The 54,914-nt window shown below is 72.4% G+C and carries 52 protein-coding genes (1 of these 52 running past the window's edge); 21 read left to right on the plus strand and 31 right to left on the minus strand.

Annotation, left to right across the window (positions count from 1 at the left end):
• Window positions 1–144 precede the first annotated feature (144 nt).
• The 3 genes from CR165_RS18440 to rpsD form a co-directional block, all read right to left on the minus strand.
• The gene (locus CR165_RS18440) at window positions 145–1,485 is read right to left on the minus strand and encodes an MATE family efflux transporter (protein ID WP_245906577.1); all 1,341 of its coding nucleotides are present in this window, start codon (window positions 1,483–1,485) and stop codon (window positions 145–147) included.
• An 88-nt stretch (window positions 1,486–1,573) separates the two neighbouring features.
• A complete protein-coding gene (locus CR165_RS18445) occupies window positions 1,574–3,349 on the minus strand; it encodes an SLC13 family permease (RefSeq protein WP_181378231.1) in 1,776 nt (591 codons plus the stop codon).
• Window positions 3,350–3,530: 181 nt separating this feature from the next.
• A complete protein-coding gene (gene rpsD, locus CR165_RS18450; protein WP_109518417.1) occupies window positions 3,531–4,148 on the minus strand; it encodes a 30S ribosomal protein S4 in 618 nt (205 codons plus the stop codon).
• A gap of 201 nt (window positions 4,149–4,349) precedes the next feature.
• Here rpsD and CR165_RS18455 point away from each other — a divergent pair, with 201 nt between their 5' ends.
• Together CR165_RS18455 and CR165_RS18460 are read left to right on the plus strand one after the other, a co-directional pair.
• A complete protein-coding gene (locus CR165_RS18455) occupies window positions 4,350–4,556 on the plus strand; it encodes a hypothetical protein (protein WP_109518418.1) in 207 nt (68 codons plus the stop codon).
• Between the two features lie 256 nt (window positions 4,557–4,812).
• Window positions 4,813–5,751: a hypothetical protein gene (locus tag CR165_RS18460; protein ID WP_146201939.1), complete on the plus strand. Its 939-nt coding sequence runs from the start codon at window positions 4,813–4,815 to the stop codon at window positions 5,749–5,751.
• A gap of 48 nt (window positions 5,752–5,799) precedes the next feature.
• On the opposite strand, the gene CR165_RS25130 is transcribed toward CR165_RS18460, so the two are convergent.
• The 6 genes from CR165_RS25130 to CR165_RS18490 all read right to left on the minus strand — a co-directional run bounded on the left by CR165_RS25130 (window position 5,800) and on the right by CR165_RS18490 (window position 11,327).
• Window positions 5,800–6,768: a TAXI family TRAP transporter solute-binding subunit gene (locus tag CR165_RS25130; protein WP_181378232.1), complete on the minus strand. Its 969-nt coding sequence runs from the start codon at window positions 6,766–6,768 to the stop codon at window positions 5,800–5,802.
• Window positions 6,765–7,751, minus strand: a complete 987-nt coding sequence (locus CR165_RS25135) for a hypothetical protein (protein ID WP_181378233.1) — start codon at window positions 7,749–7,751, stop codon at window positions 6,765–6,767. Before CR165_RS25135 ends, CR165_RS25130 begins: the two co-directional genes overlap by 4 nt.
• A 30-nt stretch (window positions 7,752–7,781) precedes the next feature.
• A complete protein-coding gene (locus CR165_RS18470) occupies window positions 7,782–8,105 on the minus strand; it encodes a hypothetical protein (protein WP_109518421.1) in 324 nt (107 codons plus the stop codon).
• Between the two features lie 200 nt (window positions 8,106–8,305).
• Window positions 8,306–8,518: a hypothetical protein gene (locus tag CR165_RS18475; protein ID WP_109518422.1), complete on the minus strand. Its 213-nt coding sequence runs from the start codon at window positions 8,516–8,518 to the stop codon at window positions 8,306–8,308.
• A 172-nt stretch (window positions 8,519–8,690) separates the two neighbouring features.
• Window positions 8,691–8,957, minus strand: a complete 267-nt coding sequence (locus CR165_RS18480; RefSeq protein ID WP_109518423.1) for a hypothetical protein — start codon at window positions 8,955–8,957, stop codon at window positions 8,691–8,693.
• A 573-nt stretch (window positions 8,958–9,530) separates the two neighbouring features.
• Window positions 9,531–11,327, minus strand: coding sequence for an ABC transporter ATP-binding protein (locus tag CR165_RS18490; protein WP_109518425.1), 1,797 nt, complete (start codon window positions 11,325–11,327; stop codon window positions 9,531–9,533).
• Window positions 11,328–11,493: 166 nt separating this feature from the next.
• Between CR165_RS18490 and CR165_RS18495 the strand changes: the two genes are divergently transcribed.
• From CR165_RS18495 to CR165_RS18515, 5 genes are all read left to right on the plus strand, one after another.
• The gene (locus CR165_RS18495) at window positions 11,494–12,552 is read left to right on the plus strand and encodes a glycosyltransferase family 4 protein (RefSeq protein ID WP_109518426.1); all 1,059 of its coding nucleotides are present in this window, start codon (window positions 11,494–11,496) and stop codon (window positions 12,550–12,552) included.
• 251 nt (window positions 12,553–12,803) lie between these two features.
• Entirely contained in the window at window positions 12,804–14,609 is a 1,806-nt protein-coding gene (gene lepA / locus CR165_RS18500) for a translation elongation factor 4 (protein WP_109518427.1), read from the plus strand.
• Between the two features lie 149 nt (window positions 14,610–14,758).
• Complete coding sequence (locus CR165_RS18505) at window positions 14,759–15,769, plus strand: tripartite tricarboxylate transporter substrate-binding protein (protein ID WP_109518428.1); 1,011 nt, start codon at window positions 14,759–14,761, stop codon at window positions 15,767–15,769.
• Window positions 15,770–15,989: 220 nt separating this feature from the next.
• Entirely contained in the window at window positions 15,990–19,301 is a 3,312-nt protein-coding gene (locus CR165_RS18510) for a PAS domain S-box protein (protein WP_146201941.1), read from the plus strand.
• Window positions 19,298–19,657 carry a response regulator gene (locus tag CR165_RS18515; RefSeq protein WP_109518430.1) on the plus strand — a complete coding sequence of 120 codons (360 nt, stop codon included), beginning with the start codon at window positions 19,298–19,300 and terminating at the stop codon, window positions 19,655–19,657. Before CR165_RS18510 ends, CR165_RS18515 begins: the two co-directional genes overlap by 4 nt.
• A 63-nt stretch (window positions 19,658–19,720) precedes the next feature.
• Here CR165_RS18515 and CR165_RS18520 read toward each other — a convergent pair whose 3' ends face one another.
• From CR165_RS18520 to petA, 4 genes are all read right to left on the minus strand, one after another.
• The gene (locus CR165_RS18520; RefSeq protein ID WP_109518431.1) at window positions 19,721–20,620 is read right to left on the minus strand and encodes an S-methyl-5'-thioadenosine phosphorylase; all 900 of its coding nucleotides are present in this window, start codon (window positions 20,618–20,620) and stop codon (window positions 19,721–19,723) included.
• A gap of 138 nt (window positions 20,621–20,758) precedes the next feature.
• Window positions 20,759–21,571: a cytochrome c1 gene (locus CR165_RS18525; protein ID WP_456316323.1), complete on the minus strand. Its 813-nt coding sequence runs from the start codon at window positions 21,569–21,571 to the stop codon at window positions 20,759–20,761.
• On the minus strand, window positions 21,571–22,842 hold the full coding sequence (locus CR165_RS18530) for a cytochrome b (RefSeq protein WP_109518433.1): 1,272 nt from the start codon (window positions 22,840–22,842) through the stop codon (window positions 21,571–21,573). The genes CR165_RS18525 and CR165_RS18530 overlap by 1 nt, the downstream gene beginning before the upstream one ends.
• Window positions 22,843–22,854: 12 nt before the next feature.
• Window positions 22,855–23,442, minus strand: coding sequence for a ubiquinol-cytochrome c reductase iron-sulfur subunit (gene petA / locus CR165_RS18535; RefSeq protein WP_109518434.1), 588 nt, complete (start codon window positions 23,440–23,442; stop codon window positions 22,855–22,857).
• A 303-nt stretch (window positions 23,443–23,745) separates the two neighbouring features.
• Here petA and hemF point away from each other — a divergent pair, with 303 nt between their 5' ends.
• From hemF to CR165_RS18550, 3 genes are all read left to right on the plus strand, one after another.
• Window positions 23,746–24,660 (plus strand): oxygen-dependent coproporphyrinogen oxidase, encoded by a 915-nt coding sequence (gene hemF / locus CR165_RS18540; protein WP_109518435.1) that lies wholly within the window; start codon window positions 23,746–23,748, stop codon window positions 24,658–24,660.
• Window positions 24,661–24,768: 108 nt separating this feature from the next.
• Window positions 24,769–25,767, plus strand: coding sequence for a Bug family tripartite tricarboxylate transporter substrate binding protein (locus tag CR165_RS18545; RefSeq protein WP_109518436.1), 999 nt, complete (start codon window positions 24,769–24,771; stop codon window positions 25,765–25,767).
• Window positions 25,768–25,867: 100 nt separating this feature from the next.
• Window positions 25,868–26,536, plus strand: a complete 669-nt coding sequence (locus CR165_RS18550) for a tyrosine-protein phosphatase (RefSeq protein ID WP_109518490.1) — start codon at window positions 25,868–25,870, stop codon at window positions 26,534–26,536.
• 16 nt (window positions 26,537–26,552) lie between these two features.
• Here the strand turns inward: CR165_RS18550 and CR165_RS18555 are convergent, their stop codons facing one another.
• Both CR165_RS18555 and CR165_RS18560 read right to left on the minus strand, forming a co-directional pair.
• Window positions 26,553–26,987: a lysozyme inhibitor LprI family protein gene (locus tag CR165_RS18555; RefSeq protein WP_109518437.1), complete on the minus strand. Its 435-nt coding sequence runs from the start codon at window positions 26,985–26,987 to the stop codon at window positions 26,553–26,555.
• Complete coding sequence (locus tag CR165_RS18560) at window positions 26,984–28,756, minus strand: ABC transporter ATP-binding protein (RefSeq protein ID WP_109518438.1); 1,773 nt, start codon at window positions 28,754–28,756, stop codon at window positions 26,984–26,986. The genes CR165_RS18555 and CR165_RS18560 overlap by 4 nt, the downstream gene beginning before the upstream one ends.
• A gap of 231 nt (window positions 28,757–28,987) precedes the next feature.
• Here CR165_RS18560 and CR165_RS18565 point away from each other — a divergent pair, with 231 nt between their 5' ends.
• Complete coding sequence (locus tag CR165_RS18565; RefSeq protein ID WP_109518439.1) at window positions 28,988–29,203, plus strand: hypothetical protein; 216 nt, start codon at window positions 28,988–28,990, stop codon at window positions 29,201–29,203.
• Between the two features lie 156 nt (window positions 29,204–29,359).
• Here the strand turns inward: CR165_RS18565 and CR165_RS18570 are convergent, their stop codons facing one another.
• The gene (locus CR165_RS18570; protein WP_109518440.1) at window positions 29,360–30,685 is read right to left on the minus strand and encodes an MFS transporter; all 1,326 of its coding nucleotides are present in this window, start codon (window positions 30,683–30,685) and stop codon (window positions 29,360–29,362) included.
• 192 nt (window positions 30,686–30,877) lie between these two features.
• Complete coding sequence (gene metX, locus CR165_RS18575; protein ID WP_109518441.1) at window positions 30,878–32,044, minus strand: homoserine O-acetyltransferase MetX; 1,167 nt, start codon at window positions 32,042–32,044, stop codon at window positions 30,878–30,880.
• A gap of 128 nt (window positions 32,045–32,172) precedes the next feature.
• Here metX and CR165_RS18580 point away from each other — a divergent pair, with 128 nt between their 5' ends.
• From CR165_RS18580 to CR165_RS18590, 3 genes are read left to right on the plus strand one after another with little or no spacing between them, the layout of a single operon-like run.
• On the plus strand, window positions 32,173–33,024 hold the full coding sequence (locus tag CR165_RS18580; protein WP_109518442.1) for a chorismate mutase: 852 nt from the start codon (window positions 32,173–32,175) through the stop codon (window positions 33,022–33,024).
• Between the two features lie 5 nt (window positions 33,025–33,029).
• On the plus strand, window positions 33,030–34,118 hold the full coding sequence (gene hisC, locus CR165_RS18585; protein ID WP_109518443.1) for a histidinol-phosphate transaminase: 1,089 nt from the start codon (window positions 33,030–33,032) through the stop codon (window positions 34,116–34,118).
• Complete coding sequence (locus CR165_RS18590) at window positions 34,111–35,016, plus strand: prephenate dehydrogenase/arogenate dehydrogenase family protein (protein WP_109518444.1); 906 nt, start codon at window positions 34,111–34,113, stop codon at window positions 35,014–35,016. The genes hisC and CR165_RS18590 overlap by 8 nt, the downstream gene beginning before the upstream one ends.
• 109 nt (window positions 35,017–35,125) lie before the next feature.
• Here the strand turns inward: CR165_RS18590 and CR165_RS18595 are convergent, their stop codons facing one another.
• On the minus strand, window positions 35,126–35,908 hold the full coding sequence (locus CR165_RS18595; protein ID WP_109518445.1) for an enoyl-CoA hydratase/isomerase family protein: 783 nt from the start codon (window positions 35,906–35,908) through the stop codon (window positions 35,126–35,128).
• Window positions 35,909–36,143: 235 nt separating this feature from the next.
• On the opposite strand from CR165_RS18595, the gene CR165_RS18600 reads away from it, so the two are divergent.
• The gene (locus CR165_RS18600; RefSeq protein ID WP_109518446.1) at window positions 36,144–36,653 is read left to right on the plus strand and encodes a pyridoxamine 5'-phosphate oxidase family protein; all 510 of its coding nucleotides are present in this window, start codon (window positions 36,144–36,146) and stop codon (window positions 36,651–36,653) included.
• Window positions 36,654–36,764: 111 nt separating this feature from the next.
• Entirely contained in the window at window positions 36,765–37,628 is an 864-nt protein-coding gene (gene radC, locus CR165_RS18605) for a RadC family protein (RefSeq protein WP_245906579.1), read from the plus strand.
• On the opposite strand, the gene CR165_RS18610 is transcribed toward radC, so the two are convergent.
• The 7 genes from CR165_RS18610 to CR165_RS18640 form a co-directional block, all read right to left on the minus strand.
• Complete coding sequence (locus CR165_RS18610; RefSeq protein ID WP_146201942.1) at window positions 37,625–38,470, minus strand: spermidine synthase; 846 nt, start codon at window positions 38,468–38,470, stop codon at window positions 37,625–37,627. The two genes, radC and CR165_RS18610, sit on opposite strands and share 4 nt — an antisense overlap.
• On the minus strand, window positions 38,356–39,081 hold the full coding sequence (locus tag CR165_RS18615) for a fused MFS/spermidine synthase (protein WP_109518448.1): 726 nt from the start codon (window positions 39,079–39,081) through the stop codon (window positions 38,356–38,358). Before CR165_RS18615 ends, CR165_RS18610 begins: the two co-directional genes overlap by 115 nt.
• Complete coding sequence (locus CR165_RS18620) at window positions 39,078–39,962, minus strand: 3-hydroxybutyryl-CoA dehydrogenase (protein WP_109518449.1); 885 nt, start codon at window positions 39,960–39,962, stop codon at window positions 39,078–39,080. The genes CR165_RS18615 and CR165_RS18620 overlap by 4 nt, the downstream gene beginning before the upstream one ends.
• A gap of 4 nt (window positions 39,963–39,966) precedes the next feature.
• A complete protein-coding gene (locus CR165_RS18625) occupies window positions 39,967–40,893 on the minus strand; it encodes an electron transfer flavoprotein subunit alpha/FixB family protein (protein WP_109518450.1) in 927 nt (308 codons plus the stop codon).
• A gap of 2 nt (window positions 40,894–40,895) precedes the next feature.
• Window positions 40,896–41,642, minus strand: a complete 747-nt coding sequence (locus CR165_RS18630; protein ID WP_109518451.1) for an electron transfer flavoprotein subunit beta/FixA family protein — start codon at window positions 41,640–41,642, stop codon at window positions 40,896–40,898.
• Window positions 41,643–41,845: 203 nt separating this feature from the next.
• Window positions 41,846–42,040, minus strand: a complete 195-nt coding sequence (locus CR165_RS18635; protein WP_109518452.1) for a twin transmembrane helix small protein — start codon at window positions 42,038–42,040, stop codon at window positions 41,846–41,848.
• Window positions 42,041–42,149: 109 nt separating this feature from the next.
• Window positions 42,150–43,340 (minus strand): MFS transporter, encoded by a 1,191-nt coding sequence (locus CR165_RS18640; protein WP_181378235.1) that lies wholly within the window; start codon window positions 43,338–43,340, stop codon window positions 42,150–42,152.
• Window positions 43,341–43,442: 102 nt separating this feature from the next.
• Between CR165_RS18640 and CR165_RS18645 the strand changes: the two genes are divergently transcribed.
• Window positions 43,443–45,812 carry a mechanosensitive ion channel domain-containing protein gene (locus CR165_RS18645; RefSeq protein ID WP_109518492.1) on the plus strand — a complete coding sequence of 790 codons (2,370 nt, stop codon included), beginning with the start codon at window positions 43,443–43,445 and terminating at the stop codon, window positions 45,810–45,812.
• 194 nt (window positions 45,813–46,006) lie between these two features.
• Window positions 46,007–46,285 (plus strand): hypothetical protein, encoded by a 279-nt coding sequence (locus tag CR165_RS18650; protein ID WP_109518454.1) that lies wholly within the window; start codon window positions 46,007–46,009, stop codon window positions 46,283–46,285.
• 75 nt (window positions 46,286–46,360) lie between these two features.
• On the opposite strand, the gene CR165_RS18655 is transcribed toward CR165_RS18650, so the two are convergent.
• On the minus strand, window positions 46,361–47,059 hold the full coding sequence (locus CR165_RS18655) for a CBS domain-containing protein (RefSeq protein ID WP_245906580.1): 699 nt from the start codon (window positions 47,057–47,059) through the stop codon (window positions 46,361–46,363).
• 178 nt (window positions 47,060–47,237) lie between these two features.
• Here CR165_RS18655 and CR165_RS18660 point away from each other — a divergent pair, with 178 nt between their 5' ends.
• From CR165_RS18660 to CR165_RS18670, 3 genes are all read left to right on the plus strand, one after another.
• A complete protein-coding gene (locus tag CR165_RS18660; protein ID WP_109518455.1) occupies window positions 47,238–48,221 on the plus strand; it encodes a TAXI family TRAP transporter solute-binding subunit in 984 nt (327 codons plus the stop codon).
• A 41-nt stretch (window positions 48,222–48,262) separates the two neighbouring features.
• The gene (locus CR165_RS18665; protein ID WP_109518456.1) at window positions 48,263–50,272 is read left to right on the plus strand and encodes a TRAP transporter permease; all 2,010 of its coding nucleotides are present in this window, start codon (window positions 48,263–48,265) and stop codon (window positions 50,270–50,272) included.
• Window positions 50,273–50,379: 107 nt separating this feature from the next.
• The gene (locus CR165_RS18670) at window positions 50,380–51,003 is read left to right on the plus strand and encodes a YjbF family lipoprotein (protein WP_109518457.1); all 624 of its coding nucleotides are present in this window, start codon (window positions 50,380–50,382) and stop codon (window positions 51,001–51,003) included.
• Here the strand turns inward: CR165_RS18670 and CR165_RS18675 are convergent.
• From CR165_RS18675 to CR165_RS18695, 5 genes are all read right to left on the minus strand, one after another.
• Complete coding sequence (locus CR165_RS18675; RefSeq protein WP_109518458.1) at window positions 50,984–52,042, minus strand: glycosyltransferase family 4 protein; 1,059 nt, start codon at window positions 52,040–52,042, stop codon at window positions 50,984–50,986. The two genes, CR165_RS18670 and CR165_RS18675, sit on opposite strands and share 20 nt — an antisense overlap.
• Window positions 52,043–52,149: 107 nt before the next feature.
• Window positions 52,150–52,911 carry an FkbM family methyltransferase gene (locus tag CR165_RS18680; protein ID WP_109518459.1) on the minus strand — a complete coding sequence of 254 codons (762 nt, stop codon included), beginning with the start codon at window positions 52,909–52,911 and terminating at the stop codon, window positions 52,150–52,152.
• Window positions 52,908–53,804, minus strand: a complete 897-nt coding sequence (locus CR165_RS18685) for a VOC family protein (protein ID WP_109518460.1) — start codon at window positions 53,802–53,804, stop codon at window positions 52,908–52,910. Before CR165_RS18685 ends, CR165_RS18680 begins: the two co-directional genes overlap by 4 nt.
• Entirely contained in the window at window positions 53,801–54,460 is a 660-nt protein-coding gene (locus CR165_RS18690) for a glutathione S-transferase (RefSeq protein WP_109518461.1), read from the minus strand. The genes CR165_RS18685 and CR165_RS18690 overlap by 4 nt, the downstream gene beginning before the upstream one ends.
• A gap of 84 nt (window positions 54,461–54,544) precedes the next feature.
• On the minus strand, window positions 54,545–54,914 hold the 3' portion of the coding sequence (locus CR165_RS18695) for a VOC family protein (protein WP_109518462.1). 29 nt of this gene lie beyond the right edge of the window; the window shows 370 of its 399 coding nt (coding positions 30–399); its start codon lies off the right edge, out of view; it ends in the stop codon at window positions 54,545–54,547.

Here is a 54,914-nt window from a genome sequence, read left to right on the forward strand (position 1 = left end):
ACCGTGAGGCCTGGCCGCCTCGATCAGCGGCTCCCACACCGCCCAGGTCGCATCCGTGAGAAGCTGCTCGTCCTTGCCCTTCGCCATACCCAAAACATGGGAGTAGCATTCAAGCTCTAACAGGCCTTAGGTTGCGTGGGCCTCTCAGGCAATGCCCCGTGCCCGCCACACTCCGCGCCGTACCGAGGCGGCGGTGACGGCGCCATAGGCGGTGATGCCCAGCGCCACGCCGAGGAAATGCCCCTCCATGCCCAGCCCCAGCGGGCCTGCCAGCAGCGCGCCGCCACCCACCGCCACGCCGATGCGTGAAAGTGCCGCCAGCACCGGCCCCTTCATCCGGCCCGCCCCCATGGAGGCGAAGTAGAGCGCCATGCCCAGCCCGAAGCCGCCGAAGGCCGGGCCGGTGAAGGAGAGCGCCGCGGCAGCCACCGCCACCACGGCGGGGTCGGCGGTGAAGGCACGGGCGAAGCCGCCGGGCCAGATCCCCACCGAGAGCCCCGCCGCGCCTGTCACCAGCAGCGCCATGCCGGCCCCCACCCAGGCGGTGCGGCGGGCCAGCGCCCACTCCCCCGCCCCCGCGGCGCGCCCCACCAGCGCCGTCAGCGCCGAGCCGACGCCGAAGGCCAGCGGCACGGTCAGGAACTCCAGCCGGGCCGAGATGCCATAGGCGGCCACCGCCACCGGGCCGTAGCCGGCGAGCTGGCCCGTCACCAGGATGGTGGTGGCATTGGCGATGGTGGCCAGCGCGCAGGCCACCAGCCCCACCGACAGGATGCGGTGGAACAGCATGGCCGAGGGCCGCGCCCGCAGCCTCGGCAGGAAGCCGGCGCCGCCGCGCGCCACCACCGCCGCCATGGCCAGCGCCGCCACCCAGAACACCAGCGCGAAGGCCGCGCCGAGGCCGGCCAGCCCCATGCCCAGCGGCTCGGCCAGCAGCCAGCCCAGCGGCGGATAGCCGCACCAGGCCAGCGCCAGCACCCGCGCCGCCAGCGCGTGCCGGCCGCCGCCGCGCAGCACGGAGGCGAGGGTGTTGGCCAGCCAGACCGGCACCGCCCCGGCGCCGAACAGCCAGGCGGCATAGGCCGCCGCCGCCTCCGCCGCGGCCGGGCCGCCGATCAGGGCCAGCAGCGCATGGGGAAAGACCGCCAGCAGCAGGGCGAAGAGCAGCCCGCCCCCCAGCGCGATCAGCACCGCGTGCAGCACGAGGTCCGCCGCCTCGGCCGGGCGGCCGGCGCCCAGGGCGCGGGCGATGGCGGAGACCACCCCGCCCCCCATGGCGCCCGCCGACATCTGCTGCAGCAGGAGGGCGAAGGGCAGCACCACCGCCCAGCCCGCCAACGCCGCCGTGCCCTGGCGGGCGGCCAGCCAGGTCTCCAGCAGCTGCGCCGCCGCCTGCAGCAGCGCGATCAGGCTGGTGGGCGCCGCCAGGGCGGCGATCCGCCGCAGCAATGCCGCCATGCCCGGCGGCGTGGTTCCTGCTTCCACCCTGCTCTCTCCCCTGCGGGCGGCAGGATGGCGGGAATATCGCGGGTGGAAAAGCCGGCGGCGCGCGTTCTCCGGCGCGCCGCGCCGCTCAGCTCCAGAACAGCAGGATCAGCGGGGTGCCGACCAGCAGGCAGAGCAGCGCCAGCGGCGTGCCCAGGCGCGCGTAATCTTGGAAGCGGTAGCCGCCCGGCTCCATCACCAGCGTGTTGGACTGGTGGCCGATCGGGCTGAGGAAGGTGCAGGAGGTGCCGATGCACACCGCCATCAGCATCCCGTCCTGCGACACCCCGGCCACCTCGGCCAGGCCGAGCGCGATGGGTGCCATCAGCAGCACCGTGGCGTTGTTCGCCATCACCTCGGAGAGCAGCATGCAGACCAGCAGGATGCCGCCCACCACCGCCCAGCCCGGCAGCGCCGCCGCCGGTCCGGCCAAGCTCTCCACCAGCAGGGTGATGGTGCCGCTGCGCTCCATCGCCTCGCCCAGCGGGAACAGCGCGCCGAGCAGCACGATCACCGGCCAGTCCACCGCCGCATAGGCCTCGTCCGGCTTCAGCACGCGGCACAGGATCATCGCCGCCACCACGGCGGTGAAGGCGATGTGGGCCGGCGCCAGCTCGAACAGCACGGCCAGGATGCCGGCCAGGAACATGCCGCCCGCCAGGATGGCGTGCTGCGGCCGGCCCAGCGTCACGCTGCGCTCGGCCAGGGGCAGCAGGGAGAGGGCCTGGAAGGCGTCGGCCCGCTTGTCGCGCTGGGCCTGCAGCAGCACCACGTCGCCGCTGCGCAGGACGATCTCGTTCATCCGGTCCGTCACGCGCCGGCCCTGGCGGGAGACGGCCAGCAGGTTGATGCCGTGCTGGCTGCGCAGCCGCAGCGCCGAAGGCGAGCGGCCGATCAGCGGCGAGCCGGGGCGGAGGATGGCCTCCACCGCGTCCACCTCGTCGGCCACCAGGGCCTTCAGCCCGTCGCGCGGCTTGCCGCCATCCGGCTCGGTCAGGGACAGGCCGGCCATCTCCACCAGGGCGCGCAGCGAATCGGCGCTGCCTTCCAGCAGCAGCACGTCCTCCGCCCGCAGCCGCGCCTCGCCCGGCGGGGCCAGGGTGCGGTTGGGGCCGCGGAACAGGCCGACCACCGTCACATCGCCATCCGCCATGCTCTCCAGCGTGCGGATGGAGAGGCCGATGGCGGCGCTCTTCGGCCCCAGCCGTGCCTCGGCCACGTAGTCCCCGGCATCGACCTCGACCTTGCCGCCGCGCTTGTCGCCCAGCAGGCGGTTGGCCAGCACCAGATAGGCCACGCCCAGCACGGCGAGCGGCAGGCCGACCCAGGCGAAGTCGAACAAGGCATAGGGGCCGAGCTCCGTCCGTTCCTGCCGGATGGCGGAGATGATCAGGTTGGGGGGCGTGCCGATCAGCGTGATCAGTCCGCCCAGCACCGAGCCGAAGGCCAGCGGCATCAGCGCGCGGGAGGGGGCGTAGCCCTCGCGGTAGGCGTTGCGCAGCGCCACCGGCATGAACAGCGCCAGCGCGCCCACATTGTTCATGAAGCCCGAGAAGCCGGCGCAGAGGCCGGTCTGCGCCGCCACCTGCAGCCGGGGCCGGCCGCGCATGCCGCCCAGGCGGCGCAGCAGCAGGTCCACCGTGCCGGCCGCCTGCAGCCCCTTGCTGATGGCCAGCACGGCCACCACCGTCGTCACCGCCGGCTCGGCGAAGCCGAGGAAGGCCTCCGCCGGCGCCACCTGCCCCGTCAGCACCAGGGCCAGCAGCAGCAGCAGGGCCACCACGTCGTAGCGCACGGGCTGCAGCACGAAGCCCGCCAGCGCCAGCAGCGCCAGGGCGGAGACGGTCATCTGGTCGGCGGTCATGCGGGGTTCCGAGAGGAGAGGCCGGCAGAACCGCGTGGCGACGGCCGGGTTGCCCGGCCAGGCCATGGCCCGCCGGCCGCGCGGCGCGGCCCAGGCATCGGGCATGAAAAAGGCCGGGGGCGCAAGGCGCCTCCGGCCGGATGCGGCCAGCGGGAGCCTCGCGGCTCCCGTCGGCGCTGGATCAGCGCGAGTAGAACTCGATGACCAGGTTCGGCTCCATCTGCACCGGGTAGGGCACGTCGGAGAGCTTGGGGGCGCGCAGGAAGCGGCCCTTCATCTGGCGGTGGTCGATCTCGAGATACTCGGGCACGTCGCGCTCGCCGGACTGGGCGGCGTCGAGCACGGCGACGAGCTGCTTCGACTTCTCCTTGACCTCGACGACGTCATTGTCGCGCACGAGGTAGGAGGGGATGTTCACGCGCTTGCCATTGACCGTAATGTGGCCATGGTTGACGAACTGGCGGGCGGCGAAGGGGGTCACGGCCAACTTCAGGCGGTAGACCACCGCGTCCAGACGGCGCTCCAGCAGCTCGATCAGGTTCTCGGAGGTGTCGCCCTTGCGGCGCACGGCCTCCTGATAATACTTGCGGAACTGCTTCTCGCCGATGTTGCCGTAGTAGCCCTTGAGCTTCTGCTTGGCCATCAGCTGCACGCCGAAGTCGGTCGGCTTCTGCTTGCGGCGCTGGCCGTGCTGGCCGGGGCCGTACTCGCGCTTGGCGACCGGGGACTTGGCGCGGCCCCACAGGTTGACGCCGAGGCGGCGATTGATCTTGTACTTGCTTTCCGCGCGCTTCGTCATGCGGCGGGCTCCTTCTTGTTGTGCGTACCGTTCGGGTATCGCTGATGTCCCGGTAGTCCCGAGGCGGCCATGCCGGAGGGGCACGCGCCAGGGGCGGGACGCAGGACAAGCCTGCATCCGCTTTCCCGGAAGGGAGCGCGCCTTTAGCGCCGCGCCGCGCCGCTTGTCAAACCATGTCTCCGGCGCCTACTGCGCATCCTCATGGTGACACGCGCGGAGATCCTGATCCTGGGGCTGAAGGCCGGGGTGACGGGCAGTCTGGTGGGCGGGCTGATGCTGGGCATCGGCCTCGGCCTCGTCGTCAACAACGTGCATGCGGGCTGGGTGCTGGTGCTGCCGGCGGCGCCGCTCAGCGGCATGCTCGGCTACTGGCTGGCCAGGCGGCTGGCCCGGCAACTGCCGCCCTGAGCCGCGGGCGGCGCGCCGCCGCCCCTCCCCCGCTCCCCCTGCCGCGCCGGGCCCTGGTGCGGCGCGCTCCCGCACATGCCCTTCATGCCGCCGGCGGCATGGACCCCGCAGAGGGATGCGGCCCCGCAAAGCCCGTGCGGACGGCGCAGGTCACGCCGTATTGTTTCGCATTTAGAATGTAATCCACAAATGCTTCCCTGCTTTCGGGGCCGCGCGTGGCGTTGCGGTTTCCAAACCAAAGGGAGGGAATAGAGATATGGCGAGAGAGCAATCCTCATCCGCCGCCGTGGCGGATGCCGGCGCCGCGTCCCGGATGCGGTTCTTCGACGACGGCATCACGATCGATCTCGACGCCGAGCTGCGGAAGAAGCACGGCTCCGACATCAGCATACCGGTGTTCCGCGTCGATGCCGACGCTGTCGAGGGCTTCAACATCGACAAGGACGCCTACTACGCCAGCAGCGCCAGCAAGCTGATGACCGGCTTCTTCGCGGAGCTGCTGTCCACCGCGCTGGGCTCGCGGAACGGCGGCGACGTCAGCCGCTTCGAGACGAAGTATGCGCTGGGCGGCAAGGAGATGATTCTCCACATCGGCGACGACGTCTTCGTCTATGCGCCCGACAACCACCGCACCATCAACGTCAGCGCGCGCGACGACGTCTTCGTCTACGCGCCCGGCAATGACGGCAACATCATCGCGCGCGGCGACGACGTCTTCATCTTCGCGCCGGACAATGATGGCGGGCTGAACGCCTTCGCGCGCTCCGTGGCCGATGCGGCGGCGAAGGCCAAGGGCACGTCGCCGCAATCGAGCGACATCGTCGGCGCCGCCCGGGCGAAGGCGGAAGCCGACGCCTACACCTTCATCTATGCCAAGGACAACCAGGGCAACGTCCACGCCGCGGCCGATGCCGACGCCACGGCGAAGGCGGAGGCCGACATCTTCGCCCTGCGCGGCGACGCCAAGGCGGTGGCGGTGGCCCTGGCCGATGCTGAGTCCAAAATCCTGGTCTACGCGCCAGGCGGCGGCAAGGTGAGCACGAACGGAGACGCGGATGCCGTGGCCATGGCCAGCGCCGTGGCGGAAAGCCGCCAGGGCGACGCGACGGCGCTGAGCGACACCACGGCGGTCGCCTCCGTGGAGACCGACGTCATCCTGTGGCAGGGCGGCTACGACCACTACTTCTTCGCCTGACCCTTCCGGGCCGGGGCGGCGCCCCGGCCCTCCGGCACGCCCTTGCCTTCAGCGCTCCGGCACGGCGAAGCGGGTCCAGCCCGGCAGCGCCGCCGCCATGTCGAACTCGCGCCATTTCGGGTGGCGCGGCGGCCGCCGCAGCGCCCCGGCATGCGCCAGCAGGCTCTGCCCGAAGCGGACCAGCCGCGCATGCCGCTCGCTGCCCGCCGGCCAGGCATAGACCGCGAGGACGGCACCGAGCGACAGCGTCTCCACCGCCTCGCCGCCGCCGATCAGCCGCGGATAGTCGGCCGCCGACAGCCGGGCGCGCTGGTAGGTCTGCAGCATGGCCGGGGTGGCGGGCAGCGGCAGGAAGCGCAGCCCCGCGCCGGTCTCCAGCCCCGAGAAGAGGCGCGCCGGCTTGCCCGCGACATAGATCATGGCGGCGATCTCGCCGCGCCGCAGATGCTCCAGCGCCACGTCCTGCGGCGCATGCGCCAGGCGCGCGCCGACGCCCAGCAGGTCCAGCAGCACCGAGGCCGTCATCGCGGTGCCGCTGCCGCGCACATCCACATTGACGGCGCGGCCCTCAAGCTGCCCGATCTCCGTCACGTCGCCGGTGGCGAGGAGGTGGATCTCCTCGTCGTAGAGCTTCGCGATGTAGTGGATGCGCTGCGCGATGTTCGGGTAGAGCCGCTGGCGCAGGGCGAAGGCCAGCACGTCGGACTGGACGATCGCCATGTCCACGCCGCGCAGATACATCAGGTCGGCGATGTTCTGCAGCGAGCCCTTGCCGAGGATGGGCAGCAGGCGGAGCCGGTCGCCATCGTCCAGCTCCGCCGCGAGGTCGGAGGCGATGCGGATATAGGTGCCGTCGATGCCGCCGGCGATGAGCCCGAGCACGCCGCCATTGGCCACATCGGCGGGGTTGCGGCGCGCGCCCGGCGCGGGGGCTTCCTGGGCATGGGCCCCGGCGGCGGGCGCCAGGGCCGCCAGCAGGGCGAGGCCGCGCCGCGTCGGCCCCGTATCTGCCGTCACCGCGTCGCCAGGCGGGAGGTGGAGGGGGCGGAGGGGCGGGCGGGCGCCTCGCGGCCGGCCTCCGCCATGGCCCGCTGCCGCTCCGCGGCGGCGCATTCGGCGAACAGGGCGCGTATGGCGGAGGGCGTGCTGTCGCAGCCGGCGGGATTGCCGTCGGCGCGGCCGAGCACCGCGGCGGAGGGGGCCGGGGCATTCTGGGATGGCGCGGCGGGGAGCGCGGCGCGCGTCTGGGTCGGCCTGGCGGGTTCGGGCGTGCCGGCGCGGACGCGCAGGGCGCCGCGGGCCGGCTCCTCCTCCTGCCGCGCCACCGGGGGCGGTGCGGCCGCGGCGCTGCATTCGGGGTAGAGGGCGGTGTTCAGGCCGGGCACCTCGCAGAAGGCCGGGCGGGGCGCGAGGCGGGCGCCGCGGAAGCCGCCGGGGGCCGGGTTGCCGTTGACAGGTGGCGCGGGCTGCGCCGGGGGCACCGGCGGCAGGGCGCTGGGCGGCAGGCCGGAGCTGGGCACCGGCATGAGCTGCGAGGCGGTGGCGGTCTCCGGATTGGTGCCGTGGCTCAGCGCGATCGGCACGCCGCCATCCTTGATGCAGGGGCGGCCGATGCGGATGGCTGCCGCGCGGAAGCTCTCGACGCTGCACATGATCTCGCGCGCCAGCACCTCGTCCTTCAGGGCGGAGACGGTGAGGGCCACGTTGTTGCGGATCTGGCATTCCTCGTCGATGGTGCTGAAGGCGCCGCCGATGCCGAAGAGCGGCATGGTGGCCCCCAGCGAGACGCCGGTGGCGCAGGGGTTCAGCCCGTAGATGCTGCCGAGGCCGATGGACGGCGCCTGGTGGTGGTTGCGCGGCAGGCCGTAATTGTAGACGTCGCTGCGCTGGTAGAATTCCTGGCGCTGCACCTCCTGCGCCGCGGCGGGGGAGGAAGCGAGGGCGGCCAAGGCCGCCCCCACCACCAGGAAGACGCGGAAGCGTCGGATCATGCGGCTCATGGTCATGGCTCCCGCGTCTCCCTGTTCAGATCAGCGCCAGCCGCCGTAGCTGTTGCTCTTGGAGAAGGCGCCGCCGCTGGTGGTGCTGCCGATGAAGCCGTTGGAGGTCTTGCCGACCGCACCGCTCGCGCTCGTGCTGCTCGTGCCGGAGCCGGCGCCATGGCCGGTGCCCGACCAGGCGCTGTTGCTGGAGAAGGCGCCGGTCGCGCCGGCAGCGTAGCCGAACTTGCCGCTCTCGATCGAGGAAGTGGCCGAGCTGCCCGAACCGGCGACGGAGGAGCTGCCCGACGGGCCAGCGAGCACGGGAGCGCTGAGGCCGACGACGGCAATGGTGGCGAGCAGGATCTTGCGCATGATATGTTCCCTCTGTTCTAGTTTGCGCTCCGCAAAGCGAAGCTAGGATGGGGCTTTCGCCCCGGCGTAAGCGGCTGGCCGTCAACGTGACAGCGCCTGGCGGTCAGCCGCCCACCTCGTGCCGCATCCTGGCCTGGCCAGGAGCGGAAACCGGCATGGGGATGCAGGGCGCGGCCGTGCCGCGCGTCGCTCGCTTCCCGCTACGTCCTGAAAATCGTCGCGAAGGCGCTCAGCCCGGCCTTGCTTCCGGCGCCCGGCCCCGCGGCCGCCGACCCGCGCAGCACCAGCACCTTCCGTGTGCCGTCGCTGGCGGCCAGGGCGCTGGCCTGGCTGGTGGCGGCGCCCATCTGGCGCCCGGCGCAGGATGAGACACTTGCCGTGCCGCTGCTGGCGGCCGCTTCGCTCCACCGCATCTTTTTCCTCCTTCACCCTCTTTTTTGAGAGGGTCGCACATCCCGCTCCAGGCATTCTGCCACTTCACGGGATGTGCATTTCTATTTTTATACTGAAACGGTATTTCGAGGCGGACGGTTTGGGAAGCTCATATTTCGCCGTCGTAATCACAAGAAGGGGATGACCCGGCGCTCAGGCGAAGCCGAACTCCTGCGCGAAGGGTGGCGAGGGCAGGCCGGAGCCCGGCAATTCTTCGGCGGGCAGCGCGTGAAGGAAGGGGTCGTGCGGGTCTTCCGGGGCGATCTCCGGCGGGATCTCCGGGAGCGTGCCCGTGCCGCCTCCCTCCGGAAGGAAGCCGGCATGGGCCTCGGCCTGCTGATGGACCCCCTCCCCGGCAGGGCTGCCACCGATCGACACGGTGGCGGAGGAATAGGCGAAGCTGCTGCCTTCGCCTTCCACCCAGATTTGGGCCTCGGAGCGGGCTGATGCGGCGGCCTCTCCGGACTCGCTGGCACTTTCGGAACTGGCGGTGCTGTGACTGGCCATGAGACGTCCTCCGGTGTTCATTTTTGTATCGTATCTATACCGGCAGGCCCCCGCCCCTCAATCACAATTCTTTACATTCCGGGCCGGCCCGATGGCACAGGCCCGTGATACCGGAAGGAACCTCGCCCATGCCGCGGGTCCATCTCAGGCTTGCCGTGCTGCCCGTGCTGGCAGGCCTTTTCCTGCCGGGCATGGCCCTGGCTGCGGGAAGCGGCTGGCAGCTCTGCCAGGGGGGCGGCGCGGCGCGCGCCACCTGCAGCGTGAGTTGCAATGGCGAGAGCCGCCGCCAGAGCTGCGGCACGGGGGAGATGTGCGAGTGCCAGTGCGCGCCTCGGCCGCAATGCCGCTGCCGGGCGATGGAGCAGGAAACACGCTCGCCCGGGGCGCCCGGCGGCCGGCTGGCACCGGCCGGGCCGGCAGGGCCGGCAGGGCTGAGCCGGCAGGGCTGAGAAGGTGGGTGGTCCGCCCCCGGCCCGGGGGCGGCGGTCAGGCCGCGACCTGCAGTGCCTCGGACTGGCGGCGCACCATCTCCTGGTAGGGGCCGGGGCGGCGCATCAGCAGGTCCGGCGCGCCGTCCTGCACCACCTGCCCGCCCTCCATCACCACGATGCGGTCGAAATTGGTCAGAGTCGCCAGCCGGTGCGCCACGGCGATGACGGTGCGGCCCTGCATCAGCCCGTCCAGCGCCTTCTGCACCTCGGCCTCGGACTCCGAGTCGAGGGCGGAGGTGGCCTCGTCCAGCAGCAGGATCGGCGCGTCCTTCAGCAGCGCGCGGGCGATGGCGAGGCGCTGGCGCTGGCCGCCCGAGAGCTTGGCGCCGCGGTCGCCCACGATGGTGTCGAAGCCTTCCGGCAGCGCCTCGATGAAGTCGCGGCAGCGGGCGGCCTCGGCGGCGGCCAGCACCTCGGCGTCGGTGGCGTCCGGCCGGGCGTAGCGGATGTTCTCCAGCACGGTGCGGTGGAACAGCGAGACGTCCTGCGGCACGACGGCGATCATGTCGGCCAGGCTCTCGCGGGTGGCCTGGGCGATGTCCTGCCCGTCGATCAGCACGGCGCCTTCCTGCGGCGCGGTGTGGCGCTGCAGCAGGGTCAGCAGGGTGGACTTGCCGGCGCCGGAGCGGCCGACCACGCCGACCTTCTGGCCGGGCTGGATGGCCAGCTCCAGGCTGCGCAGCACCGGCGCGCTGCCCTCGGGGGCCGAGGGGTAGCGGAAGGTGACGTTGTGGAACACCACCTCGCCGCCGCGCGCGGCCAGGCCATGGGCGTTCTCGACATCCGGCATGTCGTGCGGCACCAGCAGGGCGGCCAGCGCCTCGCGCATCCGCGCCACGTACTGGGTCAGGTCCACCAGCGCCATGGCGAGGTCGCGGCTGGCGTGCAGGATGGTGAAGCCGAGGGTGCAGACCAGCACGATGTCGCCCGTGGTGGCACGGCCGAGCTGCCAGAGATGCACCACCCAGCCCAGCAGCATGGCGGTGAGCACGGCGGTGGCGGCGCCATGCACCAGGCGCAGCTTCTCCAGATAGCGCAGGCTGGCGCGGCGGGCGGCGCTTTCCTCGGCCAGGGCGGTGTCGAGGCGGGCCGATTCGCGGCCGAAGGCGCCGAAGGCGCGCACCAGGGAGAAGTTCTGCACCACATCGACCAGCTGGCCATCGACGGTCGCGGCGCGGCCGGCGAAGCGGTCGTGCAGCGCCTCGCCCTTCTGGCCCAGCCAGGCGACGCCGGCGGCCAGGGCCGCGGCCACCACCACGAGGCAGCCGGCCATGATCGGGTCGACCGTGGCGAGGAAGACGATGGACAGGGTGACGGCCACCGCCGGCGGCACGGTGTGCCAGGTGAAGTTCTGCAGCACGGTGAAGGCCGCCGTGCCGGTGGCGCTGATGCGCGCCGCCAGCGTGCCGGCCGAGCGGTTGGCGAAGTAGCCCGGCGAGTGGCCGGCGAGGTGGCGGAACAGCTCGGCCCGCATCGAGGCGGTGGCGCGCGGGAAGCGGTCCGCCGCGATCCAGCCGCCGACCCGCCAGAGCATGTTGTCGGCCGTGATGATGCCGGCGAGGATGGCGAAGGCCACCCACACCGCCGCCGCGCCCGCCTGAGACGGGCCGCCCGAGAGCGTGTCGATCAGGTTCTTAACCGCGTAGTTCGCCCCTACGGAGCAGCCCACCGCACCCAGCACCGCCAGCATGATGGCGACGTGGCTGCCCGCCTGCGGCCGCAGGTGGCGCAGCAGGAAGCCAACGGGGCGCCGGGCGAGGCGCAACAGGTCGCTGTCGTCGGCACGGGACATGGCGGGTGGCCTCTCACTTCCGGAGCACATGACCGTGAGTGCACGGCGCATCTGCGTTCATGCGGAGGGAACGCCAGCAACAAGACGAAATCGTGGCGAAGGTTGCCGAATCTGGACCGCATTCAGGTGCCAGAAGAGGCTCGAGAGACAACGGAGATCGGACCCAATGCGTATCGCGCAGATCGCTCCCCTGACGGAAGCCGTTCCGCCGAAGCTGTATGGCGGCACCGAGCGGATCGTGTCCTACCTGACCGAGGAGCTGGTGGAGCTCGGGCACGAGGTGACGCTGTTCGCCAGCGGCGACTCGATCACCAAGGCGAAGCTCGCGCCGATGTGCCGCAAGGCGCTGCGCCTCGACCCCTCGGTGCGCGACGCCAACGCGCCGCTGACGCTGATGCTGGAGCAGGTCTACCGCCGCCGGCACGAGTTCGACCTGCTGCACTTCCACCTGGACTACCTGCCCTTCCCGCTGTTCTCGCGGCAGAGCGTGCCCTTCGTGACCACCCTGCACGGCCGGCTGGACCTGCCGGAGCTGCAGCCGGTGTTCGACACCTTCAACGAGGTGCCGGTGGTCTCGATCTCGGACAACCAGCGCCTGCCGCTGCCGCAGGCGCGCTTCGCCGGCACGATCTACCACGGCCTGCCCGAGAAGCTGCTGACGCCGCTGCCGGGCGTCACGCCGGGCTACCTGGCCTTCCTCGGCCGCATCGCCCCCGAGAAGCGCTGCGACCGGGCGATCGAGATCGCCATCGCCACCAACACGCCGCTGAAGATCGCGGCCAAGGTGGACCGCGTGGACGTCGACTACTTCGAGACCAAGATCAAGCCGATGCTGGCGCATCCGCTGATCGAGTTCATCGGCGAGATCGACGAGACGCAGAAGCCGGGCTTCCTCTCGGGCGCCATCGGCCTGCTGACGCCGATCGACTGGCCGGAGCCCTTCGGCCTGGTGATGATCGAGGCGATGGCCTGCGGCACGCCCGTCATCGCCTTCCGCCACGGCTCGGTGCCCGAGGTGATCGACGAGGGCGTGACCGGCTTCGCGGTGAACAGCATGGCCGAGGCGATCAGCGCCGTCGGCCGGCTGAAGGCGCTGCCCCGCGCCGCCGTGCGCGCCCGCTTCGAGCAGCGCTACACCGCCCGCCGCATGGCGGAGGACTATGTGTCCCTCTACGAGGGGCTGTGCCGCCGCGAGCCCTCCTCCGTGCTCGCCGCCGCCGAGTGAGGCGGGCGCCCCGGCGCCCCCTTCCCTTCCGCCTCGAACCAGGGCGCGCCGGTGGCGCGCCCTGCTGCGTTCCGGGGCCGCCACCCGGGGCCGCCACCCAGGGTCGCCACAAGGCCGCCGCCCGGCCGCGGCGGCGGCGCCAAACCGCATCCGGCACGCCCCGCCCGCTTTGAATCCGGCGCCGCTTGCCCTATTGGCAGGGGTCAAATCCACGGCGGGTACCCCACCGCCCCGATCGCCGCCGGAAGCCCATGACCAATACCCCCCTGTCGCGCATCCGCAACTTCTCGATCATCGCCCATATCGACCACGGCAAATCCACCCTGGCCGACCGCCTGATCCAGGCCACTGGCTCCGTCGCGCTGCGCGACATGAAGGAGCAGATGCTCGACAGCATGGAGCTGGAGCAGGAGCGCGGCATCACCATCAAGGCCGCCTCCGTTCGGCTCGACTACAAGGCCAAGGACGGCAACGACTACGTCCTGAACCTGATGGACACCCCAGGCCATGTGGACTTCGCCTACGAGGTGAGCCGCAGCCTGGCCGCCTGCGAGGGGTCGCTGCTGGTGGTCGACGCCTCCCAGGGCGTCGAGGCGCAGACGCTGGCCAATGTCTACCAGGCGATCGACGCCAACCACGAGATCGTGCCGGTCCTCAACAAGATCGACCTCCCCGCGGCGGAGCCGGAGCGGGTGAAGCAGCAGATCGAGGACGTGATCGGCCTCGACGCCTCGGAGGCGGTGGAGATCTCCGCCAAGTCCGGCCTGAACATCGAGGGCGTGCTGGAGGCCATCGTCCACCGCCTGCCCGCGCCCCAGGGCGACCCGGACGCGCCGCTGAAGGCGCTGCTGGTCGATAGCTGGTACGACCCCTATCTCGGCGTCATCATCCTGATCCGGGTGAAGGACGGCACCATCCGCAAGGGCCAGAAGATCCGCTTCATGGCCGAGGGCACCACCCAGACGGTGGACAGCGTCGGCGTCTTCCGCCCCAAGATGACGCCTGTGGACTACCTCGGGCCGGGCGAGATGGGCTACCTCAACGCCGCCATCAAGACGGTGGCCGAGACCAATGTCGGCGACACCATCACCGACGACCGCAACCCGGCGGCCGAGCCGCTGGCGGGCTTCAAGCCCTCCATCCCGGTGGTCTGGTGCGGCCTCTACCCGGTGGACGCGGACGATTTCGAGAAGCTGCGCGATTCGCTCGGCAAGCTGCGGCTGAACGACGCCTCCTTCCACTTCGAGGCGGAAAGCTCGGCGGCGCTGGGCTTCGGCTTCCGCTGCGGCTTCCTCGGGCTGCTGCACCTGGAGATCATCCAGGAGCGGCTCTCGCGCGAGTTCGACCTCGACCTGATCGCGACCGCCCCCTCGGTGGTCTACAAGCTGACGACGAACAAGGGCGAGGCGATCGACCTGCACAACCCGGCCGACATGCCGGACCCGACGCTGATCGAGAAGATCGAGGAGCCCTGGATCAAGGCCACCATCATGGTGCCGGACGAGCATCTGGGCAGCATCCTGACGCTCTGCTCCGAGCGGCGCGGCCAGCAGGTGGAGCTGACCTATGTCGGCAACCGCGCCATGGCGGTCTACCGCCTGCCGCTGAACGAGGTGGTGTTCGACTTCTACGACCGCCTCAAGAGCGTCAGCCGCGGCTACGCCTCCTTCGACTACGTGATGGACGGCTATGACGAGGGCGACCTCGTGAAGATCTCCATCCTGGTCAACAACGAGCCGGTGGATGCCCTCTCCTTCATGGCGCACCGCACCCAGGCGGAGCGGCGCGGCCGCTCCATCTGCGAGAAGCTGAAGGAGCTGATCCCCCGCCAGCTCTTCAAGATCCCGATCCAGGCGGCGATCGGCGGCCGCGTCATCGCCCGCGAGACGATCTCGGCGATGTCGAAGGACGTCACCGCCAAGTGCTATGGCGGCGACATCTCCCGCAAGCGCAAGCTCCTCGAGAAGCAGAAGGAGGGCAAGAAGCGCATGCGGCAGTTCGGCAAGGTCGAGATCCCGCAATCGGCCTTCATCGCCGCCCTCAAGATGGACAGCTGAGGGCACGCCAAGCCGCTGCTTTTTGGCTGACCTTGCGGGAAGGAAACGCTAATCGGGGAGGATCGGCGCGCCGCGGCCGGGTTGGGCCGGGCATGACGATTCGCCCCGCCTCCACGTCCGGGGCGGCCTAGACGGGAGAGAATATCCATATGATCCGCCGCCATCTGCTGGCCGCGCTGCCGGCCCTCGCCGCCGGCCTCGGCACCCTGGGCACCGCCCTGCTGGGCGCCGCCCCCGCCGCGCAGGCCCAGGCGAACTATCCGAGCCGCACGATCTCCATCATCGTGCCCTTCGCCGCCGGCGGGCCGACCGACACCGTCACCCGCCTGGTGGCGGAGGTGATGGCGCGCGACCTCGGGCAGTCCGTCGTGGTGGAGAATGTCGGCGGCGCCGGCGGCACGCTGGGCGCGGGCCGCGTCGCCCAGGCCCGGCCGGACGGCTACACCCTGCTGCTGCACCACATCGGCATGGGCACCACCCCCACCCTCTACCGCCGCCTGCCCTACGACCCGGTGGGCGGCTTCGAGCCGATCGGCCTCGTCACCGAGGTGCCGATGACGGTGATCGCCCGCAAGGACCTGCCGGCCAGCAACCTGGCCGAGCTGGTGGCGCTGGTGCGCAAGGAGAAGACCGGCATCAACTACGCCAATGCCGGCATCGGCGCCGCCAGCCATCTCTGCGGCCTGCTGCTGCAGAAGGCGATCGACGCGCCGATGACCACCGTGCCCTACCGCGGCACCGGCCCGGCCATGACCGACCTGATCGCCGGCACGGTGGACGTGATGTGCGACCAGACCACCAACACCACCAGCCACATCCGCGCCGGCGCGGTGAAGGCGTACTCGGTCACCACGCCGCAGCGCCTGGCCTCCCTCCCCGACGTGCCGACCGGCGCCGAGGCCGGGCTGCCGGGCATGGAGGTGACCATCTGGCACGGCCTCTACGCGCCGAAGGGCACGCCGGTCGAGATCCAGGAGCGGCTCTCCAAGGCGCTGCAGGCGGCGCTGCGCGACGAGCGGCTGGTCCAGCGCTTCGCCGATCTCGGCACCGAGCCGGTGTCGCAGGACCGCGCCACCCCGGCCGCGCACAAGGCCTTCTGGGCAGCCGACATCGCCAAGTGGCGCCCGGTGATCCAGGCCGCCGGCCAGTACGCCGACTGAGGGCAGAGGCCGGCTGAGGGCACGCCGGCCGGGGCCATGCAGGGCCGCGCCGGCACCCCTGGCGCGGCACGCGGCCAGAGAGGCGCCGCCCGGAGAGGCGCGGGGGAGGCTGAACACCCGCGGTGAAATCGCGCAGGCGATGGAGTGGGCCTTGTGCGCCAGCCATGGGCGGCGCATGGAACCTTAGCATGGATCGACCCCGGCCACCGCGAGGAGCAGCATGACCGGACCGGTTCCGGACCGGAACCCCACCGTTCGCCTGCACCTGTTGCTAATCGCCCTGGCCGCGCTGCTGCCGGTCTGGGGCCTGGCCGGGCATGTCGCCGGGCGGATGGCCGATGCGGAGCGCACGCGGATCGTCACCGCCGCGCAGGGCCGCAGCCGCGAGCTGGCCTTCATGCTGGAGCGCGACCTGCTCAGCCTGCAGGCGGAGCTGGCGGCGCTCGGCACCTCGCCCAGCCTGCTGGAGGGCAACCTGGCCGCCTTCCGGGCCCAGGCTCTCGCCCTGCCGCTGCGGCAGAAGGCGCGGCTGCGGCTGACCGACGCCGATGGGCGCGTGCTGATCGACACCGCCGGAACCCCGGAGACCGGAACCCCGGAGGCCGGAGCTCCGGAGACCGGAGCCCCGAAGGCCGGCGCGGCGGCGCTGGACGCGCCGCCCCAGCGCGGCATTTCCGGCCTGCAGCCCCCCGAGCGGCCGGGCGCGCCCCAGGGCGTCGACATCACCCAGCCCGTCCCGCAGGCCGAGGGGGGCCCGCCCGAATACTTCCTGGTGGCCACCATCGACCCGGCCTGGCTGTGGGGCCAGCACCTGGAATGGGCCCAGCTGCCGCCCCGCTGGTCGGCGGCGGTGGCCGATGCCGCCGGCAACATCGTCGCCCGCCGGCCGCGGAAGCCGGAGGATGGCGGTGCCCCCGCGCCCTACGCCGGCGCGGCGCGGAATGCCCTGCAGGAAGGCCGGCCGCTCGGCTGGGCGCGGGACAATGCGGCGGATGGCCGCCCCCTCTACGTCGCCTGGCACCGGGTCGACAGCGCGCCCTGGATGGTGCTGGTCAGCCTCCCCAGCCAGATGGTGGATGGCGCGCTGCTGCGGCTGCTCTCGCCCGTGCTGCTGGTGGGCGGCCTGATGCTGCTGCTGTTCACCGGCGCCCTGGCCTTCTGGGTGGACCGGCGCATGGCGATGCCGCTGGAGCGGCTGGGGCGCATGGCCGCCAGCTTCGGCCGCGGCGTGGCGCTGCCCCCCTTCCCGCCCACCGGCCTGCGCGAGATCGACAGCGCCGCCGCCGCCCTGGCCAGCGCCGCCACCGAGCGCGACGCGCTGGAGGCCGAGCGCATCGCCCTCAACGTCCGGCTGCAGACCGTGCTGGAGAGCACGCATGACAGCGTGCTGGTGCTCGACCGCGACGGCACCGTCCTCTACATGAACGGCCGCGCCCGGGCGCAGATGGGGCCGCAATGCCCCGGCATCGGCCGCCCGCTGCATGAGAGCTTCCCCGGCTGGGAGGCCGGCCCCTTCGGCGCCGCCTGCCAGCGCGCCGTGGCCGAGGGCACGCCGCAGAGCGCCACCGCCTTCCACCCCGCGCTCGGCCGCTGGATCGCGGCCGACATCTATCCCTCCACCGAGGGGATGTCCCTGTTCTTCCGCGATGTCAGCGATGAGCGCGCCGCCCAGGCGGCGCTGCGCGAGAGCGAGGCGCGGCTGAAGGCGGTGCTGGAGAACGTCTCCGTCGGCATGTTGCTGGCCGAGGCGCCGGGCGGGCGCATCCTGCTCGGCAACCGGCGCATGGAGGAGATCCTGCGCCGGCCCGTCCCCCTCTCCGCCGCCGTCGAGGCCTACCGGGAGGACTGGGAGTGCTACCATGCCGATGGGCGGCGGGTGGACGGCATGGAGTTCCCGCTCGGCCGCGCGCTGCTGACGGGGCTGCCGGCCAATGGCGAGTTCCAGCTCCGCCGCGGCGACGGCTCCATGGTCTGGCTGCGCGCCGCCGCCGCGCCGGTGCGCGACGCGCAGGGGCGCGTCACCGGGGCGGTGGTCGCCCTGTCGGACATCGACGCCGAGCGCCGCGCCGCCGAGGCGCTGCGCGAGAGCGAGCTGCGCTTCCGCACCCTCGCCGAGGCGATCCCGCAGATCGTCTGGTCCACCCTGCCGGACGGGCGGATCGACTATGTCAATCCGCGCCTGCAGGATTTCACCGGCCTGCCGCCCGGCCTCGCCATGGAGTCGCTGGCCCGCATCGTCCACCCGCGCGACCAGGGGCGGGCCGAGCGCGCCTGGCAGCGGGCGCTGCGGCGGGGCGAGGCCTTCTCGGCCGAGCTGCGGCTGCTGCGCGCCGAGGGCGGCTGGCGCTGGTGCGTGGTGCGCGCCCTGCCGGTGCGCGGCAGCGAGGGCACCATCCTGCGCTGGATCGGCGCCGTCACCGACGTGTCGGAACTGGCCGAGGCGCGCGAGGAGCTGGCGCGCCAGGTGGCGGCCCAGACCGCCTCGCGCGAGGCGGCGGTGCGCTCCGCGGCGGCGCTGGCGGCCTCGGAAAGCCGCTTCCGCCGCTTCGCCGAGGCCAGCCCGGACGTGATGTGGATGACCAATGCGGACGGCACGCAGGTGGAGTTCATCAGCCCCGCCTTCGAGCAGATCTGGGGCATCCCGCAGGAGCGCCTGCTGGCCGACAAGGTCGTCTGGGCCGATTCGATCCACGCGTCCGACCGCGACCGCGTGCTGGAGGACTGGCGCGGCTCGCTGCAATCCGGCCGGTTCGACGCCGAATACCGCATCCTGCGGCCGGATGGCGGCATGCGCTGGATCCGCGACATCGGCTTCCCCATCCTCGACGCGCGGGGGGTGATGACGCGGCGCGGCGGGCTGGCGCGCGACGTGACGGCGGCCAAGGCGGCCGAGGCGCGGCAGATCCTGCTGCTCGGCGAGCTGAACCACCGGGTCAAGAACACCCTGGCCACGGTGCATTCCCTGGCGTTGCAGACGGCCCGCACCGCCGGCGAGAGCCCGGACGCGATGCCGCGCTTCCTGAAGGACTTCCAGGCGCGCCTGCTGACGCTGGCGCGCGCGCACGACCTGCTGACGGCCCGCACCTGGCGCGGCGCCACGCTGGAGGACACGGCGCGCGCCGCCCTCGCACCCTGGCAGGCGGCGGCCGAGAACGGCGAGGAGAGGCTGGCCATCAGCGGACCCGCGGTGTGGCTGGCCCCCCGCCAGACGCTGGGCCTGGCGCTGGCCTTGCATGAACTGGCCACCAATGCCACGAAGCATGGTGCCCTGACCCGTGCCGAGGGGCGCATTCTGGTACGCTGGCAGGGCCTGCCGGACGGAATGGTGCAGCTGGACTGGCAGGAGCGGAATGGCCCGCCGGCCCGGCAGCCCCTCCGCCGCGGCTTTGGCAGCCGCATGCTTGAAAGGGGCTTGCCAGCGGAGCTGGGTCTGGGTTCCTCCGTCACCTTGACCTATGCCGAGACTGGCTTCGAGGCAGCGATTCGCTTTCGTCCCGTGAATGGGCCCCAAGTTGAAGAGGAAACCGCATGAGCGGACTGAACGGCCGCCGCATTCTGGTCGTCGAGGATGAGGCGCTGATTGCGATGCTGGTCGAGGATGCGCTGCTGGAGGCCGGAGCCCACGTTCTTGGTCCGGCCGCGACGGTGGAGGAGGCCATGGCGCTGTTCGATTCGGAGCATCCGGAAGCCGCCGTGCTCGATATCAACCTCGCCGGCCAGGCTTCCATCCCCGTGGCGGACCGGCTGGTGGCGCACGCCATTCCCTTCGTCGTCGCCACCGGCTACGGCGCGGCGGGGCTGCCGGAACGGCACCGCAACGTGCCGGTCCTGGCCAAGCCCTACGACCCGCACGACCTCATCGCCGCGCTGGAGCGGGTCTGCCGCTGACGGAAAAGGCCGGGGAAGCGGACCTCCCCGGCCCCTGCCCCGGCCTGCGCGGGCGTGGCGCCCTCAGCCGCGCAGCACGCGGCCGGCCACGGCGTCCAGCTTCGCCATCAGCGCCGGGTCGCGCTTCTCCGGCGGGGTGACGATGGCGTATTCCAGCGCCCGGTCGCAGCCCGCCGGGCAGGCGCCGCGCGGCGCGCCCAGCCGCGGCACCACCGCCTTCACCAGCGCCTTGGCGCGGTCGGCATTGGCGTGCAGCACCTTCACCACCGCCTCGACCGAGACATGCTCGTGGTCCGGGTGCCAGCAGTCGAAATCGGTCACCATGGCGATGGTGGCGTAGCAGAGCTCCGCCTCGCGGGCGAGCTTGGCCTCGGGCATGTTGGTCATGCCGATGACGTCGCAGCCCCAGGCGCGGTACAGCTCGCTCTCCGCCTTGGTGGAGAATTGCGGGCCTTCCATCACCAGGTAGGTGCCGCCGCGCTTGTGCTTCAGGCCGATCTCGCGCGCCGCCTCCTCCGCCGCGTCGCCGAGGCGCGGGCAGACCGGGTGCGCCACCGACACATGCGCCACGCAGCCCGTCTCGAAGAAGCTCTTCTGGCGGGCGAAGGTGCGGTCGATGAACTGGTCGACGATGACGAAGGTGCCGGGCGGCAGGTCGCCGTTCAGCGAGCCGACGGCGGAGAGGGAGAGGATCTCCGTCACGCCAGCGCGCTTCAGCACGTCGATATTGGCGCGGTAGTTCAGCGCCGAGGGCGGCACGCTGTGGCCGCGCCCGTGGCGGGGCAGGAAGACGCAGCGCACGCCCCCCAGCCGGCCGAACAGCAGCTCATCCGAGGCCTCGCCCCAGGGGCTGTCGATGCGGCGCCATTCGCGCTCCTCCAGCCCGTCGATGTCGTACAGGCCGGAGCCGCCGATCAGGCCGATGACCGGCTCGATGGTCTCGCTGCTGGGGGTCTGGCTCATCGGATGTCCCTCCGGTGGGTGTCGGCCGGGGCGCGCGCGTGGCGCCGGGCGTGGAAAAGGGCCGCCCGGGCGGGCGGCCCCTGATTCGCTCAAGATCTCTGCGGCAGGGACCGCTCCCGGTGGGCGATCCCGTGCAGGTTACGTGACCGGGTCGCCGCCGACGCGGGCCCAGATCTTCCGCTTCACGGCATAGGTCAGGCCGCCCAGGATGATCAGGAACAGGATGATGCGCACGCCCATGGCGCGGCGGGTCTCCAGCTCCGGCTCGGCCGCCCAGGCCAGGAAGGCCGAGACGTCGCGCGTCATCTGGTCCACCGTGGCGCGGGTGCCGTCGGCGTACTGGATCTGGCCGTCGCTGTTGATCGGCGGCGCCATGCCGATCTGATGACCGGGGAAGTACTTGTTGTAGTACATCCCCTCCATGACGGTGACGCCGGCGGGCGGCGGGTCCTCGTAGCCGGTCAGCAGCGCATGGATGTAGTCCGCGCCGCCGACACGGGCCTTGACGATCACCGACAGGTCGGGCGGCAGGGCGCCGTTGTTCGCCGCGCGCGCCGCCGCGTCATTGGGGAAGGGACGGCGGAAGCGGTCGGAGGCGCGGCCGGGGCGCTCGAACATCTCGCCATCGTCGTTCGGGCCGTCCTGGATCTGGTAGCTGGCCGCGACGGCCGCCACCTGCTCGGCGGAGAGCCCGATGTCGCGCAGGTTGCGGTAGGAGAGCAGCCGCATCGAGTGGCAGGCCGCGCAGACCTCCTTGTAGACCTGGAAGCCGCGCTGCAGCTCGCCCCGGTCGAAGGTGCCGAACAGCCCGTCGAAGGAGTAGCGGGTGTCGGGGATCTCGATGTTCCCTTCCGCCGCCTGAGCGCCGGGTGCGGCCATCAGCCCGAGGGAGAGAGCGGCGGCGAGGGCCGCCGCCTTCAGTTTCAGGGCGGGGAGTTTACGCACCGGCATCATGCCTTCTCCATGGGCTTGGCCACGGCGGCGCCGGGCAGGGGGCCGCCGCCACGCAGCACGGCCTTGGCAATGCTCTCAGGCAGCGGGAGCGGCCGCTCGATCTTCGCCAGCAGGGGGAGGATCACCAGGAAGTAGGCGAAGTAGTAGGCCGTGGAGAGACGGGCGATCAGCACGTAGACGCCCTCGGCCGGCATGCCGCCCGCCCACATCAGGACGAAGAAGTTCACGCCCCACAGCATCAGGAACCACTTGGCGATCGGGCGGAAGCGCATGGAGCGCACCGGCGAGCGGTCCAGCCAGGGCAGCACGAACAGGATGGCGATGGCGCCGAACATCATCAGCACGCCGCCGAGCTTGTTCGGCACCGCGCGGAGGATGGCGTAGAAGGGCAGGAAGTACCACTCGGGCACGATGTGCGCCGGCGTCACCAGCGGGTTGGCCGGGATGTAGTTGTCCGGGTGGCCCAGGTAGTTCGGGCTGAAGAACACCAGGAAGGCGAAGACGATCAGGTAGACGATGATCCCGACGCTGTCCTTGATGGTGTAGTAGGGGTGGAAGGGCAGCGTGTCCTGCGGACCCTTCGGCTCGATGCCCAGCGGGTTGTTGGAGCCGGTGATGTGCAGCGCGGCGATGTGCAGGAACACCACGCCGGCGATCACGAAGGGCAGCAGGTAGTGCAGGCTGAAGAAGCGGTTCAGCGTCGGATTGTCGACCGAGAAGCCGCCCCACAGCAGGGTCACGATGGCGTCGCCCACCAGCGGGATGGCGGAGAACAGGTTGGTGATGACGGTGGCGCCCCAGAAGGACATCTGGCCCCAGGGCAGCACGTAGCCCATGAAGGCGGTGGCCATCATCAGCAGGAAGATGGTGACGCCGAGCATCCAGAGCAGCTCACGCGGCGCCTTGTAGGAGCCGTAGTAGAGGTTGCGCCAGATGTGCACGATCACCACGATGAAGAACATGCTGGCGCCGTTCATGTGAACGTAGCGGATCAGCCAGCCGTAGTTCACGTCGCGCATGATGCGCTCCACGCTCTCGAAGGCGAGCGAGGTGTGCGCGGTGTAGTTCATGGCCAGGAAGATGCCGGTGGCGATCATGATCATCAGGTTGATCATCGCCAGCGCGCCGAAATTCCAGAAGTAGTTGAAATTCCGGGGAGTCGGGAAGGTCCCGTACTCCTTTTGCATCATGGTGAACACCGGCATGCGCTGGTCGATCCAGCGCACCACCGGGTTTGTGAAGCTGCTCTCGTGCAGGCCGGATGCCATGGGGTGCGGTCCTCAGCCGATGCGGATCTGGGTATCGGAGGTAAAGCTGTATTCCGGAACCGCAAGGTTCGTCGGCGCCGGGCCGCGGCGGATACGGCCGGAGGTGTCGTAGTGGCTGCCATGGCAGGGGCAGAACCAGCCGCCGAAATCGCCGCGGGCGTCGGTCGGCCGCTGGCCCAGCGGCACGCAGCCCAGGTGGGTGCAGACGCCCAGCACCACCAGCCAGGGCTTGCGCTCCACGCGGGCGCTGTCCGGCTGCGGGTCGCGCAGCTCGCCCAGCGGCACGGTCTCGGCCTCCTGGATCTCCTGCGCCGTGCGGTGGCGCACGAAGACCGGCTTGCCGCGCCACATCACGGTCACGGCCTGGCCCTCAGTGATGTGGGCGAGGTTCACATCGGTGCTGGCCAGCGCCAGCACGTCCTTGGCGGGGTTCATCGAGTGGATGAACGGCCAGACGATGGCGCCCACGCCGACCGCCGCGAAGGAGCCCGCCGCCAGTTTTAGGAAGTCCCGTTTGGTGCCCTGGTCGGGGCCATGGGCACCTTCCCCATGGGCGCCACCCATTTCGGGGGAGCTGCTCGGCGCAAGCGTATCGGCCATGCCTCATCGTCCCTTTTGGCGGCCGCCCCGATATCCTGGCAGGCGGGCCGACCGCTAATCCCTGTCCGCAGAACTGCGGCAGCGACGGCCACGCGCGAAGCCGCGCTGCAACACCGTGCGCCGGCGCCATATAAAGGCAGGCGTAGCAGGGTGGCAATTGCTGCGGGCGCTGCCGTGCGACATGCGGCACGCTTCCGGCCCTTCCTGCCGCGCCCACGCCACACCGGTTGCGGCCGGCCGGACGCCGCGCTAGCGCCGCCCCGCGCCCCGCCGACCGGGCCGCCGCAGGAGTTCCGCCCCGCCATGCCCGACACCCCGCCCCTCCCCGCCCACGGCGCCCATCCGCTGGCCGAGCCCGCCCGGGCCTGGTTCGAGTCGCTGCGCGACCGGCTCTGCGCCGCCTTCGAGGCGATCGAGGACGAGCTGGAGAGCGGGCCGCATGCCGGGCTGGCCCCTGGCCGCTTCCAGCGCAGCGCCTGGGAGCGGACGGATGGCGACAGGCCGGGCGGCGGCGGCGTCATGTCTGTCATGAAGGGGCGGGTGTTCGAGAAGGTGGGGGTGAACGTCTCCACCGTCTGGGGCGAGTTCAGCCCGGAATTCCGCAAGCAGATTCCCGGCGCCGAGGAGGACCCGCGCTTCCTGGCCACCGGCGTCTCGCTGGTGGCGCACATGCGCTCCCCCCGCGTGCCGGCGGCGCACATGAACACCCGCTTCATCACCACCCGCCGCACCTGGTTCGGCGGCGGCGGCGACCTGACGCCGATGGACATGCAGGCGCCCGAGTCGCTGGCGGACGGCGCCAGCTTCCACGCCGCCTTCCAGGCCGCCTGCGACCGGCACGACCCCGCCTACTACCCGCGCTTCAAGGCCTGGTGCGACGAGTACTTCTTCCTCCCCCACCGCAACGAGCCACGCGGCCTGGGCGGCATCTTCTACGACTGGCTGGGGCGGGACGAGCCGGAGGGCGAGAACCTCGCCGCGCATTTCGCCTTCACCCGCGACGTGGGCGAGGCCTTCCTCGCCGCCTACCCCGCCATCATCCGCCGCCGCATGCACGAGCCCTGGACCGGGGCGGAGCGCGAGCACCAGCTCATCCGCCGCGGCCGCTACGTCGAGTTCAACCTGCTGCACGACCGCGGCACGCTGTTCGGCCTGCGCACCGGCGGCAACACCGAGGCCATCCTGATGTCCATGCCGCCCGAGGTGCGCTGGCCCTGAGGGGCGGCCCGGAGCGGCGATGAAAGGCGGCGGGGAGGGGTGGCGCGGACGCGCCGCTTTCCGGCATCTTGCCCCGGTCCAAGAGAACGAGACCGGAGGATTCGCCCGATGACCACCCGCCGCACCCTGCTGGGCGCCGCCCTGGCCCTGCCCAGCTTGGCCCTGCCCACCCTCGCCACCCAGGCCCGCGCCCAGGGCGCCGGCAACTGGCCGGACCGCCCGGTGCGCATGGTCGTGCCCTACCCGCCCGGCGGCTCCACCGACCTGCTGACCCGCCTGCTCTGCGAGCGGCTGTCGCAGAAGCTCGGCCAGAACTTCGTGGTGGAGAACCGCCCCGGCGCCGGCGGCAACATCGGCATGGACGCCGTGGCCAAGGCCACGCCCGACGGCTACACCTTCGGCGCCGCCACGATCGGGCATTTCTCGATCAACCAGTATCTCTACAGCCGCATGCCGTGGGACATCGACCGGGACTTCATCCCCGTCTCCCTCACCTGGGAATTCCCCAACGTGGTGGTGGTCTCCAGCCAGCACGTGCCGGCGAAGACGCTGCAGGAATTCATCGACTGGGTGCGCAAGCAGCCCAACGGCGTCTCCTACGGCTCGCCCGGCGTCGGCACCACGCCGCACCTCTCGGGCGAGATCTTCCGCAACCGGCTGAAGCTGGATGCCACCCACGTCCCCTTCCGCGGCGCGGCGCAGACCATCCCGGCCATGCTCTCGGGCGACGTCACCTTCGCCATCGACAACCTCGCCTCCTACGTGCCGGTGATCCAGGAGGGGCGGATGCGGGCGCTGGCCGTGACCGGCGCCCAGCGCTGGCCGACCCTGCCCGACGTGCCGACCATGGCCGAGGCGGGGATGGAGGATTTCGTCATCACCTCCTGGGGCGCCTTTGTGGCGCCCGCCGGCACGCCGCGCCCGATCGTCGACAAGATGAACGCGGCGCTGCGCGAGATCGCCGCCGACGAGGCGCTGAAGCAGCGCTTCCTGCAGGCCGGCGGCACGCCGCTCTGGTCCACGCCGGAGGACGCCATCGCCCGCGGCAAGGCGGAGCGGCCGATGTGGCAGGACGCCGTGAAGTCCTCCGGCGCCCGGGCGGACTGAAGCGGCGCCCCGCCCCCGCCTCCTGGCGCGCCATGCGCCGGGGGCGGGGCAGGAACATCCGGCCTTGGCGCGGGGCCGGCGCGGCGCCATACCCCGGGGCATGGCGCAGGACCTCACCTCCCCCGCCGGGCGGCGCGCCGCCTGGCTCAACAGCCTGTTCGTCGACCACGCCGTGCTGCGGCTGGCCTGGCGCAACTGGGGCGTGGTGGCGCCCGGCCGCCTCTACCGCTCCAACCACCCGAGCCCCTTCCAGATGCGGCTGGCGGTGAAGGGCACGGGCATCCGCAGCATCATCAACCTGCGCGGCCACCGGGAGAGCTGCGGCTCCGACGCGCTGGGCCGCGCCATGGCGGCGGAGCTCGGGCTGGAGCATGTGGACGCGCCACTGGAATCGCGCGGCGCCCCGCACAAGGACCGGATGCTGCGGCTGGCGGAGATCTTCACCCGCCTGCCGGAGCCGATCCTGATCCACTGCAAATCCGGCGCCGACCGCACCGGGCTGGCCGCCGGCCTCTGGCTGCTGCTGCAGGGGGAGAGCGTGGAGGTGGCGATGCGCCAGCTCTCCTGGCGGCACGGCCATGTCTCGGCCAGCAAGACCGGCATCCTCGATGCCTTCTTCCGCGAATACGCCCGCTTCCTGAGCGCCCACGGCCCCAAGCCCTTCCTGGACTGGGTGCGCGAGGATTACGACGAGGACGCGCTGCGCGCCGCCTTCCGCAGCCGCGCCTGGGCGGACCGGCTGGTGGACGGCATCCTGCGCCGGGAGTGAGGCGGCCGGCCGCGGCTCAGCGGCCGGCGGGCGGCACCGGGCAGGCGAGGTCGCCTTCCCCGCAGTTCAGATAGGCCTGGAGCGCCTCCAGGCGCTGCCGCGTCAGCCCCAGCAGGCATCCGGACTGCGCCGCCGGGTGGAAGGAGCCGCCGCGCGAACCGGCGGTGGCGAAGGCGCATTCCGCGTCCCGGAAGCGGAGCCAGGCCCGCTGCGCCTCGGTCAGCGGGGCGCGCAGCGGCGAATCCTCGCCCAGCCGGGCGATGAGGGCGCGGTAGGCCGCGTTCAGCGCCAGGTCGGCCTCGCCGAGCTCCCGGGCGAGGCAGGCATTCATCCCCGCCTGCGTCTCCTCCGCGCCGCAGGCCGGCGCGGCGCGCGCCGGGCCGGGCACAGCCAGCGCCAGCAGCAGCGCCGCCAGCCCCGTGGCGGCCGGGATACGCCGGGCCCGCATCATGCCGTCTCCACGCTGAAGGCCTGGGTGCGCACCATGCGGGCGTAGAGCCCGTCCCGCGCCATCAGCTCGGCATGGCGGCCCTGCTCCACGGCGCGGCCCTCCCGCATCACCACGATGCGGTCCGCCTGCTGCACGGTGGAAAGGCGGTGCGCCACCACCAGCGTGGTGCGCCCGGCCCGCAGCCGCTCCAGCGCGCGGCCGATGGCGGCCTCGTTCTCGGCGTCCAGCGCGCTGGTGGCCTCGTCCAGCAGCAGCACGCGCGGGTTGCGCAGCAGGGCACGGGCCAGCGCGATGCGCTGCCGCTGCCCGCCCGAGAGGCGCGAGCCGCCCGGCCCCAGCACCGTGTCGTAGCCGCGCGGCAGGGCGGTGATGAAGTCGTGCGCCGCGGCGGCGCGGGCCGCCTCCTCCACCGCCGCGCGGCCGGCGCCGGGGTGGCCATAGGCGATGTTGGCCAGCGCCGTGTCGTCGAAGAGCACCGCCTCCTGCCCGACATAGGCGATGGCGGCGCGCAGCGAGGCCAGGGTGACGTCGCGGATGTCGGCGCCGTCTAGCAGGATGCGGCCCTCGGTCGCGTCGTAGAGGCGCGGCAGCAGGGTCAGCGCGGTGGACTTGCCGGCGCCGGAGGGGCCGACCAGCGCCACGGTCTGCCCCGGCTCGGCGGCGAAGCTGAGGCCGGAGAGCGCCGGCGGCCCCCCCTCCTCCCCCTCGTAGTGGAAGCCGACCGCCTCGAAGGCCAGCCGCCCCGCCCCCTCGGGCAGCGGCCGGGCGCCGGGCCGCTCGGTGATGCGCGGCGGGCGGTCCATCACGCCGAAGACGCGGATCAGCCCGCCGAAGCCCTCCTGCAGGGCGGCGTTGAGCGAGCCGAGGGCGCGCATCGGCCGGGTGGCCAGCAGCAGCGCGGTGATGAAGCCGGTGAACTCGCCCACCGTGCCGCGGCCGGTGCTGACCTTCCAGCCGACGAAGGCGAGCACGCCGGCCACGGCGATGCCGCCCAGCGCCTCGAGGATCGGGTCCAGCTTGGCGCGGGTGCGGGCGATGGTGAGCAGCGCCTGGCGCAGATCGGCGAAGGCGCGGGCGGCGCGGCCCTCCTCCTGCGCCTCCAGCCCGTAGCTGCGCACCACGCGGGCGGCCGCGAAGCTCTCGGTCAGGATGGCCGCCGTCTCGCCCACCCGCTCCTGCATGCCGCCCGAGGCGCGGCGGATGCGCTTGCCGAGCCGCATCACCGGCACCACGGCGATCGGGTAGAGCACCACGAGGATCAGGCTCATGTGCCAGTCGAGCCAGATCATCGAGGCGACGAGGCCGACCACCGTCAGCCCGTCCGCCAGGCCGTTGATGGCCTTGGTCAGCGCCTCGCGGATGGCCTGGGCGTCGGCGGTGAAACGGGCGGCGTAGCGGGCCGGCGCCTCCCGCGCCACCAGCGCCAGGTCGGTGCGGGTGAGAGAGCGGAACAGGTCGTTCTGCAGCGACTCGATGACGCGCAGCACCACCGCCTGCACCGAGACCGCCTGCCCGTACTGCGCCAGCGACTTCAGCGCCGTGATGACGACAATGACCGGCGGCACCAGCCAGACGATGCGTCCGTCGCCCTCCGTGAACAGGTCGAAGGCCTGCTGGATGACCAGCGGGTAGAGCGCGGTGAAGCCGGCCAGCGCCGCCGTGCAGAGCAGCGCCAGCAGGATGCCCCCGCGGTGGTGCCGCACATAGTCGTGCCACAGGCGGGCGAGCAGGGCTTTGCTGGTCTCGGGCGGGGGCAGGGCTTTGGCCATGCGCGGCGCTTAAAGCGGATCGGCCCCGCGTGGAAGCGCCTTGCGGCGGCGCGGCCCCGGCCCACCAGGGCGAAGCGAACGGCGCGCTTTTCTTGCAAATGATTATCATGTCAAAGTACCTGACAATCATTCGCAGTAATGCTCGCGAAATCTCCATCCGGGTTACTGGAACGATCCGGCGCCTCGCGCACTATTCCCGTAATCCCTTTGATGGTTGAGGAGACCGCGACCATGTCCTTCGCCGACGCCACCGACGCCGCCTGCACCAAGTGCAAGTTCTTCGACAACCACACCGCCATGGCCGAGGCCGGGGAAGGGCTGTGCCGCTTCAACCCGCCGGTGAGCCAGCCCAGCGCCGAGGCGCATGGCCTCTGGCCGGTGGTTTCCTCGCAGGATTGGTGCGGCCATTTCAGCCAGGATGCGATGCGCTCCGGCGTGGCCGACTGACACCGGCTCCTCCCCGGGAGGCGCCGGCGCCCGCGGGCGGACCGGCCCCGCTGCGCGGGAGCGGGTGACGCGCCGCAGCGCGGCATGGAAAAGGGCGCCGCCCCGGCCGGGGCGGCGCCCTTTCTCATGCCGCGGCCTCCGGAGCGGCGGGCAGCCTCAGCGCGCGGCGCCCACGGGGGCGGCGGGCATGTCCGCCTCCGGCGGCAGGGCGCGGCCATTCGCCACCAGCGTGGCGATGCCGACCAGCGACACGGCGCCCACGTAGTGCGCCGGCCCCAGCGGGTCGGCCGCCACCAGGGCGGAGACCAGCAGCGGGGTGAGGCCGCCGAACAGGGCATAGGCCAGGTTGTAGGCGAAGGAGACGCCGCTGAAGCGGATGGGCGGCGGGAAGGCGTGGATCATCACATAGGGCACCACGGTGATGACGCCGATGGTGGCGCCGGCCAGCGCATAGAGCGGCACCAGCAGCTCCGGCCGCGCGGCGGCGCCGAGATACAGCGCGTAGGTCGCCGCGATCAGCGCCAGCGCGCCGGTGACGCCCACCTTCACGCTGCCGAAGCGGTCCAGCAGCGCGCCGCACAGCATGGCGGAGACGGTCAGCGCCAGCGTCGCCATCAGGTTGCCGCGCAGCGTCTCGGCGGGGGTGAAGCCGTGCAGGCGCTGCAGCAGCGTCGGCGTCATCAGGATCACCACGACGATCGCCGCCGTCAGCATCCAGGTGACGAGCATGGAGACGGCCACGCCGCGGCGGTGGCCGCGCAGCACCTGCCGGATGGGCAGCCCCTGCGTCAGCGCGGCGCGTCGGCGCATCGCCTCGAACACCGGCGTCTCGTGCAGGAAGCGGCGCAGATACATGGCCAGGAAGCCGAACACGCCGCCCACCAGGAAGGCCAGGCGCCAGCCCCAGGCCGCCACCTCGGCCGGGGCGAGGGCGGTGTTGATGGCCGTGGCCATCAGCGAGCCGAGCAGGATGCCGCCCGTGAGGCCGCCCGTCAGCATGCCCACCGCCAGCCCGACGCGGCCGGGCGGCACATGCTCGGAGACGAACACCCAGGCGCCCGGCCCCTCGCCGCCGATGGCCGCGCCCTGCATCATGCGGAAGATCAGCAGCAGGATCGGCGCGGCGTAGCCCAGCGTGGCGTAGGTGGGCGTCAGGCCGATCAGCAGCGTCGGCACCGCCATCAGGAAGATGGAGAAGGTGAACATGCGCTTGCGGCCGAGCTTGTCGCCGAAATGCGCCATGACCAGCCCGCCGAGCGGCCGGGCCAGGTAGCCGGCGGCGAAGATGCCGAAGGTCTGCAGCTGCTGCAGCCAGTCCGGCATGCCGGGCGGGAAGAAGAGGTGGCTGATGGCGGCCGCGAAGAAGACGAAGATGATGAAGTCGTAGAATTCCAGCGCGCCGCCCAGCGAGGCGAGGAGGAGGGTGCGCAGGTCCCGCCGGCTCAGGGGTGCTCTCGCGTCGGGGGGGCTGTGCTCGCTCATGTTCCGCCTGTCTCGTCGGGCTGCGGCGCTTCGTTGCGCGGCATGGCCGGTCCAGGGTTATCTTGCGTCTCGGGGTGGCCTTGTCGCGGCGTGTTTGCTGGATGCTGCGTTGCACAAGGGGCGGGGCTGCGGCGCCGCGCTCAGACCCCGAGGCGCTCCGCCGCGCTCAGACTCCCAGGCGCTCCGCCGCACTCAGACTCCCAGGCGCTCCGCGGCTCCGCGCAGGAAGCCGCCGAGCGCCGCGTGGAACTCCGGCTCGTCCAGCAGGAAGGCGTCGTGCCCCTTGTCGGACTTGATCTCGACGAAGGAGACACTGGCCGCCGCCGCGTTCAGCGCGCGCACCAGGGCGCGGCTCTCGCTGGTGGGGAACAGCCAGTCCGAGCTGAAGCTGGCCACGAAGAAGCGCGTGGCCGTGCCGCGGAAGGCCGCCGCCAGCTCCCCCCCATGCTCCGCCGCCAGGTCGAAGTAATCCATGGCGCGGGTGATGGTGAGGTAGGAATTGGCGTCGAAGCGGCGGACGAAGGTGCTGCCCTGGTGGCGCAGGTAGCTCTCCACCTCGAACACGTCCTCGAGGAAGGTGAGCGCCGAGGCGCCGCGCAGCCGGCGGCCGAACTTGCGCGCCAGCGCCTCCTCCGAGAGGTAGGTGATGTGCGCCACCATGCGCGCCACCGACAGCCCCTTGGCCGGCACCAGCCCCTCCTCCGCCCAGTAGCGCCCGCCGCGCCAGTCCGGGTCGGAATGGATGGCGGCGCGGCCGACCTCGTGGAAGGCGATGTTCTGCGCGCTGTGGTGCGCGGCCGTGGCGATCGGCGCGCAGGCATGCACCATGCGCGGGAAGGTGGCGGCCCATTCCAGCGCCTGCATCCCCCCCATCGAGCCGCCGACCACGGCCAGCAGCCGGTCGATGCCAAGATGGCGGACCAGCTTCTCCTGCGCCCGCACCATGTCGCGGATGGTGATGTTGGGGAAATCCGTGCCCCAGGGGCGGGTATGGCCGTCGCTGTCGGTCATCGGCGCGCGCGGGCCGGTGCTGCCCATGCAGCCGCCCAGCACGTTGGCGCAGATGACGAAGAAGCGGCTGGTATCGATCGGCTTGCCGGGGCCGACGATCGCCTCCCACCAGCCGGGCCGGCCGGTGACGGGGTGGCGCTCGGCCAGGTACTGGTCGCCGGTGAGGGCGTGGCAGACCAGCACGGCGTTGCTGCGCGCCGCGTTCAGCGTGCCGTAGGTGCGGTAGGCGACGTCGAGCGGCGCCACCCAGGCGCCGCAATCCAGCGCCATGCCCTCGGGGAAATGCGCCCGCTGGTGCTCCACCGGGGCGGCGGGATCGGCGGGGGAGGAAGGAAGCGGCTCGGTCATCGCGCCCGCAGCAATAGGGGCGCCGCCGCCGCAGGTCCACCGCCGCCTTGCCGGCGGGCGGGCGGATTCGGGCGGCCCGGTTGTGCCTTGGCGGAATGGCGGGGGCGCTCTATTGCTGAGGCGCCGCCATGCCCGACCTTGCCCCCCCCGACCTGGCCTCCCTGCGCACCGAGATCGACCGGATCGACGACGCGTTGCACGACCTGCTGATGCGCCGGGCCGACCTCGTCGCCCACATGGCCGCGAGCCGGGTGAAGCAGGGCGGCCCCACCTTCCGCCCCGGGCGCGAGGCCGTGATCCTGCGCCGCCTGCTGGAGCGCAACCGGGGGGCGCTGGCCCGCCCGGCCGTGGTGCGCTTCTGGCGCGAGATCATCGCCTCCTCCCTGGCGCAGCAGGGCGGCTTCTCGGTGGCAACGCAGGGCGAGGCGGGCGTCGAGTCGCCCCTGGCGCGGCTGGCCCGCGCGCATTTCGGCCTGCTGACGCCGCTGCGCCTGCACCCCACCCCCACCCGCGTGCTGGCCAGCCTGGCCAGCGGCGAGGCCGCCGTGGCCGTGCTGCCCGCGCCGCAGGAGGGCGAGCGCCCCGAGGCGGCGTGGTGGACGCAGATGGAATCGCCGCGGCTGCACATCGTCGCCGCCCTGCCCTTCCTGGCGCCGTTGGAAGCCGCGCGGGATGGCGGGCGCGAGAAGGCGCCGCCCCAGGCCTTCGCCATCTCCCCCCTGGCGCCGGACGCCACGGGGCGGGACCGCAGCCTGCTGCGCTTCGAGCCGCTGCCGGAGCATTCCCGCGCCCGCATCCTCTCCCTCCTGAACACCGCCGGCCTGGCGCCGCGCTGGCTGCTGCGCCGCGAATCGCCGACGCCGATGGCGCTGGCCGAGATCGAGGGCTTCCTGGCCGAGGGCGACCCGCGCCTCGGCGCCCTGCCCTTCCCCCGCCTGCAGATCCTCGGCGCCTATGCCGAGCCCGAGCCGGAAGAATGACGCCGATGACCGTGCCGCCGCGCCCCTCCATCCTGTCGATCGATCCGTATGTCGGGGGCGAGTCGAAGATCCCGGGCGTCAACCGGATCATCAAGCTCTCCTCCAACGAGGGCGCCTTCGGCCCGCCGCCGGCGGCCATCGAGGCCATCGTGCAGGCGGCGCGCGAGGCGCACCGCTACCCGGACGGCAACGCAAAGGCGCTGCGCGAGGCGATCGGCGCCCGCTTCGGCCTCGACCCCGCGCGCATCATCTGCGGCAACGGCTCGGACGAGCTGATCACCCTGCTCTGCACGGCCTATGCCGGCGAGGGCAGCGAGGTCATCATGTCGGCCTACGGCTTCATGATGTACGACATCACCGGCCGCGCCTCCGGCGCGCGGGTGCTGAAGGTGGCCGAGGTGCCGGCGCCGGGCGGCGGCATGCAGGCCGATATCGACGGGATGCTGGCGGCCGTCGGCCCGCGCACCCGCATCGTCTTCCTCACCAACCCCAACAACCCGACCGGCACGCTGCTGCCGAACGCCGAGCTGGCGCGCCTCCGCGCCGGCCTGCGCGACGACATCCTGCTGGTGCTGGACAGCGCCTATGCCGAATACGTCACCGCCCCCGGCTACGACCCCGGCGAGGCGCTGGTCGATGCCGCCGGCAACACCATCATGCTGCGCACCTTCAGCAAGATCTTCGGCCTGGGCGGCATGCGGGTGGGCTGGGGCTACGCGGCCCCCGACATCATCGACGTGCTGAACCGCGTGCGCGGGCCGTTCAACGTGGCCGGCGCCTCCCAGGCCGCCGCCGTGGCGGCGCTGGCCGAGCCGGGCTGGGTGGAGAAATCCGTCGCGCACAACACCGAGTGGCGCGGCAAGGTGGCGGCGGCGCTGACCGCCGCCGGCCACACCGTCTGGCCGAGCGAGACCAACTTCCTGCTGATCGATTTCGGCTCGCCGGAGGGGGCGAAGGCGGCGGACGCGAAGCTCAAGGCGCGCGGGCTGATCGTGCGCGGCATGGGCGGCTACGGGCTGCCGGGGTGCCTGCGCATCACCATCGGCACCGCCGAGGAATGCCAGATGGTGATCGACAGCTTCGCCCATGGCTGAGGAAACCTCCGGGGCCGAGCCGGTCTTCCAGCGCCTCTGCATCATCGGGCTCGGGCTGATCGGCTCCTCCCTCGCGCGGCTGGCGCGCGAGCGGGGGGACATCGCCGCCACGCTGGTCGCCTGCGACAGCGGCCCGGGCGTTGCCGAGCGCGTGCGGGAGCTGGGCCTCGCCGATGTGGTGGAGACCGACCCGGCCCGCGCCGTGGAGGGCTGCGACGGCGTCATCCTCTGCACCCCCGTCGGCACCTTCGCGGCCCTGATGGCGGCGATCGCCCCCCACCTCGCCCCGGGCGCCGTGCTGACCGACACCGGCTCCACCAAGGGCTCCGTGCTGCGCGACCTGCTGCCGCTGCTGCCCGAGGGCGTGCACCTGGTGCCCGGCCACCCGATGGCCGGCACCGAGCATTCCGGCCCCGATGCCGGCTTCGCCACGCTGTTCCAGGGCCGCTACGTCATCCTGACGCCGCTGGAGGGCACCGACCCCGCGGCACGGGCGAAGGTGGAGGCGCTGTGGCAGCGCGCCGGCGCCATGATCGAGGCGATGGACGCCACGACGCACGACAAGGTGGTGGCCATCGTCTCCCACCTGCCGCACCTGATCGCCTTCACCATCTGCTCCACCGCCGACGATCTGGCGCAGGAGACGCGGGAGCAGGTGCTGAAATTCGCCGCCTCCGGCTTCCGCGACTTCACCCGCATCGCCTCCAGCGACGTGGACATGTGGCGCGACGTCTTCCTCAACAACCGCGAGGCGCTGCTGGAGATGCTGGCGCGCTTCTCGGAGGACGCCCACGCCCTCGGCCGCGCCGTGCGCTGGGGGGAGGCCGGCTTCATCGAGGACCGCATCCGGCGCGGGCGGAAGATCCGGCGGACGCTGATCGAGCTGAAGCAGGCGTAAGGGTTCTTTTTTGGAAAAAAGAACCAAAAAACTTTTGTCAGTTGGCGCGACGCCCAACTAACAAAGTCTTTTTGCTTCTTTTTCTTCAGAAAAAGAAGATGACTTCCCCTTACCGCCCCTCGAACACCGGCGCACGCTTCGCCAGGAACGCCTTCACCGCGTTCTGGAAATCCTGCGTCTCGGCGTAGCGGCCGGCGGCCTCGATCTCCTCGGGCGGGATGGGCATCGGCCCGCGCAGCTGCCGCAGCGCGCGCTTGTGGAAGCGGTTGGAGAGCGGCGCGCCCTCCGCGATGCGTGCGGCCAGCGCCCCGGCCTCCTCGAACACCGCGCCATCCGGCACGCAGCGCGTCAGCAGGCCGCGCGAGAGGGCCTCGGGGCCGTCCAGCACCCGCCCCTCGATCATCAGCTCGCAAGCCACGGCGTAGCCCACCACGGCCTGAAGCGCCTCCAGCGCCACATAGGGGTACCAGATGCCGAGCTTGCGGGCGGGGATGCCGAAGCGCATCCCCTCGCCGCCCACCCGGAAGTCGCACACCGTGGCCAGGCCGGCGCCGCCGCCCATGCACCAGCCGGAGATGGCCGCCACCACCGGGTGCGTGCAGTCGCGGATGTTGACCAGCGCCGAATCCAGCCCGGCGGCGTAGCGGCGGTCCTTCTCCCGCCCGCCGTAATCCTCGCCGAAGCCGCCGATATCGGCGCCGGCGCAGAAGGCGGCCTCGCCCGCCCCGCGCAGGATGACGCAGCGCAGGCTCTCATCGGCGGAGAGGGCGGCGAAGGTGGTGCCCATCGCCTCCCACATCGGCAGGTCGAGGCAGTTGCGCTTCTCGGGGCGGTCGATCAGCACCGTGGCGATCGGGCCGTCGCGGCTGACGCGGAGGTTCGGGTGGATCATGGTGGCGGAACGGTGCGGGCAGGCGGCGGCCCTGTCAACGCCAGCCCCGCCAACGCCGGCCTCGTCAACACCAGCCCTGTCAACGCCAGCCCTGTCAACGCCAGCCCTGTCAACGCCAGCCCTGTCAACGCCAGCCCTGTCAACGCCAGCCCTGGCAACACCGGCCTGGGCGCGCCGGGCAACCCTTCCCCGGCCCCCGGGGTTTGGACCGGCAGGACGACGACGGGAGAAACCCATGCACACGGACCGCAACGACGACGAGATGCGCATGAAGGTGCGCGAGATGATCGGCGAGATCGGCACCGCGATCTTCACCACCATCGACCAGCAGGGCCGCCTGCGCGGGCGGCCGATGCGCACCCAGAAACCCGACCCCGACGGCCGCACCCTGTGGTTCTTCACCCGCGCCGACAGCCCGAAGATCGCCGAGCTGGAAGGCGATTCCCGGGTGCTGCTGGGCTATGCCGACACGCGCAGCCAGGACTACGTCTCCATCTTCGGCCGCGGCCGGGTGGTGCGGGACGTGGCGAAGAAGCGCGCCGTCTGGACCGAGGGCGTGCGCACCTGGCTGCCCGAGGGGCCGGAGAGCGACAAGGTGGCGCTGATCGGCGTCGAGATCGAGGGCGCCGAATACTGGGACGGCATCTCCTCCAGCCTCCGCTTCGCCTTCGGCTATGCCCAGTCGCTGGTCAGCGGCAAGCCGGACACCAGCGGCGAAAACGCCAAGGTCAGCTTCAGCGGCTGAGAGCCTTCATCGCAGCCGATTCACGAAAATTTGAACCAAAAGGTTGAACTTCTCCTCTCCTGTGATGAAAATGCCCCTCGCCGCCAGGAGGCGGAAGATGGAGAGGCCGCGATGTCAGCATGGCTTTCCAGTGCCCAGGGCCAGAATGGCGCGGGGCGGGACCAACCCCCTTCCCGCCCCCCGGGCTTCGCCGAGGCGCCGCTGCGGCTGGACGAGGCCACCCTGCCCCGGGCGGAGGATCTGGGCTACGAGCTGCGCCCGCCCCGCCCGGATGCTCCGCCCGCACCTGCCACGCCCTTCCAGGGCACCGGCCCGCAGGGCCATCGCGGGCGGATGCGCGAGAAGCTGCTGGAACGCGGCCCGGACGCGCTGGCGGATTACGAGCTGCTGGAGATGCTGCTCTTCTTCGCCTTCAAGCAGGGCGACACCAAGCCGCTGGCCAAGGCGCTGATCAACCGCTTCGGCAGCTTCGCCGCCGTGCTCGCCGCGCCGCAGCAGGTGCTGATGGAGACGCGCGGCCTCGGGCCGCACAGCGTGGCGGCCCTCAAGCTGGTGCAGGCCGCCGCGCTGCGGCTGGCCAAGGCCGAGGTGATGGAGGCGCCCGTCCTGAACAACTGGGACCGGCTGATCACCTACCTCAACGCCGCCATCAGCCGCGAGAAGATCAAGCAGTTCCGCATCCTCTTCCTCGACAGCAAGAACCGCCTGATCGCCGACGAGGCGCAGGCCAAGGGGACGGTGAACCACACGCCCGTCTACCCGCGGGAGGTGATGAAGCGGGCGCTGGAGCTGCACGCCACGGCGCTGATCCTCGTCCACAACCACCCGAGCGGCGACCCGACGCCGAGCCGCGCCGATATCGAGATGACGGCCGAGATCAAGCAGGCGGGGCAGTTCTTCGCCGTGGTGGTGCATGACCACCTGATCGTCGGCAATGGGCGCTACCTGAGCTTCCGGCGTGAGGGGCTGCTCTAGCGGGACAGCGCCCGCGCGGCGCGGATCTCCATGTCGGAGCGCTCGTCGGTGAGCGGGGCGTGGCCGGCGGCGAGCGGCGCGCCCTCCTCCAGCGTGCGCGACAGGCGCAGCGCGGCGCGGCGCGCGGCCTCCGGCGCGGCGCGCAGCCGGGCCTCGGCCGTGGCCACCGCCATCGGCTCGCCCCAGGCGAGGAGCAGCGTGTTGCCGCTGGCCGAGCGCGCCGCCATCAGGCCGGGAAAGACCCGCCCGAGGCTCGCCGCCAGCGGCCCCACGATGCTCTCCGGGTCGCCCCCGCCATAGACGTTCATCGCCACCACCCCGCCGGGCGCGAGGCGCCGCGCCAGGGATTCGAAGAACTCCACCGTGGCGACATGCGCCGGGATCTGCCCGGTGGCGTAGAGATCCACCATGATGACGGCGTAGCGGCCCGTATCCTTCGCCACAAAGCGCCGCGCATCGTCATGCGCCACGGGGATGGACAGGGAGAAATGCGCGCGCGCCAGGGCGGTCACGCCAGGGTCGATCTCCACGCCCTGCGGGCGCAGCGCCGGCCAGGCGGCCTGGGTGGCGGAGATGGCCGCGCCCCCCGCCACGCCGAGGTAGAGCGCGCTTCCGCCCTCCGCCTGCCCGGGCCGGGCCAGCGCCGGCACGGCGGACAGCAATTCCCAGTAGGAGCCGGTCTCCCGCCCGTCATGCCAGCGGACGGATTGCGCCACGCGGGTGGTGTTCAGCAGCAGCGAGGTGGCCTGCGCGTCGCGCCAGACCATCGCCGTGTTGTAGGGCGTCTCCACATAGGCGGCGAAGAGGCGCTGCCGGGCCTGCTCGGCCAGGTATCCGGGCACAGGGGCAGCAGGGCCAGGGCGGCCGGCAGCGGGCGCAGCCCCGTGGCCAGCGCCGCCAGGGCGGCGACCAGCGCGGCCAGGGCGTAGCCGCCGGTGAGGCCGAGATAGGGGATGGCCAGGAAGGCCGCGAAGAAGGTGCCGCCGATGCTGCCCAGCGCCTGGCAGGCCGAGACCAGCCCCGAGGCCCGCGCCGCGCCGATATCGGGCGCCAGCCGCGCCACGCAGAGCGGCGAGGCGGCGGCGAGGACGAAGGCCGGCGGCCCGATCAGCAGCATCGAGGCGCCGATCGCGCCCGGCAGCGGCCCGAGCCATGCCTCGGCGCCGGCGGCGATGCCGCGGCCGAGCCAGGGCACCAGCGCCGCGAACAGCGCCGCCGCGCCGAGCAGCCAGGGCAGCGCGCGCGCTCCATCCGGCCGGGCGCCGAGCCGCCCGCCCAGCGCATAGCCCAGCGCCATGAAGGCCAGCGCCGTGCCGATGATGGCGCCCCACTGGTGGATGGTCTGCCCGAAGACCGGCGCCATCAGCCGGCCGTCGAGCATCTCCAGCGCCATCACGCTCCAGCCGGCGGCGAAGGCCGCGAAGCCGGTGGCGAGGCGCCCGGCCAGCGTCAACGGGACGGCTTCGGCGGGTCCTGGCTGTAGTCGTAGAAGCCCTTGCCCGACTTCCGGCCGAGCCAGCCGGCCTCGACATACTTCACCAGCAGCGGCGAGGGGCGGTACTTGCCGTCCCCCATTCCCTCATGCAGCACGCGCATGATGGCAAGGCAGGTGTCCAGCCCGATGAAGTCGGCCAGTTCCAGCGGCCCCATCGGGTGGTTGGCGCCGAGCTTCATCGCCGCGTCGATGGAGCGGACATCGCCCACCCCCTCGTGCAGGGCGGTGGCCGCCTCGTTCAGCATCGGGATCAGGATGCGGTTGACCAGGAAGCCGGGGAAGTCCTCCGACACCGCCGTGGTCTTGCCGAGCCGCTTCGCCAGCGCCGAGACGGCCCCGAAGGTCGCGTCCGAGGTGGCGAAGCCGCGGATCACCTCCACCAGCTTCATCACCGGCACCGGGTTGAAGAAGTGCATGCCGATGAAGCGGTCCGGCCGGTCGGTCGCCGCCGCCAGCCGGGTGATGGGGATGGAGGAGGTGTTGGAGGCGAGGATGGCCTCCGGCTTCAGCAGCGGGCAGACGGCGCGGAAGATGGAGAGCTTGAGGTCCTCCCGCTCCGTCGCCGCCTCGATGACGATGTCGCTCTGCGCGAGCGCCGCCATCTCGGTGCCGGTGGCGATGCGCGCCAGGGCGGCGTCGCGCGCCCCGGCCTCCAGCGCGCCCTTCTGCACCTGCCGCTCCATGTTGCGGCCGATGGTGGCCAGCGCCTTCTCCAGCGCCTCCGCCTTCACATCCACCAGCGCGACGGAGAGCCCCGCCAGCGCCGCCACATGGGCGATGCCATTGCCCATCTGCCCGGCGCCGATGACGCCGACCGAGGCGATCTCCGTCACGCCCATGGCCTCAGCCCAGCTCCTGCTCGAGCTCGGGCAGGATCTTGAACAGGTCGCCCACCAGGCCGTAATCGGCCACCTGGAAGATCGGCGCCTCCTCGTCCTTGTTGATGGCGACGATCACCTTGCTGTCCTTCATGCCGGCCAGGTGCTGGATGGCGCCCGAGATGCCCACCGCGATGTAGAGCTCCGGCGCCACGATCTTGCCGGTCTGCCCCACCTGATGGTCGTTCGGCGCGTAGCCGGCATCGACCGCCGCGCGGGAGGCGCCGATGGCGGCCCCCAGCTTGTCCGCGATGCCCTCCAGCAGATGGAAATTCTCGGCCGAGCCCATGGCGCGGCCGCCGGAGACGACGACGCGAGCGGCGGTCAGCTCCGGCCGCTCGCTCTGCGCGATCTCGGCGCCGACGAAGCTGGAGACGGCCGGGTCCTCGGCGGAGGGGGCCGCCTCGACGGCGGCGGAGCCGCCCTCGGCCGGGGCCGGGTCGAAGGAGGCGGCGCGGACGGTCAGCACCTTCTTCGCGTCGGCCGTCTTCACCGTGGCCAGCGCGTTGCCGGCGTAGATGAAGCGGCGGAAGGTGTCCGCGCCCTCCACGGCGGCGATGTCGGTGATGATCTGCACATCGAGCAGCGCGGCGACGCGCGGCATGATGTTCTTGCCCATGGCGCTGCCGGGGGCCAGCAGGTGGCTGTAGTTCGGGGCCAGCGCCACCAGCAGGGCGGCGGCGGGCTCGGCCAGGCCATGCTCGTAGGCCGGGCCGTCCGCCTGGATCACCTTGGTGACGCCGGCGAGCTTGGCCGCGGCCTGCGCCGCCTCGGCGCCGCCGAGGACGAGCACATGCACGTCGCCATCGATCTGGGAGGCCGCGGCCACCGCGCTGCGGGTGGGCTGGCTGACGGTCGCGCCGCTGCGGTCGGCAAGGACGAGAACGGCCATGGTCAGATCACCTTCGCTTCGGTCTTCAGCTTGGACACCAGCTCGGACACCGAGCCGACCTTGACGCCGGCCTGGCGCTTCGGCGGCTCCTCCACCTTCACCACCGTCAGGCGCGGGGTGAGGTCGACGCCGAGATCCGCCGCCTTCAGCGTCTCCAGCGGCTTCTTCCGGGCCTTCATGATGTTGGGCAGGCTGGCGTAGCGCGGCTCGTTCAGCCGCAGGTCGGTGGTGACGATGGCGGGCAGCTTCAGCTGCACCGTCTCCAGCCCGCCATCGACCTCGCGCGTCACTTTCGCGCCATCGGCCGAGAGCTCAACCTTGCTGGCATAGGTGCCCTGGCTCCAGCCGAGCAGCGCCGCCAGCATCTGGCCGGTGGCGTTCATGTCGTCGTCGATCGCCTGCTTGCCGAGGATGACGAGCTGCGGCTGCTCGCGCTCGACCAGCGCCTTCAGCACCTTGGCCACGCCCAGCGGCTCGGCGCCCTCGGCCTCGACCAGGATGGCGCGGTCGGCGCCCATGGCCAGCGCGGTGCGGAGCTGCTCCTGCGCCTGGGCCGGGCCGATGGTGACGGCGACGATCTCGGTGACGGTCCCCTTCTCCTTCAGACGCACCGCTTCCTCGACGGCGATCTCGTCGAAGGGGTTCATCGACATCTTCACGTTCGCCGTCTCGACGCCCGTGCCGTCCGCCTTCACGCGGACCTTCACATTGTAATCGACCACCCGCTTGACGGGGACGAGGAGCTTCATCGCCGGGCCGTGTCCTGCTTTCTGGGTTTCAACCTGAGTGCCGGGCGGCGCCGCACCCCCCTCCGGCCGTGCCAGGCGGGGCGCGCATGCCACCCGCCCCCCTTCCGGGAGGCTTTGTGCAGTTGCGGCACGGAGCCTAGGCGCCAGCGCCGGCCGAGGCAAGGTGACCCCCGGCCCGCCCCGCCCGGCTCCGCCGGCCGGCGTCAGCCACGCATGGTGAGCATCAGCAGCACGAACAATGCCAGGGAGACGCCCTGGAGGGTGACCCGCCAGCGCATCAACCGGTTGGAGCGGGCGCCGTTCCCTTCGCCCTGGGCAAGGCCGAGCATGCCGGCGAACATGACGCCCAGCGTGGCGAACATGGCGACGCCGAGCAGGATGGAGAGGACGATTTGCATGGATCGCACATAGCGCCGTTTCGCAGGCGTGCAAGCCGGCCCGGGGGCGTGCATGGCGGCGCCGGCCGCAGGGCAGACCGGCGGCGGCGGCGGGGATCGTTCCGGCGCCTCAGCGCCCGCCGCGCACCCAGAAGGCGCCCGCCAGCGCGCAGGCGGCGCAGAGAAGGAAGCCGCCCAGATAGGCCCCCGTACCCGCCACCAGCGCGGTGAAGGCCACCGGCATCACCACCTGCACCACCCCGAACACCACGCCAAGCGCCGCCGTGGCGCCGCCCACCCGGCCCTGGGGCGCGATTCGCGCCACCTCGCCCAGCAGCACGCCGTTCCAGCCGATGCCGGTGGCGCCCAGCACCATGCCGGCCAGCGTCACCGCCAGCCCCGGCCAGGCAGGGCCGGCGAAGGCCAGCGCCACGCAGCCCAGCACCGCGCCGGCGCCGATCGCCACCAGCACCGGCACCGGCCCCACCCGGTCGGCCAGCAGGCCCCAGAAGACGCGCCCGGCCACCCCCGCCCCCTGCGCCAGCGCCATGCGCAGCCCGGCCTCGGTGAGCGGGGTGCCCAGAACCTCCACCTGCCAGGCGACGAAGAAGGCGGCGAAGCAGAATTGCGAGACGCCGAAGCAGGCGGCGGCGCAGGTCAGCGACCGCAGCCGGCTGTCCCGCCGCACCAGGCCGAGGCTGCCCACCGCGTCGCGCCAGGCGGCGCGGGGGCCGCCGGCGGCGGTGGGGTCGCGGTCGGCGTCCAGCGCGGCGCGCAGCGGCTGCAGGGCCAGCGCGGCCAGCAGCGCCAGCGCCGCCATGGTCAGTGCCCCCGCCCGCCAGCCGAACGCCACCCCCACCGCCGGCGCCAGCGCCGCCGTCAGCATCGAGCCCGCTGGCACGCCGCACTGTTTGAGGCTGAAGATCAGGCTGCGCTGCCGCGGCGGCACCCGCCCCGCCAGCAGGTGGCTGCCCGAGGGCGTGACCGGCCCGTGCCCCAGCCCGGCCAGCAGCGCCGAGGCGGCCAGCGCCAGCGGATGGCCGAGCACGGCGAGGGCGATGCCGCAGCCGATCAGCACCAGCGCCCCCTGGCAGACGCGGATGCCGCCATGCCGGCGCAGCAGCAGCCCGGTGAAGGGGCCGGAGACCAGCGCCCCAGCATAGACCAGCCCGGTGTGCAGCCCGACCAGGCTCGGCGGCAGGTCCAGCTCGCGCGCGATCAGCGGCGCCAGCACGGGCAGGGTGAGGAAGGCCCCCATCCCGGCGAGGTGCACGCCGAGCAGGGCGACCATGACGGTCCAGACGGTGGGGGCTGCAAACATTCCGCCGCCATCCTGGACGGCGCGGCCGGCGCCGTCCATGGGGGCAGGAAAGCCCAAAGCAAGGCTTGACCCGGGCCGGGGCTTCGGCTTCCGGTGCGCGCCATGCGCACCCTGCACGTCCTGCTGCTGTTGCTGTGCGCCTGGGCCGCCCCGGCCCTGGCGCAGAACGCCGCCCCGCCCGCCGCCGCTCCGCCCGCCGCCGCCCCACCCGGCGCCGCCGTGCCGGCGGGCGAGGCCGCGCGCCTGCTGGGCCTGCTGCGCGACGACGCCCGGCGGGCCGAGCTGATTCGCACGCTGGAGGCCCTGGCCGCCGCCGAGCGGCAGGCCGCCGCCACGCGCGGCCCCGCTCCGGCCGCCGCGCCCGCCGCCGCTCCGGCCACAGCTCCGGCCGCGCCATCCGCCGCGCCGGCCTCCCCGGCCCCCGAGCAGCCCGCCGCCGCCGCCCCCGGCCAGGCGGTGGAGCAGCTCCTGGCGCCCAACACGCTGGGCGGCCAGCTGCTGATCGGCGCCTCGCAGCGGCTGGAATGGCTCTCCACCCAGATCGTCAGCACGGCCGAGGCGGTCACCGACCTGCCGGGGTTGCTCGGCTGGTTCTCCTCCCTGGCGCGCGACCCGGTGACCCAGGCGCGGGTGGCCGATGCCTCCTGGAAGCTGGCGCTGCTGCTCGGCCTCGGCGTGCTGGCAGAGTGGCTGGCGCACCGTGCCCTGCACCGCCCGCGCGAGCGGCTGGACGCGCTGGCGCCCGAGGCCGGCAATGCCTGGACCTGGCTGCGCCGGGTGCCGCTGGTGCTGGCGCGGCTGCTGCTGGACCTGCTGCCGATCGCCGCCTTCGCCGTCATCTCCTACGGGCTGATCGGCGCGGTGCAGCCGCTGCCCACCACCCAGCTCGTGCTGCTGACGGCCAACAACGCCTACATCGTCGCCCGGCTGATCATGGCGCTGAGCCGGATGCTGTTCTCCCCCGCCTCCGCCCATCTGCGGCTGCTGCCCTGCGCCGACCTCACGGCCGCCTATGTCACGGTCTGGCTGCGGCGCATCGTGGTGGTGATGATCACCGGCGGCGCGGTGGCGGAGGCGGGGCTGCTGTTCGGCCTGCCCTGGGGCGCCTACGACGCCATCCTGCGCCTGGTGCTGCTGATCGCCTCGGTGTTCCTCGGCATCATCGTGCTGCAGAACCGGGTGGCGGTGGCGCAGAAGCTGCGCGCGCCCCCGCTGAAGCCGGGCGACGTGCCGAACCGCTCCCGCGCCGCGCTGCGCCGCTTCCGCGACTGGCTGGCCGAGGTGTGGCACGTGCTCGCCATCCTCTACCTGCTGGCGCTCTGGGGCGTCTGGGCGCTCGAGATCCGCGACGGCTTCACCCGCCTGCTGCGCGCCAGCCTGCTCACCGTGCTGGTGCTCTCGCTCGCCAAGGGGCTCGACGTGCTGCTGCGCCGGGCGCTGGCGGGCAGCTTCCGCATCGCCCCCGACCTCGCCGGCCGCTACCCGGCGCTGGAGGCGCGCGCCAACCGCTACGTGCCGCTGCTGAAGGGCGGCATCTCCGGCTTCCTGACGGTGCTGACGGTGCTCACCCTGCTGGAGGTGTGGGGCATCGATTCCTTCGCCTGGTTCGCGCCGGGCGAGCTGGGCAGCCGGGTGCTGCGCTCGGCCCTCTCGGTCGGCTTCACCGCGGTGGTGGCGGTGGTGGTGTGGGAGGCGGTGAACGCCGCCATCCAGCGCCACCTCGACCGCCTCTCGCGCGATGCCGAGGCCGCCCGCAGCGCCCGCGTCCGCACCCTGGTGCCGATGCTGCGCACCACGCTGTTCGTCGTCATCCTGCTGTTCGTGGCCTTCAACCTGCTCACCGAGCTGGGCGTGAACGTGGCGCCGCTGCTGGCCGGCGCCGGCGTCATCGGCCTGGCGCTGGGCTTCGGCTCGCAGAAGCTGGTGCAGGACGTCATCACCGGCGTCTTCCTGCTGTTCGAGGACGCCATGGCGGTGGGCGACGTGGTCAATCTCGGCGGCAAGGGCGGCGTGGTGGAGAAGCTCTCCATCCGCTCCATCACGCTGCGCGACCTCGACGGCAGCGTGCACATCATCCCGTTCAGCACCGTCACCGCCGTCACCAACATGACGCGGGACTTCTCCTTCGCCCTGCTCGACGTGCAGGTGGCCTACCGCGAGAGCACCGACAAGGTGGTGGAGCTGCTGCAGGCGCTCTGCCAGGAGATGCGCGCGGAGGCCAAGTGGGGCCTCGTCATCCGCGACGAGATGGAGGTGCTGGGCGTGGACCGGCTGCCGCCGGACGGGCCGGTGATCCGCGTGCGGATCAAGACCGAGCCGATCCAGCGCTGGAACGTGATGCGCGAGATGAACCGCCGCATCAAGCAGCGCTTCGACGAGCTGGGCATCGAGATCCCGGCGCAGCGGCAGAAGCTGATGTTCGAGGGCACGCCCCCGTCGGGCTTCCCGCCGGTGGCGGCGCCGCAGCCGTGAGGAAGGCGGGCGCGGGAGGCGCAGGAACGGGCTTGCCTCGCGGCGCGGGGCGGGCTTATCGTGCGGCCATGCGCCGTATTCGGAACATCGGGATCGTCATTAGCGGCCCGGCCGCCTGAGCGCCCTGCGGGGGGCAGCGGCCGGGATCAACCCCGCGCGACCATCCCCACCGAATGATCCGGAAGCTTCTCCCCATGTCCGACCATCCCTGCGCCCTTACGGCCGCCCGCTTCACCGTCCTCGCCGAGGCCTATCCCGGCCTGCTCTCCCGCGTGCTGGAGCCCTTCGCCAAGCGCGACCTGACGCCCGACCGCGTCCGCTCGCAGCGCGAGGGCGAGCTGCTGCGCACCGAGATCGCGCTCGACGCCATGCCGGTGGAGATGCTGCACCTGGTGGCCGGCAATCTGGGCCAGATCGTCGGCGTGCTGCGGGTGGAGGCCATGGAGGGCCGCCACATCCGCCTGGCGGCGTGAGCCGAGCCGCCTGAACGCAGAGGGGCGCCGCCCGGCCTGCCCGCCGGGCGGCGCCCCGCGCCTCGGCCGCCCCCTTCAGGCAGCGGCGAAGAGCTGGGCCGGCATGGGCTGGGTGTTGTCCACCACCGCCTTCACGCCAGGCACCTGCGCGGCCAGCACCTTGAGCCCGCGCAGCACGGCCGCGCTGTTGCTGAAGCCGTGCAGCTCCACCACCCCGTCCTTCACGTCGACCAGGGTGAAGAAGGTGTCCGCCCAGGGCTCGCGCCGCATCGCCGCCAGCACGGCGCGGCGCAGCCGCTCGTCGGAATACTCGCCCGTCTCGGCCGGCGGCTCGACCAGCGCGCGCAGCAGGTCGGCGCGGCTGACGAGGCCGAGCAGCCGCTTCTCATGCGTCACCAGCACGCGGCGGATGCCCTTCTCCTCCATCATCGCCGCGATCTCGGAGACCGGCGTGGTGGGGGCGACGGTGACGACGTCGCGCGTCATCACGTCGGCGGCGGTGGCGCCGTGGCTGGCGGCGTAGCGGTCGGCCAGCCGGTCCATGTCGGTGAAGAGCTGGCGCAGCAGGCCCATCGGCTTGCCGTCGCCGCCCGTCAGGCGGCGGATCAGGTCCGCCTCGGTGACGATGCCGAGCAGCTTGCCATCGGCGCCCAGCACCGGCACGGCGGAGATGCCGCGCTCGGAGAGCAGGCGGGCGATGGCCAGCACCGGCGTCTCCGGCGGCACCGTCACCACATTCTCGGTCATCAGGTCCTTGGCGTTCAGCACGGTCATGGCGGCTGCTCCTATCCGATGCGCCCATCATGCGCCCCGCCGGCCCGGCACGCCTTGATGCGCATCAATCGCGGCGCGGCCTTGGCATCCACCCTGGCGGATGCCCTGGATGAAGCTTCCACCGGGCCGCGCGGGCAGGATAGGGTGCGGATACAGAACAAAATCAGGGAGGATTCCAATGCCGAGGCTCGCACGCCGCAGCATCCTGGCCGGGCTGGCCGCCACCGGCGGCATGGCCGCCTTCGGGCGCGCCCGGGCGCAGGGCAGCCAGCAGCTCTCCATCGCCACCGGCACCACGGGCGGCGTCTACTACCCGCTGGGGGGCGGGCTGGCCAACCTGCTCTCGCGCTCCATCCCCGGCCTCTCCGCCACGGTGGAGGTGACGGGCGGCTCGGTGGCCAACCTGCAATTGCTGGGCGCGGGCCGCGCCGACCTCGTCTTCACTCAGGTGGATGCCGCGGTGGACGCGGTGCGCGGCAATGAGCGCTTCAAGGGCCGGCCCGTGGCGGCGCGCGCCATCGCGGTGCTCTACACCAACCGCATGCAGGTGGTGACCACGGCGGCCAGCGGCATCACCAGCCTGGAGGGGATGAAGGGCAAGCGCATCTCCACCGGCGCCCCCGGCTCGGCCACCGAGGTGATGGCCTTCCGCCTGCTGGAGGCCGCCGGGCTGGACCGCGACAAGGATTTCCGCGCCCGCGAGCGCCTCTCGCCCGCCGAGAGCACCAACGCGGTGAAGGACGGCAAGCTCGACGCCTATTTCTTCGTCTCCGGCGTGCCGACCAGCGCCATCACCGACCTTGGCGCCTCGCCCGGCGTGCAGCTCGTGCTGATCGACCACGACCAGTACGTGCCGCGCATCGTCGAGAAGCACGGGCCGGTCTATTTCCCCGAGGTGATCCCGGCCGGCACCTATCCGGGGCAGGCCACGGACAACCGGCAGATGTCGGTGGCCAACATCCTGGCGGTGCGCGAGGACATGCCGGAGGCGCAGGTCGCCGCCCTGCTCAAGGCCGCCTGGGAAGGGCGCGAGGAGCTGGGCCGGGTGCACGCCGAGGGCCGCAACTTCGCGCTCGCCGCGCAGAAGAGCGCCGCCGCCGGCATCCCCTGGCACAAGGCGGCCGAGGCCTTCTGGACGGCGCAGGGCGCGAAGCTGGCATGAGGCCCCGCCTCCCTCCCGCGCCGGGCGGAGGCCGCGGCTGAATGCAGCCCCCGCGCAACCCGCCGCTCCACAACCTGCCGCCGGAGATCGACCCCGCGTCGCTCGACCAGGGCACCGCCGCCCGGGTGGAGCGGCTGATCGAGGAGGAGGAGGGCGTGCAGAACCGCTTCGGCGGGCTGCTCGGCCACGCGGCCACCCTCCTCGCCGTGGCGATGAGCCTGTTCCACCTCTGGGCCGCCTGGGACATCGTGCCCACCACCACGCTGCGCTTCGTGCATGTGGGCTTCGCGCTGGCCATCGGCTTCTTCCTGTTCCCCCTCTCCCGCCGCTTCCGCGACCGGCTGATGCTGTGGGACCTGGCGCTGATCGGCCTCGGCCTGTTCTGCACCTGGTACCTGATCGCTGGCGGCGACGACCTGCTCGACCGCTACGTCTTCCCCGAGCCGATGGACCTGGTGGTGGGCTGGCTGCTGGTGGCGCTGGTGCTGGAGGCCACGCGCCGCACCACGGGCTGGATCATGCCCGCCGTGGCCATCGCCTTCATGCTCTATGCCTTCTGGGGCAACCACCTGCCCGCGCCCTGGACCCACCGGGGCTACGACACCACCCGCCTGATCCCGCACCTGACCATCACGCTGGACGGCATCTTCGGCACGGCGGTGGATGTCTCGGCCACGCTGATCATCCTGTTCACCATCTACGGCGCCATCCTGCAGGGCAGCGGGGCGGGCAAGTTCTTCGTCGATTTCAGCTTCGCGCTCACGGGGGGCAAGCCGACCAGCGCCGGGCGCACGGTGGTGCTCTCCTCCTTCCTGCTGGGCGGCCCCTCGGGCTCGGGCGTCGCCACCACCGTGACGCTCGGCACCGTGGCCTGGCCGATGATGAAGCGCGTCGGCTACCGCCCCGACGATGCCGGCGGGCTGCTGGCGGCGGGCGGGCTGGGGGCCATCATCTCGCCGCCCGTGCTGGGCGCGGCGGCCTTCCTGATCGCGGAATACCTCAAGCTCGGCTATCTCGACGTGCTGCGCATGGCGGCGATCCCGACCGTGCTCTACTACGCCTCCCTCCTGTTCATGGTGGAGCTGGACCAGCGCCGCCTCGGCGCCGTGCCGCCGCTGGAGGCCATGGCGGTGACGCCGGCCGGAGAGCTGGCGCGGCGCTACGGCTTCCACTTCTCCTCGCTCGTCGCCATCGTGGTGTTCATGGCGCTGGGCTACAGCGCGACGCTGGCCGTGCTCTACGCCATGGGGGTGGCGGTGGTGCTCTCCTTCCTGCGGGCGGAGACGGCGATGGTGCCGCGCCGGCTGGTCACGGCGCTGGCCTCGGGCGCCATCCAGGCGGTGGGCATCGCCGCCACCTGCGCCTGCGCCGGCATCATCGTGGGCTGCATCACCCTCACCGGGCTGGGGCTGAAATTCTCCGAGATCGCCATCCAGGCGGCGGGCGGCTCCCTGGTGGTCACGGCGCTCTACACGGCGCTGATCGTCTGGATCGTCGGCCTCGCGGTGCCGGTGACGGCCAGCTACATCATCTCGGCCGTGGTGGCGGCGCCGGCGCTGATGAAGCTCGGCGTGCCGGACTACGCGGCGCACATGTTCGTCTTCTACTACGCCGTGCTGTCCGAGGTCTCGCCGCCCACCGCGCTCTCGCCCTTCGCCGCCGCCGCCATCACCGGCGCCGGCCCCTACCGCACCACCTTGCAGGCCTGGAAATACACCCTGCCCGCCTTCGTGCTGCCCTTCGTCTTCGTCACCGACCCGGAGGGGGTGGGGCTGCTGCTCTCGCTCACCCCGCAGATGACATGGGCGGACGTGGCGTGGCAGGTGGTGCTGGCGGCGCTCGGCCTCGCCGCGCTGGCGGCCGGCTGCCAGGGCCAGGCGCGCCGGCCGCTCGGCCTGCCGGAGCGGCTGGGCTTCGTCGCGGCGGGTCTGCTGCTGGTGTTCCCGGCGCTGCTGGACGGGCTGCTACCCGCGCCGCACTGGCTGGGCCTCGGCCTCGCCGGCGCGCTGCTGCTGCCGCAGTTCCGCGTGCCCGCCCGCCCCGTGCTGTAGCCGGGCGCCGAAGGGGCCCGGGGAATTCCTCTCCCCGGGTCCCGCTTTTCCTGGCGGCCTGGCGCCTTAACCATTATCACGTTCCCGTGATTGTTGAGGCGATCGGCATGCGCGCCCTGCTCGGCCTTCTCCTGCTGCTGCCCGGCTGTGCCCTGCCCGGCTTCGTCGGCGACGCCCTGGGGCTGGGTCGCGAGCCCCTGCCGCCCCTGGCGGAGGCGGACACCACCCTGCCCGCCCCGCCCGACGGCACGCCCGCGCTGCGGCTGCAATGGGCCGGGGGGCAGGCGCTGGCGGTGCTGGTCGAGCAGCATGGCGAGCGGCGGATGTGGCGCAGCGCCGGCGGGCTGGTGGTGGCCACCGAGGGGGGGCGCATCACCGCCACCGCCGGGCTGCGGGAATGGATCGCCGGCAGCCGCCTGGACGGGGCGGACCCGCTGGAGGAACCGCTGGAGCTCGCCGCCCGCCCCGCCACGCTGCGCCGGCAGCTGGACCTGATGCGGGCGGACCGGGCGCCGCAGGGCATGCGCTTCGGCCTCTCCCTCACCTGCCGGCTGGGCGCCGCCCGGCGGGAGGCGGTGCTGCTGGTGAGCGAACAGTGCCGCGGCGGCGGCGCCGCCTTCACCAACCGCTACTGGGCGGACCCGGCCACGGGCGGCATCTGGCGCTCCGAGCAATGGGTGGGCGAGGCCGGCATGCTGCGGCTGGAGGTGGTCACGCCGCCTTCCAGCTGAGGCCGGCGCGGCGCGCCCGCGCCACCACATAGGCCAGCCACAGCAGTTGCACCGCCAGCGGCGGCAGGATGATGAGCGGCTTCAGGCCCGGCGCCAGCCGCAGGAAGAGCAGCGCCAGCGCCACGTGGAAGGCGGCGAAGCCCCAGTGCAGCGCCGCGACGGCGCGCACGGAAAGCCCGCTGCGCTGCGCCATCTGGAACAGGTGGGTGCGGTGCGGGGCGCTGACGCGCTCGCCCATCCAGGCACGGCGCAGCAGGGTGAAGCCGGTGTCGAACAGCACGGCGAAGAGCAGCAGCGGCACCAGCAGGAAGGAGAGCTGCGCCACGTCCAGCCGCGCCGCCGCCACCCCCAGCACCGCCAGCATGAAGCCCAGGAACTGGCTGCCGACATCGCCCATGAAGATGCGCGCCGGGTGCAGGTTGAAGGGCAGGAAGCCCAGCACCCCCGCGCCCAGGATCAGGCAGGCGGCGTAGATGAACCAGGCGCCCTGCAGCACCCCGATCAGGCCGAGCCCGGCGCAGACCACCAGCACCGTGCCGCCCACCAGCCCGTCCAGCCCGTCCATGAAGTTGAGGGCGTTGGTGCAGGCGATGATCCAGAACAGCGTGGCCAGCGTGCCGAGCGGCCCCAGCTCCACCACGCCGTACCAGGGGATGGCGAACTGCGTCATGACCAGTCCGCTGGCCACCGCCACCAGCGCCGCCAGCCCCTGCGCCGCCAGCTTCACGACGAAGCGGAAATCCCGCATGTCGTCCAGCAGCGCCACCACCCCGATCGCCACCGCCGCCAGGATGACGCCGATGAAGCGGTCATCGGCCATGCGGGCGAAGTCGGCCACGCGGTAGAGCACCAGCATGCCCACCACGAAGGCGCAGACGATGCCGACGCCGCCGCCCTTCGGCGTGGGGCGGCTGTGCGCCTTGCGGTGGTCCGGGTGGTCGAGGATCGGCCGCGCGATCATCAGCCGCACCAGCAGCGCCGAGATGACGGCGAGGCCGGCGCCGAAGGCGAGATGTTGCAGGAAGGCGTGGAGGGTCATTCACGGGTGCCCGGGCTGTCGCGGGGGGCCTCGTGCGGGCGGTGGAAGGCTGGGTCAAGGCCAGGGGAAGGAATTCCCCTGGACCCCTTCTTTTTTTTGATCCGTTTTCAGGCGCGCAGGCGGCCGGGGTCCAGCGTGGCGTAGATGTCGCCGGAATTGGCCGAATCGGGCAGCGCCTCCAGCCAGCGCGCCAGGGTGCCGGCATGCACCGGGCCGGGCAGCACGAAGGCGGCCTCCTCGCCCAGGCAGGCGTTGAAGTGGTAGTCGCCCAGACCTTCCACCGCCTCCAGCGCCTCCAGCGCCACGCGCCGCTGGTGGGTGGTGAACTCGAAGGAGAGGCTGCGCACCGGCGCGGAGAGGCCAGCGAGCGCGCTGGCCTCGTAGCCCTCCACGTCGATCTTGATGAAGTGCGGCGTGCCATGCGCCGCGATCAGCGCATCCAGCGTGGTGACGGGCAGGCTGATGGCGCCGTCCCACACCTGGCCCCGCCAGCCCTCCGCCCCCTCGGCGGCGGCGATGAAGGCTTCCGAGGCGGTGGCCACGGTGGGGTTGGCGCTGTTCAGGTGCAGCCGCCCGCTGCCCGGCTGGCTGCCCACCAGGGACTGCACCAGCGCCACCTTCCCGTCCCGCCCGAACAGGCGGCGCAGCAGGCGGGCCAGCCCCGGCTGCGGCTCCACCGCCACGGCGGCGGCGCCGAGCCGGCGGAAGCTCGCCGTGCGGTCGCCCACATGGGCGCCGATGTCGAAGCCCAGCTCCCCCGCGCCCAGGAAGCGGCCGAGGAAGCCGTCCAGCACCGCCGCCCGGCCGGGGGCGTAGTAGGTGCGCAGCGAGCGGCCGATGGCGCGCGCCCGGGGGGCCAGCGTGCTCATGCGGCGAAGACCAGGGCGGTGCCGCCGGCCAAGTCCGGAGGCACCATCAGCCCGCCCGGAACCGGGCGCAGCGCGTCGCCGGCGATGCGGCGGATGGCGGCGTTGCCGTCATCGGTGCGCAGCACGCAGCCGGCCAGGAAGGGCAGCGCCGGGGCCTTCACCCCTGGCAGCACCTGCCCCAGCGCCTCGGGCGGCAGGATGCGCAGCCGCCCCTGCGGCAGCGGCAGGGCATAGCCGCCGGCCGGGTCCGGCTCCAGCGGGTGGCCGGTGAGGCGCGAGAGGGCGGCGGCACTCACCGCCGGCACCTCCGCCACCAGGATGGCGGCCTCCAGCGCCACGGCGCGGTTGGGGTGTTCCAGCCAGCGCGGCTGCCAGAGCAGCTCCGGCGTCAGGTGCTGGATCAGTTGCAGCCGGCCTTCCGGCGCGTCCGGCAGCGGCAGGCGGGCGAAGCGGGCGCGCGGCCCCTTGGGGTCGTCCACCGGCCGCTCCAGATGCGCCACGCCGGGGATGTCGAGCCCCGCGCGGCGCAGGCGCTCCAGCTCGGCCTCCGCGTCCCCGATGCCGAAGGCGACGATGTGCATCCCGGTGTAGCGGGCCAGGAACGCGCCGATGCGGTTGTCGAACCGCTCTGGCTCCAGGATGGCCAGCAGCTCCAGATAGCCCTGGCGCAGCATGGCGCAGCGGTTGCCGGTGGCGAAGGGCTCCACCGGATCGCCCGGATGGCGGCGGCCGGATTGCCGCGCGACAGGGGTGAGGTGGAAGCCCAGCGCCTCATAGGCCGCCCAGAGCCCCGGGCCGTCGCGCGTGCAGACGCCGATGTGGTCGAGCGTCGCGGCGCCAGAGGGGACGCCAGAGGGGGCGCCGGAGGGGGGGGCGGAGGGGGCGCCGCTCATGCGGAAGGTGCCTGCTCGTATTTCGGCAGGCGCCAGGCCGCGGGCTCGGCGGCGGCCTCGTCGTACCAGCGGCGCATCAGCGGGTGGTTGCGCACGGCCTGCACATAGGCGCGGCTGGTCTCGGAAAGCTCCGGCTCCCAGGTGAGGAAGCGGCAGGCGACGGGGGCGAACATCGCGTCCACCGCGCCGAACTTCTCGCCGAACAGGAAGGGCCCGCCCGAATCGAGCAGCGCCTCGCGCCAGATCGCCTCGATGCGGGCGATGTCGGCCAGCGCCTCGGGTGTCCGGCCCTGGCCGGGGAAGCGGTTGAGGATGCTCATCGGCATGGCCATGCGCAGGCCACGGAAGCCGGCATGCATCTCGGCGGCGATGCTGCGGGCCTGGGCGCGCGCGGCGCGATCGGCGGGCCAGAGGCCGGGCGCCAGCTCGGCGCAGTACTCGACGATGGCCAGGCTTTCCCACACCCGGCAGCCGCGATGCTCCAGATAGGGTACCATCCCGGCGGGGGTGGCCTGCTTCACCGCCTCGGTGGCGCCGCCGGCGAGCGGGATCACCACCTCCGTCACGTCGAGCGCGGCCAGCCGCACGGCCAGCCAGCCGCGCAGCGACCAGGAGGAATACATCTTGGTGCCGATGACGAGACGGCCTTCCGCCATGAACCGCGCCCCTTGTTCTCTGGAAACCGGACGCAGCCTAGGCCGGGGCGGGGGCGCGGTGAAGCCGCCCCCGCGTCCGCGGGCTCAGGCCAGGGCGGCGGGGCCGCGGCAGACGAAGGCGAGCTTGTTGCCGTCCGGGTCCCGCGCATAGGCCCCGTAGAAATCGGGCGCGTAGCGGGGGCGCAGCCCGGGCGCGCCCTCATCCGTGCCGCCCAGCGCCAGCGCCAGGCGGTGCAGCTCCCGCACCAGCGCCGTGCTGGGCGCGCGGAAGGCCAGCATGGCGCCGTTGCCCCGCGTGGCCGGGCCGCCATCGAAGGGCTTGCCGACATAGAGGAAGGGCGCGGCGGGGTCCTGCGGCACGGCCCAGGAGGCGCCGTCCTCCCCCGTCCAGCGCCGCACATGGCCGAGCGGGGCCAGCAGCGCGTCGTAGAAGCGGAGGGCGCGGGCGAGGTCG

The sequence above is a fragment of the Teichococcus aestuarii genome (assembly GCF_003116135.1).
In the GTDB taxonomy this organism is placed as follows: Bacteria; Pseudomonadota; Alphaproteobacteria; order Acetobacterales; family Acetobacteraceae; genus Pseudoroseomonas; species Pseudoroseomonas aestuarii.

Bases quoted from the DNA above. Each gene is read 5' to 3' on its own strand.
- CR165_RS18445 (WP_181378231.1), bottom strand. From the start codon at position 3,349: ATGACCGCCGACCAGATGACCGTCTCCGCCCTGGCGCTGCTGGCGCTG.
- rpsD (WP_109518417.1), bottom strand. From the start codon at position 4,148: ATGACGAAGCGCGCGGAAAGCAAGTACAAGATCAATCGCCGCCTCGGC.
- CR165_RS18455 (WP_109518418.1), top strand. From the start codon at position 4,350: ATGGTGACACGCGCGGAGATCCTGATCCTGGGGCTGAAGGCCGGGGTG.
- CR165_RS18460 (WP_146201939.1), top strand. From the start codon at position 4,813: ATGGCGAGAGAGCAATCCTCATCCGCCGCCGTGGCGGATGCCGGCGCC.
- CR165_RS25135 (WP_181378233.1), bottom strand. From the start codon at position 7,751: ATGAGCCGCATGATCCGACGCTTCCGCGTCTTCCTGGTGGTGGGGGCG.
- CR165_RS18470 (WP_109518421.1), bottom strand. From the start codon at position 8,105: ATGCGCAAGATCCTGCTCGCCACCATTGCCGTCGTCGGCCTCAGCGCT.
- CR165_RS18475 (WP_109518422.1), bottom strand. From the start codon at position 8,518: ATGCGGTGGAGCGAAGCGGCCGCCAGCAGCGGCACGGCAAGTGTCTCA.
- CR165_RS18490 (WP_109518425.1), bottom strand. From the start codon at position 11,327: ATGTCCCGTGCCGACGACAGCGACCTGTTGCGCCTCGCCCGGCGCCCC.
- CR165_RS18495 (WP_109518426.1), top strand. From the start codon at position 11,494: ATGCGTATCGCGCAGATCGCTCCCCTGACGGAAGCCGTTCCGCCGAAG.
- lepA (WP_109518427.1), top strand. From the start codon at position 12,804: ATGACCAATACCCCCCTGTCGCGCATCCGCAACTTCTCGATCATCGCC.
- CR165_RS18505 (WP_109518428.1), top strand. From the start codon at position 14,759: ATGATCCGCCGCCATCTGCTGGCCGCGCTGCCGGCCCTCGCCGCCGGC.
- CR165_RS18510 (WP_146201941.1), top strand. From the start codon at position 15,990: ATGACCGGACCGGTTCCGGACCGGAACCCCACCGTTCGCCTGCACCTG.
- CR165_RS18515 (WP_109518430.1), top strand. From the start codon at position 19,298: ATGAGCGGACTGAACGGCCGCCGCATTCTGGTCGTCGAGGATGAGGCG.
- CR165_RS18520 (WP_109518431.1), bottom strand. From the start codon at position 20,620: ATGAGCCAGACCCCCAGCAGCGAGACCATCGAGCCGGTCATCGGCCTG.
- CR165_RS18525 (WP_456316323.1), bottom strand. From the start codon at position 21,571: ATGCCGGTGCGTAAACTCCCCGCCCTGAAACTGAAGGCGGCGGCCCTC.
- CR165_RS18530 (WP_109518433.1), bottom strand. From the start codon at position 22,842: ATGGCATCCGGCCTGCACGAGAGCAGCTTCACAAACCCGGTGGTGCGC.
- petA (WP_109518434.1), bottom strand. From the start codon at position 23,442: ATGGCCGATACGCTTGCGCCGAGCAGCTCCCCCGAAATGGGTGGCGCC.
- hemF (WP_109518435.1), top strand. From the start codon at position 23,746: ATGCCCGACACCCCGCCCCTCCCCGCCCACGGCGCCCATCCGCTGGCC.
- CR165_RS18545 (WP_109518436.1), top strand. From the start codon at position 24,769: ATGACCACCCGCCGCACCCTGCTGGGCGCCGCCCTGGCCCTGCCCAGC.
- CR165_RS18550 (WP_109518490.1), top strand. From the start codon at position 25,868: ATGGCGCAGGACCTCACCTCCCCCGCCGGGCGGCGCGCCGCCTGGCTC.
- CR165_RS18555 (WP_109518437.1), bottom strand. From the start codon at position 26,987: ATGATGCGGGCCCGGCGTATCCCGGCCGCCACGGGGCTGGCGGCGCTG.
- CR165_RS18560 (WP_109518438.1), bottom strand. From the start codon at position 28,756: ATGGCCAAAGCCCTGCCCCCGCCCGAGACCAGCAAAGCCCTGCTCGCC.
- CR165_RS18565 (WP_109518439.1), top strand. From the start codon at position 28,988: ATGTCCTTCGCCGACGCCACCGACGCCGCCTGCACCAAGTGCAAGTTC.
- CR165_RS18570 (WP_109518440.1), bottom strand. From the start codon at position 30,685: ATGAGCGAGCACAGCCCCCCCGACGCGAGAGCACCCCTGAGCCGGCGG.
- metX (WP_109518441.1), bottom strand. From the start codon at position 32,044: ATGACCGAGCCGCTTCCTTCCTCCCCCGCCGATCCCGCCGCCCCGGTG.
- CR165_RS18580 (WP_109518442.1), top strand. From the start codon at position 32,173: ATGCCCGACCTTGCCCCCCCCGACCTGGCCTCCCTGCGCACCGAGATC.
- hisC (WP_109518443.1), top strand. From the start codon at position 33,030: ATGACCGTGCCGCCGCGCCCCTCCATCCTGTCGATCGATCCGTATGTC.
- CR165_RS18590 (WP_109518444.1), top strand. From the start codon at position 34,111: ATGGCTGAGGAAACCTCCGGGGCCGAGCCGGTCTTCCAGCGCCTCTGC.
- CR165_RS18595 (WP_109518445.1), bottom strand. From the start codon at position 35,908: ATGATCCACCCGAACCTCCGCGTCAGCCGCGACGGCCCGATCGCCACG.
- CR165_RS18600 (WP_109518446.1), top strand. From the start codon at position 36,144: ATGCACACGGACCGCAACGACGACGAGATGCGCATGAAGGTGCGCGAG.
- radC (WP_245906579.1), top strand. From the start codon at position 36,765: ATGTCAGCATGGCTTTCCAGTGCCCAGGGCCAGAATGGCGCGGGGCGG.
- CR165_RS18620 (WP_109518449.1), bottom strand. From the start codon at position 39,962: ATGGGCGTGACGGAGATCGCCTCGGTCGGCGTCATCGGCGCCGGGCAG.
- CR165_RS18625 (WP_109518450.1), bottom strand. From the start codon at position 40,893: ATGGCCGTTCTCGTCCTTGCCGACCGCAGCGGCGCGACCGTCAGCCAG.
- CR165_RS18630 (WP_109518451.1), bottom strand. From the start codon at position 41,642: ATGAAGCTCCTCGTCCCCGTCAAGCGGGTGGTCGATTACAATGTGAAG.
- CR165_RS18635 (WP_109518452.1), bottom strand. From the start codon at position 42,040: ATGCAAATCGTCCTCTCCATCCTGCTCGGCGTCGCCATGTTCGCCACG.
- CR165_RS18640 (WP_181378235.1), bottom strand. From the start codon at position 43,340: ATGTTTGCAGCCCCCACCGTCTGGACCGTCATGGTCGCCCTGCTCGGC.
- CR165_RS18645 (WP_109518492.1), top strand. From the start codon at position 43,443: ATGCGCACCCTGCACGTCCTGCTGCTGTTGCTGTGCGCCTGGGCCGCC.
- CR165_RS18650 (WP_109518454.1), top strand. From the start codon at position 46,007: ATGTCCGACCATCCCTGCGCCCTTACGGCCGCCCGCTTCACCGTCCTC.
- CR165_RS18655 (WP_245906580.1), bottom strand. From the start codon at position 47,059: ATGACCGTGCTGAACGCCAAGGACCTGATGACCGAGAATGTGGTGACG.
- CR165_RS18660 (WP_109518455.1), top strand. From the start codon at position 47,238: ATGCCGAGGCTCGCACGCCGCAGCATCCTGGCCGGGCTGGCCGCCACC.
- CR165_RS18665 (WP_109518456.1), top strand. From the start codon at position 48,263: ATGCAGCCCCCGCGCAACCCGCCGCTCCACAACCTGCCGCCGGAGATC.
- CR165_RS18670 (WP_109518457.1), top strand. From the start codon at position 50,380: ATGCGCGCCCTGCTCGGCCTTCTCCTGCTGCTGCCCGGCTGTGCCCTG.
- CR165_RS18675 (WP_109518458.1), bottom strand. From the start codon at position 52,042: ATGACCCTCCACGCCTTCCTGCAACATCTCGCCTTCGGCGCCGGCCTC.
- CR165_RS18680 (WP_109518459.1), bottom strand. From the start codon at position 52,911: ATGAGCACGCTGGCCCCCCGGGCGCGCGCCATCGGCCGCTCGCTGCGC.
- CR165_RS18685 (WP_109518460.1), bottom strand. From the start codon at position 53,804: ATGAGCGGCGCCCCCTCCGCCCCCCCCTCCGGCGCCCCCTCTGGCGTC.
- CR165_RS18690 (WP_109518461.1), bottom strand. From the start codon at position 54,460: ATGGCGGAAGGCCGTCTCGTCATCGGCACCAAGATGTATTCCTCCTGG.